The sequence below is a fragment of the Shewanella fidelis ATCC BAA-318 genome (assembly GCF_000518605.1).
Taxonomy (GTDB): domain Bacteria; phylum Pseudomonadota; class Gammaproteobacteria; order Enterobacterales; family Shewanellaceae; genus Shewanella; species Shewanella fidelis.
Genome location: NZ_KI912462.1, coordinates 161,871 through 205,380 on the forward strand (window position 1 = coordinate 161,871; position 43,510 = coordinate 205,380).

Annotated in this window: 43 protein-coding genes (1 of these 43 running past the window's edge); 20 read left to right on the plus strand and 23 right to left on the minus strand. The window is 42.9% G+C overall.

Going from position 1 to position 43,510, the window contains the following annotated elements; genetic code table 11:
- Window positions 1-859, minus strand: the 5' portion of a protein-coding gene (locus L884_RS0121255; protein WP_028769376.1) for a M16 family metallopeptidase. It extends 473 nt beyond the left edge of the window; the window shows 859 of its 1,332 coding nt (coding positions 1-859); it begins with the start codon at window positions 857-859; its stop codon lies beyond the left edge, outside the window.
- 267 nt (window positions 860-1,126) lie between these two features.
- On the opposite strand from L884_RS0121255, the gene L884_RS0121260 reads away from it, so the two are divergent.
- The gene (locus L884_RS0121260) at window positions 1,127-1,804 is read left to right on the plus strand and encodes a flagellar brake domain-containing protein (RefSeq protein ID WP_028769377.1); all 678 of its coding nucleotides are present in this window, start codon (window positions 1,127-1,129) and stop codon (window positions 1,802-1,804) included.
- A gap of 29 nt (window positions 1,805-1,833) precedes the next feature.
- Here L884_RS0121260 and L884_RS0121265 read toward each other — a convergent pair whose 3' ends face one another.
- The 3 genes from L884_RS0121265 to L884_RS0121275 all read right to left on the minus strand — a co-directional run bounded on the left by L884_RS0121265 (window position 1,834) and on the right by L884_RS0121275 (window position 3,896).
- A complete protein-coding gene (locus L884_RS0121265) occupies window positions 1,834-2,796 on the minus strand; it encodes a hypothetical protein (protein ID WP_028769378.1) in 963 nt (320 codons plus the stop codon).
- A gap of 76 nt (window positions 2,797-2,872) precedes the next feature.
- The gene (locus L884_RS0121270; protein WP_028769379.1) at window positions 2,873-3,508 is read right to left on the minus strand and encodes a class I SAM-dependent methyltransferase; all 636 of its coding nucleotides are present in this window, start codon (window positions 3,506-3,508) and stop codon (window positions 2,873-2,875) included.
- Window positions 3,509-3,545: 37 nt separating this feature from the next.
- Entirely contained in the window at window positions 3,546-3,896 is a 351-nt protein-coding gene (locus tag L884_RS0121275; RefSeq protein WP_245603178.1) for a hypothetical protein, read from the minus strand.
- 296 nt (window positions 3,897-4,192) lie between these two features.
- Here L884_RS0121275 and L884_RS22530 point away from each other — a divergent pair, with 296 nt between their 5' ends.
- Window positions 4,193-6,322: a sensor domain-containing protein gene (locus L884_RS22530; RefSeq protein WP_051435721.1), complete on the plus strand. Its 2,130-nt coding sequence runs from the start codon at window positions 4,193-4,195 to the stop codon at window positions 6,320-6,322.
- A gap of 228 nt (window positions 6,323-6,550) precedes the next feature.
- Here the strand turns inward: L884_RS22530 and L884_RS0121285 are convergent, their stop codons facing one another.
- The gene (locus L884_RS0121285) at window positions 6,551-7,144 is read right to left on the minus strand and encodes a tRNA-uridine aminocarboxypropyltransferase (RefSeq protein ID WP_028769381.1); all 594 of its coding nucleotides are present in this window, start codon (window positions 7,142-7,144) and stop codon (window positions 6,551-6,553) included.
- A gap of 199 nt (window positions 7,145-7,343) precedes the next feature.
- Between L884_RS0121285 and L884_RS0121290 the strand changes: the two genes are divergently transcribed.
- Complete coding sequence (locus tag L884_RS0121290) at window positions 7,344-8,357, plus strand: porin family protein (protein WP_028769382.1); 1,014 nt, start codon at window positions 7,344-7,346, stop codon at window positions 8,355-8,357.
- Between the two features lie 92 nt (window positions 8,358-8,449).
- On the opposite strand, the gene L884_RS0121295 is transcribed toward L884_RS0121290, so the two are convergent.
- Window positions 8,450-9,652, minus strand: coding sequence for a multidrug effflux MFS transporter (locus L884_RS0121295; protein WP_028769383.1), 1,203 nt, complete (start codon window positions 9,650-9,652; stop codon window positions 8,450-8,452).
- A gap of 100 nt (window positions 9,653-9,752) precedes the next feature.
- Between L884_RS0121295 and L884_RS0121300 the strand changes: the two genes are divergently transcribed.
- A complete protein-coding gene (locus tag L884_RS0121300; protein WP_028769384.1) occupies window positions 9,753-10,718 on the plus strand; it encodes a LysR substrate-binding domain-containing protein in 966 nt (321 codons plus the stop codon).
- Between the two features lie 143 nt (window positions 10,719-10,861).
- Complete coding sequence (locus tag L884_RS0121305; protein ID WP_028769385.1) at window positions 10,862-11,218, plus strand: hypothetical protein; 357 nt, start codon at window positions 10,862-10,864, stop codon at window positions 11,216-11,218.
- Between the two features lie 11 nt (window positions 11,219-11,229).
- Here L884_RS0121305 and L884_RS0121310 read toward each other — a convergent pair whose 3' ends face one another.
- From L884_RS0121310 to L884_RS0121320, 3 genes are all read right to left on the minus strand, one after another.
- Window positions 11,230-12,498: a hypothetical protein gene (locus L884_RS0121310; RefSeq protein ID WP_028769386.1), complete on the minus strand. Its 1,269-nt coding sequence runs from the start codon at window positions 12,496-12,498 to the stop codon at window positions 11,230-11,232.
- 200 nt (window positions 12,499-12,698) lie between these two features.
- Entirely contained in the window at window positions 12,699-14,117 is a 1,419-nt protein-coding gene (locus L884_RS0121315; RefSeq protein ID WP_028769387.1) for a DUF4145 domain-containing protein, read from the minus strand.
- A gap of 120 nt (window positions 14,118-14,237) precedes the next feature.
- Window positions 14,238-14,972 carry a hypothetical protein gene (locus L884_RS0121320; protein ID WP_028769388.1) on the minus strand — a complete coding sequence of 245 codons (735 nt, stop codon included), beginning with the start codon at window positions 14,970-14,972 and terminating at the stop codon, window positions 14,238-14,240.
- Between the two features lie 174 nt (window positions 14,973-15,146).
- Between L884_RS0121320 and L884_RS0121325 the strand changes: the two genes are divergently transcribed.
- Together L884_RS0121325 and L884_RS0121330 are read left to right on the plus strand one after the other, a co-directional pair.
- Window positions 15,147-15,665 (plus strand): DUF2780 domain-containing protein, encoded by a 519-nt coding sequence (locus tag L884_RS0121325; protein ID WP_028769389.1) that lies wholly within the window; start codon window positions 15,147-15,149, stop codon window positions 15,663-15,665.
- Between the two features lie 150 nt (window positions 15,666-15,815).
- On the plus strand, window positions 15,816-16,274 hold the full coding sequence (locus tag L884_RS0121330) for a tellurite resistance TerB family protein (protein WP_028769390.1): 459 nt from the start codon (window positions 15,816-15,818) through the stop codon (window positions 16,272-16,274).
- A gap of 51 nt (window positions 16,275-16,325) precedes the next feature.
- Here the strand turns inward: L884_RS0121330 and L884_RS0121335 are convergent, their stop codons facing one another.
- Window positions 16,326-17,282 (minus strand): LysR family transcriptional regulator, encoded by a 957-nt coding sequence (locus tag L884_RS0121335; protein ID WP_169731799.1) that lies wholly within the window; start codon window positions 17,280-17,282, stop codon window positions 16,326-16,328.
- Between the two features lie 196 nt (window positions 17,283-17,478).
- Here L884_RS0121335 and L884_RS0121340 point away from each other — a divergent pair, with 196 nt between their 5' ends.
- A complete protein-coding gene (locus tag L884_RS0121340; protein WP_028769392.1) occupies window positions 17,479-17,787 on the plus strand; it encodes a cytochrome c3 family protein in 309 nt (102 codons plus the stop codon).
- Between the two features lie 302 nt (window positions 17,788-18,089).
- On the opposite strand, the gene L884_RS0121345 is transcribed toward L884_RS0121340, so the two are convergent.
- The 5 genes from L884_RS0121345 to L884_RS0121365 are packed head-to-tail and all read right to left on the minus strand — an operon-like array spanning window position 18,090 to window position 24,947.
- Window positions 18,090-18,746: a TorD/DmsD family molecular chaperone gene (locus L884_RS0121345; protein WP_028769393.1), complete on the minus strand. Its 657-nt coding sequence runs from the start codon at window positions 18,744-18,746 to the stop codon at window positions 18,090-18,092.
- Window positions 18,747-18,788: 42 nt separating this feature from the next.
- On the minus strand, window positions 18,789-19,421 hold the full coding sequence (locus L884_RS0121350; RefSeq protein WP_028769394.1) for a DMSO/selenate family reductase complex B subunit: 633 nt from the start codon (window positions 19,419-19,421) through the stop codon (window positions 18,789-18,791).
- 14 nt (window positions 19,422-19,435) lie between these two features.
- Window positions 19,436-21,949: a DMSO/selenate family reductase complex A subunit gene (locus L884_RS0121355; protein WP_028769395.1), complete on the minus strand. Its 2,514-nt coding sequence runs from the start codon at window positions 21,947-21,949 to the stop codon at window positions 19,436-19,438.
- Window positions 21,950-21,987: 38 nt separating this feature from the next.
- A complete protein-coding gene (locus L884_RS0121360) occupies window positions 21,988-23,982 on the minus strand; it encodes an MtrB/PioB family decaheme-associated outer membrane protein (RefSeq protein WP_028769396.1) in 1,995 nt (664 codons plus the stop codon).
- 14 nt (window positions 23,983-23,996) lie between these two features.
- Window positions 23,997-24,947: a DmsE family decaheme c-type cytochrome gene (locus L884_RS0121365; protein WP_028769397.1), complete on the minus strand. Its 951-nt coding sequence runs from the start codon at window positions 24,945-24,947 to the stop codon at window positions 23,997-23,999.
- Window positions 24,948-25,140: 193 nt separating this feature from the next.
- Between L884_RS0121365 and L884_RS0121370 the strand changes: the two genes are divergently transcribed.
- The gene (locus L884_RS0121370) at window positions 25,141-26,079 is read left to right on the plus strand and encodes a helix-turn-helix domain-containing protein (RefSeq protein ID WP_028769398.1); all 939 of its coding nucleotides are present in this window, start codon (window positions 25,141-25,143) and stop codon (window positions 26,077-26,079) included.
- A 100-nt stretch (window positions 26,080-26,179) separates the two neighbouring features.
- Here the strand turns inward: L884_RS0121370 and L884_RS0121375 are convergent, their stop codons facing one another.
- Complete coding sequence (locus L884_RS0121375) at window positions 26,180-27,148, minus strand: LysR family transcriptional regulator (protein ID WP_028769399.1); 969 nt, start codon at window positions 27,146-27,148, stop codon at window positions 26,180-26,182.
- Window positions 27,149-27,380: 232 nt separating this feature from the next.
- Between L884_RS0121375 and menD the strand changes: the two genes are divergently transcribed.
- The 4 genes from menD to menE are packed head-to-tail and all read left to right on the plus strand — an operon-like array spanning window position 27,381 to window position 32,471.
- Window positions 27,381-29,090, plus strand: a complete 1,710-nt coding sequence (gene menD / locus L884_RS0121380) for a 2-succinyl-5-enolpyruvyl-6-hydroxy-3-cyclohexene-1-carboxylic-acid synthase (RefSeq protein WP_028769400.1) — start codon at window positions 27,381-27,383, stop codon at window positions 29,088-29,090.
- The gene (gene menH, locus L884_RS0121385; protein WP_028769401.1) at window positions 29,090-29,872 is read left to right on the plus strand and encodes a 2-succinyl-6-hydroxy-2,4-cyclohexadiene-1-carboxylate synthase; all 783 of its coding nucleotides are present in this window, start codon (window positions 29,090-29,092) and stop codon (window positions 29,870-29,872) included. The genes menD and menH overlap by 1 nt, the downstream gene beginning before the upstream one ends.
- A 53-nt stretch (window positions 29,873-29,925) precedes the next feature.
- Complete coding sequence (gene menC, locus L884_RS0121390; RefSeq protein WP_028769402.1) at window positions 29,926-30,993, plus strand: o-succinylbenzoate synthase; 1,068 nt, start codon at window positions 29,926-29,928, stop codon at window positions 30,991-30,993.
- 20 nt (window positions 30,994-31,013) lie between these two features.
- Window positions 31,014-32,471 carry an o-succinylbenzoate--CoA ligase gene (gene menE, locus L884_RS0121395; RefSeq protein ID WP_028769403.1) on the plus strand — a complete coding sequence of 486 codons (1,458 nt, stop codon included), beginning with the start codon at window positions 31,014-31,016 and terminating at the stop codon, window positions 32,469-32,471.
- 10 nt (window positions 32,472-32,481) lie between these two features.
- On the opposite strand, the gene L884_RS0121400 is transcribed toward menE, so the two are convergent.
- From L884_RS0121400 to ftsY, 6 genes are all read right to left on the minus strand, one after another.
- Window positions 32,482-32,880, minus strand: coding sequence for a hypothetical protein (locus L884_RS0121400; RefSeq protein ID WP_028769404.1), 399 nt, complete (start codon window positions 32,878-32,880; stop codon window positions 32,482-32,484).
- A gap of 149 nt (window positions 32,881-33,029) precedes the next feature.
- The gene (locus tag L884_RS0121405) at window positions 33,030-33,386 is read right to left on the minus strand and encodes a DUF4870 family protein (RefSeq protein WP_028769405.1); all 357 of its coding nucleotides are present in this window, start codon (window positions 33,384-33,386) and stop codon (window positions 33,030-33,032) included.
- Window positions 33,387-33,691: 305 nt separating this feature from the next.
- Window positions 33,692-34,549, minus strand: a complete 858-nt coding sequence (rpoH, locus tag L884_RS0121410; RefSeq protein ID WP_028769406.1) for an RNA polymerase sigma factor RpoH — start codon at window positions 34,547-34,549, stop codon at window positions 33,692-33,694.
- Between the two features lie 264 nt (window positions 34,550-34,813).
- Entirely contained in the window at window positions 34,814-35,779 is a 966-nt protein-coding gene (ftsX, locus tag L884_RS0121415) for a permease-like cell division protein FtsX (RefSeq protein WP_028769407.1), read from the minus strand.
- Window positions 35,780-35,788: 9 nt separating this feature from the next.
- The gene (ftsE, locus tag L884_RS0121420) at window positions 35,789-36,481 is read right to left on the minus strand and encodes a cell division ATP-binding protein FtsE (RefSeq protein ID WP_028769408.1); all 693 of its coding nucleotides are present in this window, start codon (window positions 36,479-36,481) and stop codon (window positions 35,789-35,791) included.
- An 84-nt stretch (window positions 36,482-36,565) separates the two neighbouring features.
- Complete coding sequence (gene ftsY / locus L884_RS0121425; protein ID WP_028769409.1) at window positions 36,566-38,560, minus strand: signal recognition particle-docking protein FtsY; 1,995 nt, start codon at window positions 38,558-38,560, stop codon at window positions 36,566-36,568.
- Between the two features lie 225 nt (window positions 38,561-38,785).
- Between ftsY and rsmD the strand changes: the two genes are divergently transcribed.
- Entirely contained in the window at window positions 38,786-39,409 is a 624-nt protein-coding gene (gene rsmD / locus L884_RS22535) for a 16S rRNA (guanine(966)-N(2))-methyltransferase RsmD (RefSeq protein ID WP_051435722.1), read from the plus strand.
- Complete coding sequence (locus L884_RS0121440) at window positions 39,410-39,691, plus strand: DUF1145 domain-containing protein (protein ID WP_028769410.1); 282 nt, start codon at window positions 39,410-39,412, stop codon at window positions 39,689-39,691. It begins immediately after the preceding gene.
- 222 nt (window positions 39,692-39,913) lie between these two features.
- On the opposite strand, the gene L884_RS0121445 is transcribed toward L884_RS0121440, so the two are convergent.
- On the minus strand, window positions 39,914-40,477 hold the full coding sequence (locus L884_RS0121445) for a NapC/NirT family cytochrome c (RefSeq protein WP_028769411.1): 564 nt from the start codon (window positions 40,475-40,477) through the stop codon (window positions 39,914-39,916).
- A 385-nt stretch (window positions 40,478-40,862) separates the two neighbouring features.
- Here L884_RS0121445 and L884_RS0121455 point away from each other — a divergent pair, with 385 nt between their 5' ends.
- The 5 genes from L884_RS0121455 to L884_RS0121480 all read left to right on the plus strand — a co-directional run.
- Window positions 40,863-41,324 (plus strand): hypothetical protein, encoded by a 462-nt coding sequence (locus L884_RS0121455; RefSeq protein WP_028769412.1) that lies wholly within the window; start codon window positions 40,863-40,865, stop codon window positions 41,322-41,324.
- A gap of 198 nt (window positions 41,325-41,522) precedes the next feature.
- The gene (locus L884_RS0121460; RefSeq protein ID WP_028769413.1) at window positions 41,523-41,942 is read left to right on the plus strand and encodes a DUF2057 family protein; all 420 of its coding nucleotides are present in this window, start codon (window positions 41,523-41,525) and stop codon (window positions 41,940-41,942) included.
- 117 nt (window positions 41,943-42,059) lie between these two features.
- Window positions 42,060-42,482, plus strand: a complete 423-nt coding sequence (locus L884_RS0121465; protein WP_028769414.1) for a hypothetical protein — start codon at window positions 42,060-42,062, stop codon at window positions 42,480-42,482.
- Between the two features lie 132 nt (window positions 42,483-42,614).
- Complete coding sequence (locus L884_RS0121475; RefSeq protein ID WP_028769415.1) at window positions 42,615-43,232, plus strand: heavy metal-binding domain-containing protein; 618 nt, start codon at window positions 42,615-42,617, stop codon at window positions 43,230-43,232.
- A gap of 24 nt (window positions 43,233-43,256) precedes the next feature.
- Window positions 43,257-43,510: heavy metal-binding domain-containing protein (locus L884_RS0121480; RefSeq protein WP_028769416.1), on the plus strand; the 254-nt coding region annotated here is incomplete at its 3' end.

The following is a 43,510-nucleotide window of genomic DNA, read 5'->3' on the forward strand; positions in this document are numbered from 1 at the left end:
GTGCGTAATAGTCACTGTTAGAGGTTGCTGGTACGTGATAACCCAACATCACATTTGGCGTGCTCACCGAGGCTTTTTGCACAAATACGCGGCGCTCACCTTTTTGCAGCGGCTCAACGGTTTTAACCTCTCTTGGTGGCGCTTGCGCAGGAATTGGCGCAAAGTACTTATCAGCTAACTTTTTTACTTCTGCCAGCTTTACATCACCCGCTATCACGACAACAGCATTATTGGGCGCATAGTAAGTTTTATGGTATTGGGTTAAGTCTTCTAAGGTCCAAGCGGCAATATCTGATTCATGACCAATCACCGACCAACTGTAAGGATGCGCTCTAAAGGCTGCGCCTTTAAGCTCCTCTTGGATCACCCGCCAGTTTGAATTTTCCAATCCAGTTAAACGCTCTGAGGCTACAACACCACGCTCGCTTTCAACCATCTGTTCATTAATATCTAGGTTTTCAATGCGGTCCGCTTCAAGATCAAAGATGGTTTCAATCGCATTGGCGGGGAACCAATCGGTATAAACCGTTAAATTTTCTGTGGTGTAAGCATTGTTAGCGCCGCCAGCAGCTTCCATGGTGCGATCAAACATTTTTGGGCCGTATTTCTTAGCGCCATTAAACATCATATGCTCAAAAAAATGCGAAATCCCGGTGATCCCTGGAACCTCGTTGCGTGAGCCGACTTTCCAAAATAAGTACATATTGGCATTGGGGATAGAACTGTCTTCTAACACCATAATTTTCATGCCGTTATCTAAAGTAAAACTTTGAATATCTTCAGCTTTAGTGGCGTGAGCCATCGGCGTTGCCATTAGCAAGCCAAGCGACATCAGCAATGCCTTGGTATAGCGCTTCATTATTCGCTCCTTGTTTGAGCACTAGCTAGTTATCAACTTTTGCATGGTGCAAAACTCGATAACAAGCTAGTGCGACATCTATCGTTAGTGAGATCTCACTATGAAATCAGCGTCCATCAAAAAGCAAATCAGGTCGAAAATCAAATTAACAGCACAAATATTTGTAACTTAAGGTAAACATGCCGTAACAAATCGCTAAATGAATTTTAATTAAGCGCAGCTTTATGCTAGTTTCGAACCCTAATTCACCGAAAGTTAGGCCGCTTTATGCCAACAGAAGAGGACTTCAAAACATTAGACTCGCTTAGCTGCAATACCGAAGTTCACTTGCAGCTACTTACGCCAACCCAAACCATACGGCTACGCAGCCGCTTAATCGGTATCGATCCCGGTCGTGCAGTGATTTTATCTGTCGGACATGATAAATCTTGGCAGAATGCCAGTGCATTTATCAGAGAACGACAAACTGTGATTATTCGGGTGGTAAATAGCGATGAACAAGATGCCAACATCTTGGCCTTTAGAAGTTCCATTCAGCAAGTTTTGAGTACTACAGGACGCTGGCTGATAGTAACCTACCCTCGTGAACTGCAAACTGTTGCACTAAGACAACACTCACGCGTGCCCATTCATATAGAGGCTAATCTCACCGCTGTCGACTCAAACGAATCTATAGCCAGCGGCCACCTAAAAGATATCTCGATTAAAGGCGGCGCATTTGTCGCAGCAGCCAGAAGTGATTTGATTATTGATAGTCAGTTTCAGCTCAATATCGCACTAGAAGAGGAAATGCTCAGTATTGCTGTCACCTTGAAAAACCAACAAGAACTCGAACCACAATCGGGTTTAGCTCAATATGGTTTTGTGCTGGGAGACGATGAACAGATGAACACTGAGCTAATCCAAAAAATTGTATTACAGCATTTAACTAGCACAACCAAATAGCAAACGGCCACTCATTTATAGTGGCTGTTTTATTGACTAAGAAACACCTGCTCAATTTTATGCAGTATATGGGGCGATTTCAGCTCGGTTTCACCGGTCATTAAAAATGAGAAGTTCTCAGCAATGATCTCTTCTGGGTGAATAATATAGTTAGTGTTACGGCCAATTTGCTTAAAGAAGCCCTTCAGCTCTGACACTTTAACAATTTGCGGCTTATCAGCATCGTAGATATTCGTGCTAGCCTGCTCTGAGTCGCCAACGATCACAAACTTAAACTCTAGATAATCGAAAAACTCACCGCCTTTTTCTAGGTTATATTGCGCTTCTGAATACAGAATAGGCACTGTCCAAACTGCCTTACCTTGGTAATTGACTCTGATGCCAAAGTCATTAATTGGTGCATCAGGGTTGGTAATTTTTTGTGAGCCTAGCGCAGTTGGGAAACTGATTTCTCCCAGCGGATAAAAGCCTATCGCTTGATATAATTTTTGCTTAATCTCAGGATTATGCCGAGAATATATATGCAGTAACTCATGGGCGATTAACCCCGGTAAGCCCTTGGCATTGTTTAGCTGCTTTTGCTGTAAAATAATCGCTTGGCCGCGAGTATAAGCTGCGCCGCCCTCCTCTAAACCTGTGGTTTTGATTAGCTCAATGGGCTTAGGTAGCTCAACTTTTAATGCCGTTAACTGTGGCAAGATCTGCAAATAAGCTTGATTAACCGCTGCTTTGTCAGCATCTGTCCAATCTAAGGTTTGCGTTGCTACAAAGGCTAAATATTCGCTTTTGCTTGGTAGATCTGCACGCTTCATCCGCGACGCCATATCAAAAGAGCTAATACCGCGTACAAACTCATCCTCTTGGGTTAACACTGCAGCCGCTTCTGTCTTAGTTAAAAACGAGATAGCCTCTGCTGCCCACGCACTGGTTGATACAGAAATACTCAAGCACAACAACATGCCGTAGATAAGTACTGATCCTCTTGCCTTCATACTGCTCATTCCTTTGTTCATATCTTGCTACTGACTATAGCAAGCTAAGGTTATACGGCGACAGCGCTAAATAGTTTTAGCACTTAGTAAATAACACAACATCATTACCCAATACTTCGAGCTCCCAGCCATAGTGTTCGGCGATCCACTCAAATGTCTCCGTCGCATAAAAATTGATATGGGTTAAATCATTCTTGTAATGCCATCGGCTAAATGCCACCACATCTGTGACACGTTTAGTCATGATCAACAGTAACGCTCCCGGCTTTAGCAGGCTGTCGAGCTTTGCTAACAGCGCTTTAGCATCCGCCACATGCTCAATCACTTCTGTCATTGTGACAAAGTCATACTGCTTAGCCAGCAGTTGCGGCTGATTAAAGTAATACAGGTCGTAATTGCTCATCGCAATACCTTGCTCAGCAGCCATTACGCTAATGGTTGGCCCCGGGCCACAACCAAAATCTAAACCTTTAGCATTGCTATCGATCCGTGCAAGTACAGGATCTAACGCCCGCGACAAGAACTTGCGATAACCTAAGTCATTGGCATCATTCTCATGCTGATCATAAATCGCTTTTTCAGCAGCTGCGCTGAGCAAAAACTCATTTGGTACACTCACTAAAGCGCAGTTTTCACAGCGCATATATTGACGAAATTTGTCTTGATGAAAAAGTTGCAGCTTAGGCTGTTGGCACAACGGACAATTACTCAAAGGGGCTTCCTGAAATAGCTAAAAATAAAATCTTAATTTACGGTGTAGGGATTTTACGATCTTTTGACGCGGCTTCTCGGGCTTCGCGTAAATATTTTTGCTCGCGTGATTCACGCTGCTTAAATTGCTGTTGAGCTTTCAACCTTTGCTCGGTTTGCCACTCTGCCGACTCTTGACGTTTTAGCACTTTTTGCTCACGGACTTGGGTTTGCTTTGTTGCATCACGCGCTTTTTGTAATTGCTCTTGCTCAACTTTATGTTTGATATCATCCGCCTGCTTTACTACCGAATTAGCGCTAACTCGTTCAGGTTCACTCGCATTCGCAACCCCATAACAAGCTAATGTTATTACAAAGATCAGTCGAACCATTCGTCCAAATGTTGTCATAGCAGCTTCAATCCTTTTTATAAGCAACTTGCCCAAGCGGTATTCTAACAAATTCACTTGCAGCTCAATAGTTGAACCATGAACCCCAACAATATTAACTTCTGTTAAGATTGCGAAAACTATCACTTTTTTTAGCGTAAATGTTTCCTAGATTCAATTTTGTTACATCTTAATTGTACAAAGCGTCAAATAACTGTATTTTTGACACTGAGTACCTGAAATTACATCAGAATAAATAATTTTTACCGTCTACAGCATTTGACCTTGAACAATGTCATGCCAAAAGGGAACCGAGTATGAGCGTATTAATGTGGTCCAAATTGTACTCCCGTGTTACCGCTACGGACCCCACATTAGTTGAGCAACTCAAGCTTTGGCAAAATTCAGCAGACACCACTGCACTAGCCATTATTCAAGGTCAGCACTTTGTTGCGGCTAACTCCTCTGCACTGAACTATTTTGAGAGCCAAGAGCAAAACTTCCTACATGCTACTCCGTTTGATTTTTCACCTCGCATTCAATCATCAGGCAAAAGTAGTGTTGAGTACGGTCAACAAATGCTAAAAAAAGCCATCAAGGGTGAGCCTATCTCATTTAGCTGGTTACACATGAGTCAACAAGGTAAAGAGCTGCCTACTGTACTGTCGTTATACCCTGCTCAATTAGATGATGAACCTGTGTTGCTCGTTTCTTTCCAGCCTATGGATAGACGTAAACGCAACAGAGTCAGCATTGGTAATGGTTTTGAGACCTTACCTAAAGAGCTAATGTCAATTACCCTTGAAGATAGCGCGGAAGCAGTTTACATCACCGACGAAAACTTTCGTATTTTGGCGGTTAACAAGGCAATGTGCCGCATTTGTGGTTATAGCGCTGATAATTTACTTGGCAAAACACCAGCTGATATAAAGCTTGAGCTGAATAACTCCCGCTCTCCTTCTACCTACAGACGAAGCTGGCAAGGTGAAGTATGGAAAGCCCGCTCCGATGGTTCCACTTTTCCAGCATGGCAAAGCTGCCGACGGATCTATGCTGATGAACAGGTGTTTTACGTCAATTTATTTAGCGACATAAGCGAGAAAAAAGCACTCGAAGCTAAGCTGACTCAGCAAGCTATGTACGACAAGTTAACTGGGCTACCGAATCGATTTAACCTAATAAAAATTCTCAATGGCGCCATTGCTAACATTAAGCACTCTCCTGAATTGATGGGGGCATTGATGTTTTTAGACCTTAACGGCTTTAAAAACATTAACGATAGTTTTGGCCATGCCACCGGTGACAAGGTATTACAATTAGTTGCAGCTCGCTTAGAAACGTGTTGCATTGAAAATGCTGAAATAGCCCGTCTTGGCGGCGATGAGTTCACTTTGGTGCTACCTCGTTGCCAAAATAAACAAGAAATTGAAGCTTTTTCTGAATTAGTACTATCACTATTTGAAGCACCGTTCGAGATTAATGGCCAGAAGTTTTATCTCGGCACCAGTATCGGTATTTCCCTGTTTCCGCAACAAAGCGATGAGCCAAACCAACTATTAAGTATGGCGGATACGGCAATGTATTCGGCAAAAAATAGCCCTAGTCATATTCGTTTTTATAACGCCAAAATTCGCCAAGCAGCAGAAAAGAAACTGCATATGCTTAACGACTTACGCCATGCTCAAAGCCTAAGGCAGTTTAGCTTGGTGTATCAAAGTGTGGTGGAGCTTGAGTCTAATCAAACTGTAGGTGTTGAAGCGCTACTGCGTTGGCAACGTAGCAATGGCGAAATGCTTGAAGCCCATAATTTTTTACCGCTACTTGAAGAAACTGACTCAATGATCAGCGTGGGCCAATGGGCATTGGAACAAGCCTGTATGCAAATGGTTGAGTGGCATAAGTCATGTAACCCTCAACTCAAGATCAGTGTCAATATTTCGGGTTCACAACTCGAGCATCCTGACTTTATTCACATGGTACAAGATACCCTTGAACGTACAGGTCTAGCTGCTGAAGCCTTGATTATCGAGATCACCGAAAGCGCATTAATCAGACGACCGGCATTGATAAGTAAAGTACTTGGTCAACTAAAAACCATGGGGATCAATATCGCTATTGATGATTTTGGTTCAGAGCTATCATCTTTGAGCAAGCTCGCTAGCCTGCCAATTGATACCCTTAAAATTGATCGAGGTTTTGTGCAACAGTTTGATAGCCTGCAAGGAAAAAGCCTATGCCAAGCTATGATCCAATTGGCGCAAACCCTTAAAATTGATTTTATTGTTGAAGGTATTGAAAACCAACACCAAAGAGACACACTGCTATCTATGGGCAAAGGAAAAGGCCAAGGTTTTTATTTTGGCAAGCCTACCTCAGCACAGCGTTTTGCAACTGAAGTGCTTAGCCACGCAAACTATTGCGAAGCCAAACTTGAGTCAATTTATTAATTATATCAAAGCAGCTGCGCCAAGCACGCCGAATAAAGGTTATTCAGTGTCGCTCCCTGCAAAAGCTAGTGCTCGGCGCAGCCACTCTATCGCCAATTGACGACGAATACATTAGAACGCATTTGTAGAAAAATTAGCGTGATTACAACGAGATTTCTTTCAGTAATAGCTGGTCTAAATCACAAAACCACATATCTAAGCTCGTCATACTCGCAAAGCACATTTAGCCTAACGATATCGCGCCCTAACCTCTGGTGGCATTGAAGCTAATCTCTGCTCAACCATGGCATGTAAAGCATTAGTCAAAGGGGCAACATCCTGCTTATCATCAATAGCTTTAAGCATCATCGCAGCGGCCTCTAACGTAGATAAACTGTCACTACGACTGGCTTTACGAATTGTATAATTAGAAGCGTTATCCAAATCTAAATGCAGCGCAGGATAAGCTTGCAACCAAGGATTAAGCTGCAGCAACTTATAGGCTTTACGCCAAGTACCATCAAGAAAAAGCAATATCGCATCTTGCTCCACTTGCGTCTGGTTAGCTGAAACACTGCTATCAGATGGATAAACTAAATAGATAGCTTGCTTAGCTTGCGCTAATTGCGCCCGCAGTTCAGCAAAGTCATCAGCACTTTGCCCTACAACGACTTGTGTGTCTTTGATCACTAGCTCTAATAAACGCACACTGTTTTTGGCATGACCGACTTCACTGGGATCTTGCAAAATGATCAGTTTAGGCTTGATCTGCATCGGGTTAATACTGGCGCAAAGACACGCATTATGTGGATAGTGGCAACTTGGGCAATTAGGACGAGACACAAAACCTCTGAAAATGGAAAGTAATCACCCGCAAAGTTTAGCTGAGTCGTATTAAAAATTATACGAGAGATATTGTTTACATAAACGCAACAACTAGTGTAGTTTACCAAGCTCTACAGCAAGCTGTTAATTTAAAAACAAAATCAATGGAATTGATTTAGTGATTACTGTAACGATTAACCTACTAACAGGGAAGAAAATGAAAAAAGGCCTACTTACTTTAGCGCTACTTTCAAGCCTCACAGCTCAGTGCGCTCTCGCACAACAAACTGATAAACAATCACACAACTATCAACACCAAATAGATATTGCCCTAGGTACTTATAGCGATGACTTTGGTGATGGCATTTGGGATCTCGGTTACCGTTATTACTTTACCCCAGTAAGCGTTGAACATGGCCCTTACGCTTTAAATGGCGTGTTAGCACAATCATCAAATATCGGTGCCCGTTATGCGCAAACCGATGTGATTAATGAAAGTAAGGTTTACCACGTAGACGGCACATATGTTTTTGACTCAAAGTGGTTTATTGGTGCTATGTATGCCAAAAGCGATGACGACAACCAATATTCAAGCTTAGACAGAAGCTTGAACAGCTATCAGTTCAACCTTGGTTATTACTTTAACGATACCTCAGAAGTCTCTATTTATTATGCAAATAGCAGTGCTAGTGACAGCTACGATCGTTCAAATGAACCCTATGTATTCAGCAGCGGGCTGGTTTACAAACAAGCCACTGATTATGATGCAAAAACATACGGCGTAGAGGCGCGTAGCTTTGTTGCGATGGAATCATTTACCGGCATAGAACTCGCTGGTGTTTGGCAATATACCCAAACAGATGAAAAAGACAGTTTCTATCATTACATTGGAGAGGATACATCTTTAGGTCACTCTCTTTATGACTCAAGTAGCGATAATCATCTTGTCAGTATCTCTGCAGACTTTTATCTTACCAAGTCATGGTCTTTTGGCGCGCAGTACTCATGGCAAAAGCATGATAGACAAGCCACATCAGTTCACTCCCCAGACGATGCCATTTACCAATATGACGACAATGATAGTCAAAGTATTTACAGCCTAAATACAGCATATTGGTGGCAATTCTCTGATGCATTTGCTGCCACAGCATCTGTAGCTAAACCGTTTAATGATGACGGCGATTCGCCAGATGGGGTATTTTTCCGCTTAGGCGTCAACGCTCGTTTCTAATTAGTCAGTAAATAATACCAATTAATATAAAAAGCCCACATAGGTGGTTAATCTATGCAGGCTTAGGGTGAATCATTTAGAGCAGTTGCAGCTTAGTAGGCGTGCTGCTCTTGATGCCAATGATCGAGTTTTCGCATCGCCATAACCATGAGTAATAGGCTAGACAAACCACCCATTAGCAACGCCACGGCATAAGGTGCAGACAAACTAGTTTGTTGAATTAACGCTGCAATTAACGAAGCACCACTCATTTGAATAAAGCCTAACATTGCCGTTGCGGTACCCGCTCTTTCGCCAAATGCTGACAGCGCCATACTCGTTGCAGGGCCAAGTAATAATGCAAAACCTATACACAGCAACATCATAGGCAACATGTAGCTATAAGCAGCCATGAGTCCCGCTTGCGGCCCCACGACTTGTACCACAACTTGTGCTAATGCCGAGGCTAGCATCAAACCGAGCGCAGTTATCACTGTTGGTCGATTACCCAGCTTTTTAATCACCAATGGAGCTGCAAAACAGGCAATAATATTAACGGCAGCATTTAAGCCAAATAGGCCACTAAATACTAATTCAGATACGCCAAGGTGACCAATCAGCCAAACCGGTGCATAAGATACATAGCTGATGATTGCCGCCATACCAGCCATACATGCCAATGCATAAAAAACAAAGTGCGGTTCAGAGATCACCGGCTTATAACGAGCCCAGCGATAAAGTGGCCCATCACTCACTGTATTTTGTGGGCGTGTTTCAGGTAGACGGAATACTACTAATGCCAGAATAATCAAGCCATAAAGCGCCATGAAAATGAAGTTTGAACGCCAACCAAACTGCAATGCCAGCATGCCCCCTAGGGTAGGTGCTAGGGCAGGAATAATGCAGATCATACCGTTTAGATAGCTGTAATAGCGCGCGCCTTCTTTAGGTGAAAAGCAGTCTCGCACAGCACTAAACACCACGATTGAAGTTGAACATGCCGCTAAACCTTGCATGACTCGGGCTATCTGCAACCAATGGAACTCTGCGGCAATTGCGGCTAGCACACTGCTAATGATGTAAAACACAATACCGCCTAATGCGACTGGACGGCGGCCGAAGCGATCAGCAAGTGGCCCAATCAATAGTTGGCCGGTACCCATTGCGAAAAGAAATAACACTAAGGTTGATTGGATCTCGCTAGCAGACACCGAAAATTCGGCAGCCATCGTTGGCATAGAAGGAAGGTAAATATCTATCGCCAAGGGGCTTAAAATCACTAGTGGCAATAAAATGGGTAACAAACTACGGCGCATTATCTTTCTCTGTATTTGGAAAACAGCGTTATAGTAGTCAATCTATGGTATGAATAGAAATGATATTATTTCCAGAATGAATTTCCACTGAGGAATATCTTTGAAACTCGATAATCTTGCCCGCATCGACTTAAACTTGTTAGTTATTTTACAAGTGCTTATTGAAGAGCAAAGTGTCACTCGTGCCGCGAGCCGCTTACACGTGAGTCAGTCAGCTTTAAGTAAAAGTTTAAACCGTTTACGAGAAACCTTAGGTGACCCACTATTTTTACGTACTGCCCATGGACTAAAGCCCACTGCTCACGCGGTACAACTAGGCAAAATGCTGCCGCACAGCTTACAAGGTTTATATCAATTAACCTTGCCGCCAAGCTTTACGCCACATAATAGCACTCGCCAATTTGCATTTGCGATGGTGGAGAGTGCTTATGAAACTCTAATCCCTTACTTTATCGGTACTTTGCTTAATCGCGCGCCAAATTTAAAACTTGAAAGTTTTGTCTGGAATGAACACTCGATCCAAGCACTGCAACAAGGACAGATCGACTTTGGGATCTCTGGCCGAGAACTGCATCCTCAAGCTGCTTTTCAGGTCGACAGACTGCCTGAAGGAATTGCTCATCAAACACTTTTTACCGATCATCAAGTGTGCCTTGTGCGCCAAAATCATCCCATTCTATCGGCCATAGAAGCGGGCCATTGGGATTTGAATGTTTATCTTGAGATGTCACATGTACAAGTGCGCTGTGAGGGCAATGATTGGTGGGCGCTCGATTATCATCTAGCTGAATTAGGACACCACCGCCAGCTGAGTACGATTGTGCCTGACTTTTATGGCGCTGCTAGCGTATGTGCCCATAGCGATCTAATCTTTACCTTACCATCGAGTTTTGCCCAGCATGCGCAGAAGCTTTATCCACTGGTAGAACTGCCACTACCGTTTGAATTTATTCCACTCGCTTATGTATTACTGTGGCACGAACGTAATAGCGATGATCCCGGGCATAAGTGGGTAAAAGAGATTATTTGCGAGAGCGTAGCCAACGCTTTTGCGGCTAAGCCTTAACAACTAAGATGAAGCTTAATTAACGTGATCTTAGCAACAATAATCGGCAAGATGATTATCTGAGCAACATGAATAGATACAAATGATTCAGCCTGCATTCATCTTATTCATGTAAGCTAATACCAAGATATTTGGGAGAACATATGATTTATAGCCAATTTCAACATAACCCACTGCTAAACCGTTTTTCTGGTACCCGTGGTTGGTTAGCATTCGCCATCGGCCTAGCTTTTATGACGCTAGCCTTGGTTGCATTACCGTTTTTACTACTATTTGGCGCAATTACTTTTATCGCATTAAGCCTATTTGGCAGAGTATTTTTAAAACGCCAACTTGCACGCTTTCAAAAGCAGCAAGCTAATCAAGAGTTTTATAGCGAACAGTTTCAAGGCGCTCAATTTGAAGAAACGCCTTTCAACAACAATGTGTTCAAAGAGTCTAAAACAACCGCCCCTCGCCAAGGCCGCACATTTGAGCACAACCCAAACGAGCCGGTGTAATTCAACATCAATTACAACTGCAGCTCTGACGCGTTGAGAGGCCGAGATAGTAACGCCTCAAAACGCGCCCATTTTTCAGCTTGGCTGCTTGCCTTAGATCCCACCCAAGCAGCTACAGCATCTTCACCCACATTGTAATTCATCACATAAGATCGGTTATGTAAGAAAAACTGTACCCGTTGCTGTGCACGAGCCTCTGGGTATAACGCACCTTCAATCAACATCTGCTCTGCAGTCTCTGCATCAATAAGATTATCTGTCAGTTGCTGACAGACATAGTTTTCATAATAAGTTAACTGCTTTACCAACTTTAATACTTTATGAAACAGTGCTAAATCTCCTTTTAAACCTGCTAGCGGCATCAGCACGTCTTGTTCAAAGGTCAAGATCTGTTCATCTGACATGATCAGACTCAACGCATAGTTAGCGCTACCTTCTGATAAGTAGGATATCGGGCTATATAAAGGGTAGATGGCGTATTCTAGCCACCCCCTGGCATCGACTAACTGTCGTTCTTGCAACAGATTAAATACATGATGGCCGGGATAGCCCTCATGGGAAGCGAGCTCTAAATAGCGCTCTATACCTAGCGGTTGATCTTGATTTAGCTGGATTAAACTGTGGCTGTTACCTTTGTACCAGTTATAAGCTGTCCATACTTTGTCGTTAACATATTCAATTTCAAAGCTCTCATCAGCTGGCAACTGCATATGAGTGCGGGTTATTTGCCGCGCAACTTCAACCGCTGCAGTAAAGACTGCTGCAGCTTTATCTTTTGGCACAATAAATTGTGATTTGAATTGATTAAAGCGCACTGATAATGTGCCTTCTCCGGGGAGTAAATTATCAATTTCTGCTAATAGCTGTTGCTGATGGGGTAGACCTTTACCAAACAAGTTGGCCGTCGCAGGTACATCATATAAAGCCGATGCTTCAGCGCAAAAGCCAAACTTATTGCCCTGTAAAACATTGATATAAGCCCCAATCGACGCCCATTGTTGCTCTAAGAAATCAGCACGTGTAATAAGCTCTGGCTTAGTAAGCTTGTCTACAATGGCAGCAAGCTCGCTAACGCCTGCCTGCTGTAGCAATAATAACTCTGAAAGCGGTTGCCAATAGGTGTCCTTTTGCCACTGCTCAGGCCCGTAGTATGCATCAACGTAATAGATATCGTGCTGACCCACAGCCAATACCAAACGAACATAATGCTCAGCAAATTGATTTAATAACTGTTCTTGCGCTTCAGGGGCTAAAGCTTCTTCAGAGTTGAGATATGGCAAATGCACTCCTTGCTTATCGATTAACAAATCTACACAGCAAAGAGTATACATTATACAATTATTAAAATCGATTTTGCTGAACTAACAAAGAAGGCGCCAACTTAGGTGGAGCCTAGCTAATACCGATTATCATGAAAATAATTCGTGTAAAAGACTGTTAATACCAATAAGCGAATGACCTGTTGGTTATTAGTTCTGACTTATGTTGGCTCTGACAGTAACTCCGCCGCCTTATTAAGCGATATGATCTCATCTTTAGAGGTTGTTACCGCAAGCACAGCATCAACCTGTTGCAGCAATGAGCGCCACAGCGGAATAAGCACATCAAGCTCAGCTTGAGTGGCTCGTTCACGTGCCATTTTTAGTAGCGCCGCAGCAGATACCACATCAATACGACCCAAAATTCCGTCTGCAAGTGCAATACTCAGCTCTATCATTGCTGGCACACTATGGCCGTACTTAATCACTTCGCGTAAATACGCTTCTGCTTGCGTTAAATCCTGCCCCAATACAGAGTCTTCATGCAGCATACTTTGAGCGCGAGAAAACATGGCATCAAGTTGCCCTTGCTCGGCGGCTTCTGCCATCCAATGAGTAGACTTGACGTTATCTTGTACGCAGCCCTCTCCACGAGCGAGCATCAACGCCAGATGATATTGCGCATGAGGAAACCCTGCTTTGGCAGCTCGGCTAATGTACTTATAAGCTTTGTTGAGATCTTGCTGCTGATAGTAAAGCACTCCGAGATTAGCCATGGCCTCTGACTGCTCAAGTTTGGCGGCTTGTGCTAAATAATTCTCAGCCAGCTCAAGGTCGACAGCAAATTGCTTAGTACCAACCAAATAAAAATAACCGAGTAACGCCATTGCATTGGCAATACCAGCATCAGCCGCCTTAGCAATAGCGCGCTCACCGGCTTCGACATTGGTTTCACCACTATAACCATGGATCAGTGATACACCATGTTCATACAGGGCATTAAGATCTTTATCTTGAGCCTGAGCAAACCAATAACTGGCCTGTTTAAGTGAAGCTGTTGAGCGATCTTCAACAACCTCTTCAGCACTACCTTGTAACGCTAGTTCCTGTTCACGCTGCATTAAAGCCCGAGTCTTTAATGACATACCCACTAGATACTGAGACTCAGGATCACGCTCCATCACTGCCCGATAACATAGATCTCGTCCGGCAAGTGAGTTGGGCTCTTCAAAATAAAACTCAGGTTTATCTTGCTTAGTCACCACAGAAAATAGCGATTCCACCAGCGCTAAAAGTTGCTTAATGGCACGCTCGCTTAGTTGCTGTAATTGCTCAGGAGTAAGGTGATATTTTTCAGGATGAGCCCCGCGGTTACCATCAGCTCTAAGCTTATGTAATGCGCGCGTTGTTTTAACGTCGATGACTCGGCGTTGATTAAGTTGTTCTATACGATCGTATAAATTAGGACTCTCAAAACGGATTTGCTTAGGCTCAGCAAGCAAACTTGTCAGCTTATGACTAAAGCTGCGAACATGCAGTAAAGCCTGAGTCGGTACATCTTTGACGTAACTTTTGGCCTTGCGGTAATCTTCACCCAATTCAACTGAAAACAGATTGACGAACTCGATATCGTTCAACAAGACTTCTACCTCTAATCACAACCTAAACAGGATCGCGAACTCATCGGCTGTGTAAGCAACTTAGTCGCGATAAAAGTAAACTCGCCACTAAGTTACCTACAACTCGTGTATAGCTCGCTGTTATTCTTCGCTTTCAATATTACCTGGTGATGCTGGCGTTGGCCGTGACACCATATACAAACGGAACAATGCAACGTTAACAAACAAGCCAAAAAACGCCACAACCACATCGCCAATTAACTTTAACGGGATACCGCCTAGCTCAGTCAGTTGCGCTAGCACACCGCCAAATAGCGATAACGGAATATAAAGCAAGAAAATCGCCATGGTTTTAAATGCAATCGGCCCACTAAAACTAAAGCTGCGCTTAATGGCTTCTAAAGGTGTCAGCCTTTCCACTACCACCATAAAGTTCACAAATGCAAGGCGGGCAAATAGATAAACTGAAGCAACTAAACCAATAATCCCCAGCATTGGGTTTACCGCCATTAAAATAAATACCGGTGCGAGTACCGCAAGGCCAGAGAACACACCAGCAAGCAATAAAGCAGGCACAAAATTAAAGCTAGTCTTGAGGATCATGCCGTTACTTGGGCTATGACCTTGAGAGCGGATCTCCAAAAATAATGTCAGTGCAGCAATCAAAAATGAAAATACCAGCAACAGCACCATCATTGCCACCATATGGCTAGTACCAAATTGCGGGTTTTCAAGATCTGCACTACTGATCTCTAAACTTAGCCATAATTGAATGCCCACTTGCACAAATAAAATCGGCACAAATAAAAATGCTAACTGACTAATATTATTCTTAAAAAAGTTAGAAGCTTGAGTCAATATGTCTGACAGTGGCATAGGGGGTTCCAATAGATAAAATTCAAATTCATGAGTTATGCTAAGGATACCCAAGTTTACAGGTGAATGCACAATGGAAATCACCTAATCAGGCATCGAAAAACACAAAAAAATGCAAACAGATTGTTAAAAACGCTAGACTAGGCTCAATACCAACTACTAAGGATAGCCACAATGAAACTTACAACAGCATGTTTGCTTGCCATCATTGCACTCGTATCTGCTCCCGCTAGTGCCGGGATCTTAGATCAATTAGGCCAAGTGACTTCTAGCTACAAACAACCTGCACAACAAGCTCAATCGAGTGATCTGGTGGGCAATGTTATGTCGCAACTTGGGCTAAGCCAAACCCAAGCTGAAGGTGGATTAGGCAGCTTATTATCGTTAGCGCAAAGCTCACTTAGCAGCAATGATTTTAGCGCTATTGCTGACTCTATTCCTGGGATAGATGGCCTTCTAGAGGCAGTACCAGAGCTAGATAGTGACTCAGGTATGTCGGGACTCCTTTCAAAAGCTGGCGGATTCGGTGAGTCATTACAAGGTGGCGCGATGGTTTATGATGCTTTTGAAAAACTTGGGATTTCAAAAGAGTTGGCAGCACCTATGATCGATATCGTCAAAGGCTACCTAGACACCAACGGCAGTGCCGGCACTTCTGATTTATTAATGAAAGGCCTAAACTCAATATTGTAATTTGATAAGCGAGTTATAGGTAAACAACACAAAGGGCCAGCTGCACTTAGTGCTTTTGGCCTTATGCAACACCACAAAGTGGAACTCAATCAACAAAAATCACTCTAAACTACATAGACAACAATCGAGCTTACCTACTGAGGAGTCCCTATGCTGGCAAAACTGAAACAGTTTTTTGGTAACCCGGAGACACCATTATCTGACGAAGAGCGTGCAGAACATTTAAACCTTGCAGCCGCAAGCCTGCTTATCGAAGTGGTCATGGCCGATGAGAATATGTCAGAGAAAGAAGCGGAACTTCTTCCCACGCTACTAACCACAACCCTCAATCTTGACAACGCTGATGTACAAAACTTGATTACTGACGCGAAAAAATCACAACAAAAATCGACCTCTTTGTATGAGTTTACCCAAGCAATCAACGACAATTTTAATATTGATCAAAAACAACAACTCATTCTTGCTATGTGGCAATTAGCTTACGCCGATGGTCACCTGTGCCAATATGAAGATCAAATCATTCGTCGTACCGCAGAACTGTTTTACTTACGGCATAGCGAGCTGATTCAAATGCGTAATATAGCCATGGAACAAAACCAAAAAAGTTAGCCACAAATAACGACGTATCTTTAATTAAAAGATATTGTGGTAAGTAAATTACTAAGTTATCTGCTCAGAAATAAAGTTCTTAATACCTTCGACAAACCCAGCTGGACAATTACACGCATGATCTCGACGGGATAGTAATGAATAACTTGGTTTACGCAGTACAGAGTGTAATAACTCATATTGCTGCGATTCCATTTTTACGGCTTTTAAACCGTGCACCATGTCGATAAATTCGGCCGCACAGCGAGTCCCCAGAAACGAAATAGCATCACTACTGCGCAAGCGGGTAATCAAGCCTGCAAGGCTATGAGTTTTGTATACTGAACTTAAAGTCAGCCCATGTTGCTCGCAATAAACTTCAAACGGATCTTGCACATCATTAAAGCCCTCAATCGCCGTAACAATAAACGGATAAGCAGCAATATCCGCTAAAGTAAGCCCACTAAACCAAATAGGATGCTCTTCATTGGCGACAATATAAACAAACTGACCAGTGCCTATAGGCGTTGCCATTAGCGTTGACTTGTGACGTGTTAACGATTCTTGTATGCGGGCGTCGTCATCTTGAATAACGGCTAAACACATGCCGCCTTGCAACATATCTTCACAAGTTTGTGGCCGCATATGTTTAATATGAGTAGAAGTACTTAAAATACAGCTTTCAAGCTCACTATCAATAAACTCTGGCAATCCAACAGAAAAGGTTGGTGGAACAGCAATGGTGCACTCTTTTTTTGGTTTAGAGCAGGACTCATCAATACTGATTTTTGCTAATAGATCGGTGATCTCACACACTTTAGGGTAAATCGCTTTAGCACGAGCAGTTGGAATAAAACCTTCTTTTTTTCTAATAAATAAAGAATCTTGATAATACTCTCTTAAACTCGACAAATAGCGTGTTACTTTAGAATTAGAAATTTGAAACAAGCGCGATGTTTCACCACAACAACCTGTTTCATAAACAGATTTAAACACAGCTAACGCCTTCACATCGACGTCTATCATCATCAACACCCTGTTTAACCTAGCCATAGTGCTATTTTTAATTATTGAAATTATATTTTCTTCAAAGTGAAAATATTGCTGTTATCGGCAATTCCTACACAACAAAAATACAATATCAAGAATTCTAGGTAGAATGCCGGATATAGATAAGTGATTTACAACAAAAACAATAAATTCATCACCTTATAAGGAAGATGATATGAAAAAAGTTACGTGCTTACTGCTTCTATTTGTTAGTTTGAATGCCTCTGCCCTTGATAGCTGTAATGAGTGTCATGACGAAAAATGGCAACAAACACCAGCGCATGTATGGATCGAAACTGAAGTCCATATCGATGCTGTCAGCTGCATGGATTGTCATCGATGGAAAGATGGCGACGACTTACCTCCAGTGCTTCCAAGTCAGAAGACATTGGAGAAAGATTGCGGCCTTTGTCATCACACGCCAGAAGATCTCGCACGTATGATGAACATGGAGCAATACGAGCAAGAAAAAGATAACGAATAATCTCTTACCAGTCCCTGCAAGGTTCGCGCCCCTCATCAGACGCGGGCCTTCTTCCTTTCTCATTCTCTAAACAGCAATCACCAAGAACTATCTAGCGCTGCTGATAAAATAAACTAGTTTTAGTCATTCATATAGTTAAAGGAGAAATAACTGTTCTCTCTGTCACAGTATTTTTCATATTTAAAACATGCAATTACAAAACCCCTTATGTAGATAACTAAGTCTTCATATAGCAATATATAATAAGGCCACTTATTCATAAGCAGCCTTATTTATGAGTTGTGTAATCGATAAAAACCACTTTACTTAAAAAGACGCTTTGACAATGGAATTACGTTCATGGCTTGTGCCAATTGCGCTTCAAATGCCAATGCAAGTAAAGCAATTGCCTTATAAAAGTCAGTTTCAGCATGTTGATTTGCCAAGGTTAAACAACGGCTTGACCAAGGCAATAAGTGCTGCTGTAAAATGATCATCAACACCACTGAAGCTTGTTCATTATCAGGTCTATCAATTAGCTGACCTAAGAGCTCTGCAATTACACCGTAAAACAGGGCGATATGATCAATAGGTTGGTTATATTCTAAGGTAAAGGCAATACCATATTGTTTATACAGCTGCATCAACGCAACTGTTGATTCATCATTGATTAATTGCTGTTCACACAAGTATACCGATCCCCAAGGCATAGCTTTAGGCTCCGATGGCCCAAAAAACAATTGGCCATAATCTAACTTTAGTTCATTAATCTGTTCACTCCCCCAGTGAGACAAATAGCTATATAACAATGACTTAGCACTGTCTGCTGATGGGTCCCCCATACTAGGCCACTGCATAGCAATATCATGTTCAATAAAGTAATCCATACTCTGCAGAGTTGGATAAAATAACAAAGTATTGTGCAGTAATCGTGCTATAGCTTGGAGTTCAAGAAACTTATCTGTTGAAACGGTTACCATTAACTGCCCCTCAAAAAGGCGCCCGGAGGCGCCTGATCATTCTTACACTTCTGCAAAGTTTAAGATTTCACCTTGGCCACCAGCAGCTGGTTGACCATGTTTATTTGCCTTAATGATCAAGTTAGGCGAAGTAATACTTTCTGGTGGTAGTGGCGCAATATGGCCATCACCATCACCATATTTGGCAATAAGGTTTTCCATAGTGTCAAAGTCGATTGCTCTTAATGGGCAGGAATCAACACAACTTGGGTTTTTCCCTTCAGCTAGGCGTTCAAAACAACCATCACACTTGGTCATTACTTTTCTATCAGGATCTAGTTGTGGTGCATCATAAGGGCACGCTTTAGCGCAACTATTACAGCCAATGCATAGTTCTGTCGTCACATGCACTAACCCATCTTCACGGCGCTTATGCATCGCCCCTGTAGGACAAGCTTTAACGCAAACCGGTTCACTGCAATGGTTACAGCCAATAGAGGCATAATAGCTATAAACATTCTGCTCAAAACTACCATCGGCATTAGTTGCCCATTGACCACCACCGTACTCATAAACTCGACGCCAGTTCACACCAACAGGCAAATCTTTTCTATCCTTACAACTTACATGGCAAGCCTTGCAACCCGTGCACTTGCTAGTATCTACGTAAAAACCATATTGAGTTTGTTCAGTCATTTTCAATCACTCCATCAAGCTTTAGCTATTTGTACACGGTTAGTATGTTGCGGATTACCTTTAGCAAGAGGGCTTGGCTGGTATCGTGTAAGAGTATTAATACATCCGCCTACATCAACAATATGCCCTGATGGCCCAGTACGGTTTGTATCTGGTTGATACCATGCTCCTTGCCCTAATGCTGCAACGCCAGGGGCAACCCTTGGGGTGACTCTAACTGGTAACTCGATAGTTCCACGATCATTCCACACTTGAACCTTCACGCCTTGAGTAAGTCCACGAGCTTGAGCATCAATAGGGTTCATCCAAACTGCATCTTCTACCGCTTCACGCAACCAAGGCACGTTGTGATAGCTAGAATGTGTTCTACCTTTGGTGTGAAAACCGACTAGTTGTAATGGGTAATCTTCTTTGGTGTCCTCGTCTTCATAACCTTCCCAAGTCTGTTGATATTGAGGGATAGCAGTAATGTAATCTCCTTTAACTTTGTCATTGAAATTCCATTCCGTACCTTTCAACGCCATAGATAATGAATAGATCTCAACTTTACCAGACGGCGTACCTAGTGCCTTGCCACCGTTGATATAACTATCAAGCGCAAGTTTAGCTGTACCGTTAAACGCTCTAAAAACTCCTATATCTTGGGCTTCAGCGTAAGTCGCTGGCAATGCCGGTTCAGCATTAGCATTGTTAGAGTAAGTACGTGTTTTTTGATACAATTCCTCCAACCAAGCGGCTTCATCTTTACCTTCTGTATATTCACCCAACTTACCCATTTTCTCTGCAATCAATGCGCACATGTCATACATTGACTTACATTCCCAAAGTGGCTCAATTCCTGCTTTCATCGCTACTAGATAACCCATAATCCCCGAGGCATAGCTATCATTCACCAGATCATTCGACTCTAACCAACTTGTATCTGGCAGTAGGATATCGGCAAATTTAGCTGATGGTGTCATCCAACAATCGCACACCACGATTAATTCGCACTTATTATCATCTTCAAGGATTTTAGCGGTGCCATTGCAATCTGAATGTTGGTTAATCAACGCGTTACTATTGATAGCGAAAATCGCCTTTACGTCAGCACCTAACGGTGTATCGAGGTCTTCTGTTTTGCGCACTCCGTCGTTACGCGCCGTCATCTCATGACCACGTTCGATAGCTTCCGCCCATGTGAAGAAAGAAATTTGCTCTTTTACTGGATTAGCTAAACCAGATAAGCCACTACGACTCAAGCTACCTTGTTGTGGTAAAGCCCCATTACTTACGCCTGGTTGGCCAACTTTACCGGTAAGAAAAGACAACATGTAACATGCACGCATTGCTTGTTCGCCGTTTGCATGCCGGTTTACACCTGCACCTGTAACAATAAACGGCGCGCGAGCATTCATGATTTTAGCTGCTATTGCCTTTATTTTTGCTTCAGGAATACCACAGACTTTAGCAGCCCACTGCGGGGTTCTTGCTCCCTTGTCAACAAACTTCCCCTCCCCTAGAATATAATCTTTATAGTTATCTTCAGGCTTAATATACGGAATATACTGCAGTTTGCTGTCATCACCACTCGCTTTAAAATCAGTAATCAGTTGTTCTAATGAGGCTTTATCATAACCAACACAAAACTTATCTAAGAACGCTTTAGAGTGTTTATCTACCCAACCAGAGCTGATCATTTCATAGGCAACAGCTTCAGCAAATGCTGCGTCAGTTCCGGGACGAATAGCTAACCATTGATCTTCTTTACCCACCATAGAGTCTGTATAGCGAGGGTCGATCATGATGACTTCAAGATTATTATTTGATTGCAACGCATTCAAAAAGTCATATCCTTCACCGGATCCCGATTGCCGCATTTCACTTGGGTTGTAACCTAAACCAATAAATAGATCACTGTCTTTAAGCGCTAATAAATTTGAACCTGAGGTACTACTAAACCCCGTTGCCGCAGCCGCTTCATTTTGTTGTGCCCAGGAATAGTTACCGTATATATTTAAAAAGCCGCCATTTAAATTAAGGATACGATTAAAGCATGCCGAACTAGAGAAACCATAGTAAGCCCCTGTACCATAATGCTTGAGAATCGATTTATTCCCATATTCACTAGCAATACGCTGTAACTCCGAGGCAATCGTAGATGCAGCTTCATCCCAGCTGATTGGAACAAATTTTCCTTCTCCACGTTTACCTACTCGTTTCATTGGTGTTTTTAATCTATCTGGTGCATATGTGCGCTGTTTTAGTGAACGTCCTCGAGCACAAGCACGGATCTGATGATTTACACCATACTCATCTGTCGTCTCATGATCTGTTTCGACACGAGTAATAACCCCGTCACTGCTAAATACTTTTACTGGGCAGTTAGAACCACAGTTAACTAAACATGCTGACCAAGTTTGTACCTCCTCAACAACAGGCGGCTTTGGTGGCACTACGTTGGCATCATCAGAGCTGGTTTTACAGCCCGTTATTGTTGCGGCGCAGCCTAATGCAGCACTGGCTTTCAAAAAACTTCTACGTTCCATTGATATATCCTCTTACTGGGTTTGTCCCGTACCGCGTCTTAGCGCAATTTATAGGTAAACGACAACATCACTTGGTGTGCGTTGTAGTCATGGTTAATATCTCCCAAGGTCACCAGACCTGGAACCGAATCGATTCCGACAACTGCTGCGTCGGTGTCGTAATAGCGTTCATAGCGATAGCTAAGTTTCAGCGCCATCAGGGCACTTAACTCGTAATCGGCATATAAGTTGGCACTATGGCTATAGCTGTAATAGTCACCGTATGGTGTCGTAAGGTCAGCGCTCACATCTGTGTCGCTAATTGAATTACTGAATAGATAATCCAAACCTAGGGTTAGCTTGTTTTCCATCAAGCCACCGTAGGCTACACCTGCACCGAGATTGATAAACTCATCGTTGATTTCACTCGACCAATCAGGTGAAACAAATGACTGACTCCCTACCTGTTCAGAGTTGATCCATTGCTGCGCAGCAAAACCGTAAACAGTGATGTGCTCACCAAAGTGCAAATTCAAATTAATGTCGTAACCAAAATCTTCAGATTCAGTCAGACCTATTTGAGTTTCGTCATAATCATCTTTGGCATAGCGAGTGGCCACATCGATACTCATCCAGTCGAGAGGCGTATGTGTCAGCTTCAACTCAGCGGCGTTACGTGTGCGATCGGCAAGGTAATACTTACGCATTAACGCGTTCTGTTCTGATGAAGTCAGTTTATCGGCTTCATACTTAGAACCACCGCGATTAGCATGCTCGGCATTAAGGTCGATATTGAAGTTTTCAAGTGCGCGAACATTGAGCTTAATCCAGAAACGATCGTCATTGGTTTGTTCGCGTTCACTGTAAGTACGCTCCACTTCTTTACGGTCGTAACCAGCTTGAGCGCGGTAACCGCTAGCGATGCGGTAGCTCGCATTAACCTTATAAGTGCTACGGGTGATGTCTTGCGGGGTATTTTGTTTAAAAGCGCCTGTTAGCCCATTAAACTCATACTGCATAAACTCGGCTGTAGTACTCTTGTTATCTCTATCACTGTAATCAATAGTGCCGCCTAACCGCAGACGACTGCTCAACATAGAGCTCACAGTAAAACGACCATCTAGAGTATCGATTTGCCCATCCCAATTTTGCAGTGGGTTGCCTGCCATTTGGATCAGGTCCTCATCTTGGATCATTCGTCCCGTCGATAAGCGTCCGCTCATCACAGTACTCTTAACAAGATACTGTCCAGATAGAGTAATTTGATGGGCTTGATTATCTGGAGCGGCTGCATAAACATCATATAGATACGGTAGGCTTAAGTTACCGATATCGTTGCTATAAAAACTTCCGCTATAACTCAAATCAGTTAACCAGTTGTCGCCATTAAGGCCAATATTGGCATCCCACTGCTTGGTAGTAGAATCTACCGGTAAACCAAAATTAACAGGGCTCGGTGTCACCAAACTCGCAGCTTGATGTCCGGTTTTAGCTTCTTGACTATAACGGATGGCACCTTGATAAAAGTCGCGTTGGTAATCGGCTGCAAACGCAAATTTTTCCCGCTCAAGCGCTAAATCAAAACGATTCACGCTAGTGCTGGGCGTGAGTAATCCGTTGTGATGCCAAAGCTGACTTTCTACGTCTCCAGCTTGATAGGTCTTGATACTGTTATAATCAAGTGCCATTGAATAATGGCCAGACTTACCTGCTTTTAATGTGGCAAAGCTATTGTCCATCCCCAATTGATGTGCTTGAAAACGCGCTTGATAACCTAAATCACTTTGATATCTCACATCACCGCTAACACTCGCTATCGCACCATCTTCTGCGGTACCAAGTGCGTTTCCTGCATGAATGTCGTCAACATCGTTATAACCTGCCGAAGCAGACATTTTTCCGCTGTAACCATTGTTATATGCACACTGTTTACAGCTAAATTTCTCTGCATTTACCGAACTAGTATTAGCCTTGTGTACGCTAAAATCTGCGGCCATCAGGTTACCTGACAGAGCTAATAGCGATAGCGTTATCATATTCAATTTAAATGACATCTTATTGCTCTCCGTTAGCGCTGCAGTAAACTGCCTGCAGGATGATTGGAACCGTGGATTTGACTATGGCAGTTAAGACAGCTTGCTCCGGCACCAAAGGCGTTCATTCCAGCCTCAGGAACAACTTTGCTTGCATGGCCATCATTAGCGTGACATTGCTGACACAATTGAGGGGCGCGGCTATTTAACAGGTTGTCATTCACGCTGCCGTGTGGGTTATGGCAAGTAATACAGTTTTCTGTCACTGGAGCGTGCTCCCATAAGAAAGGGCCACGTTTCTCTGCATGGCAGCTGTAGCAAGTGCCATTAATAGAAGGGTTAATAAGCGCACTTTCACTCATGGAACCATGAGGGTTATGACAATCAATACAGGTCATTTGATCCCACTTAAGTGGATGTGCTGAACGCTTACTCATGTCCGCCTTTTCTTTAGCGTGACAATTGGTACAAGTGTTATTCACCGTGAGTTGATCTAATGTAGGGTCTTCTGCGCTATGCACAACATGGCAATCAGTACAGGCTATTTCTTCTAGGTTATGCGTACTGTTATGCCATGCCATTTGTTGTGCATCGTTATGGCAACCTTGGCATACGGTATTTTGTGCGGTAACTGATAACTTACTGTCAGCATTGAAGCTGATCATCGGTTCCTTGCCACCTTTGTTATGCTTACCTTGTGGACCATGACAGGCCTCACACTGTAACCCCGCCATTGGTGACTCTTGAGAACTGACTTGTCCGTGCACACCATCGAAAATTGCCATCACCTTGGCATTCTTCTTGTGGCACATTAAGCAAGAGTCTGCTCCCTTTTGGGAGTATTTTCCTGCAGAGAATTTATCGACTAACTTTGTTTCAAGTTCTTCTGCACTCATAGAGTGCCAAGGTGCAGCCTGCACACTTAACGCAGCACTTAATACAAATGTTGCACATATAAACCTTGTATAATTCCGATACCATTTCATATCAATACCTTAAATTGAACTTACTGCACGTTTATAAAACTAGGAATAAAATCAAACAAAGAGTATTTTAAAGTTGGTATTTGGAATATATTTATAATTTGCGAGTTAACGCCAAACGTGACAGAGATCAATATTAACCCGCACAATTCTAGAAGCTTAATAAAAGAATTAAAAACGTAAAAAATAGGCAACTATGATTAACTATAAAATAAGACCTGCAATATTAACAAAATCAATAATTGAATTTTTCAAAAATAAAAAAATAGCCATACCCACAGAATTCGATTTCATTATTAACTTAGATGATAGTGATTCAGTAAGTATCAGATGCTTCACAAGAATACTTGATGCTTTAGAAAGTGAGATTAATGATAATCATTTCTATTATGAGCTGGTGAAGCACTTTGAATCAAGAACACTAAATTATTTTTCTCCAATGTTAAAAGGTAAAAAAACTCCAATCGATAGACTCATTTGCTTCTATAAAATATATCAAGGACACATGGCAAGCGTAGACTGGGAGTTATATGACGACAATAGAACGTTAACCTTAGTCGCTAAGCGAGGGAATCAGATAGCAAGCTCAAAGTTTGATGACCTTATTCTATATAGTTTTATAAACACTCTTATTCATTCTGAATCATATAATGAAGTCAATGAGATTACGGTTGAACTCCCTTTTGAGCGTGCATTCTATAAACCTTATTTAGACTTTGTAAAAAATGCATCATTCTCAACGGGAAATTTAGTAATTACAATTTTAAAAAACCAACATCAAACAAATAAAGGAGTAAATCTATATATACCTAAATCGACTACGTCTATTAGTAAGCAAATTATTGCCGCAGCTAACATGATACCGATTAATGAATTAGATCTAACTTCATTAGCATTTAATCTATCTGTATCAAAAAGAAGCCTCCAACGTTGGCTAAAGGAGTTAGAATTATGCCCCCATGAATTCATTGACACCGTAAAATTTAATCATGTTAAGAGAATACTAATTTCAAACAAAGGTAATATAAAAAAAACAGCCTACGACTGTGGATTTAAAGATCAGGGGAAGCTAACTAAAATATTTATTAAAAATTCAGGGCTGCCTCCCAAGGAATGGCTAAGGCAACCCCAATAAAAACAGCAATCAATAAGAAATATTAACCCCAACCTAGTTTAATATTAAATTAACTTTGATTTAATACTGGTTAAACCATTAATTGTGAGGTTTTAATTTCTCAATTCAACTTTTTCTGCTCATATTGCAACTGAGCATTGATGAGTTTTTGCTGCAGCACCGACGTAAGCACTTTAGAGAACTCACTCTCATGAGATTGGTGATACTGGAGGAAATAATCGAATTTTGGCGCCTCTCCCGCAGGGTATAGAGCACGCTCATAAAAGTCAGTTACATCTAAATATTCAATATCATCACGAGCACTAATAAATTGATGAGCAAACACAGATGCAGCCCAGCAGACATCATCAGTCTTAGCAACATGATTTAATGCCATTGCAATACTTGTTGTTTTAAAACTCAATTTAATAGGTAAGTGACGCTCTTTAGCATAGGTTTCACACCAATGCTCAACCAAGCCCACCTTTGAGTAATTGATAAATACCAACTTATTCTTGATTAGCTCTGCAAAACTCAACTCTTGCTTAAAAAATGGGTGTCCCTTTCTGGCCGCTAAAAAGTAGTATTTAACATCACCAACCTTGATATTCTTAACCACGTCAGACTGCTTGGAGTTCACGGTAATCGCGTAATCTATTTTACCTTGAGCCAATAGCTCCTGAACATTGTCGCTCCATGGCTGAATACTCACAGACATATCAAAGCCAAATTGTTCACAAACTTGGTTAATTGACTCAACGAGAAAACCTGACAAGTGTTCCTGCGCAGCGATAACAAGCTGGTTTTTAGATGGTTTACTTGAGGTTAAGTCGGCCATCTGCTCATAGCCCTGAACCACATTTCTCGCAATTGGGTACAAGAGATCTGCAGTTAGATTCGGCTCAACGCCATATTGCCGTCTAATAAATAATTCATCGTTTAATACTTCTCGCATCGTATTTAACGCGCGGCTGACTTTCGGTTGAGTCGTATTCAGCTTTTGAGCCACAACTGAGCCATTTTTGAACTCAATCAATCCGACAAAAACTTTGAGGGTGAAGTAATCTAACTTAGATAATTCTTTGCGCATCCGTGTACTGCCTAAAACTTGTATAGTTTTTATATTATTGCATACACATTATAGCACTGAAAAATAAACGTTTTTGCCACACAACTCACACGCATACCTATTTATAGGTACTTAAAATATACACTTTTGATATCGCTTAAACTTATTGTTGGCTTACAAAACTCTAGAGCGATCATACTCCTTTAGCTTAAAGCGAGTTAAACTAAGGCTATCAATGATATGGTAATGATTTATGCAAACTGAAAACACCGCTGAACTCAACCTGCTTTGGGGCTCATTAATTCTAGAAGAACTTGCCCGCCTAGGCGTAAAACATGTGTGTATGGCTCCGGGCTCTCGCTCAACACCATTGACTTTAGCTGCGGCCAAACAAACCAAGCTTAATCAGCACCTGCATTTTGACGAACGCGGGCTAGGATTCATGGCATTAGGACTCGCCAAAGCAAGCCAAGCGCCTGTCGCGATAATTACCACTTCAGGTACAGCGGTTGCCAATCTATACCCAGCAATCATTGAAGCTTGGTTAACCCATGTACCACTCATTGTGTTGTCAGGTGACAGACCGCCGGAACTGATTGATTGTGGTGCCAACCAAGCGATCATTCAACCTGCTATTTTTGCTCAGTATGCCAAGCAAGTTAACTTGCCAACACCTGATATCAATATTGCACCGCAGGCGCTATTGAGCCTATTAGACGATGCGGTATCGAACCAGTCACAGCCAGTACATATCAACTGTATGTATCGCGAACCACTATACCCAAATGAACCTATTGCTGACTTTTCTCGTTACCTAGCGCCGATAGCTAGCTGGCAACAACAGGCAACGCCTTATAGTCAATTTACAGCGATGAATACTGGCGATATGCCAACTGCCGACGCCCTTGCCCGCTTTGTACATGGTAAAGGGGTTATTGTTGCCGCAACGCTAGCTCCAGAACAACAAAGTGCAGAGTTGATCCTACTCGCACAAAAATTAGGTTGGCCAATTGTCACCGATGCTCAATCACAACTTCGCCAGCATCCGGGGGCGATTGGCAACATTGACCAACTGTTACAACAACCAAAAGCTCAAGCGTTATTAGCTCAAGCAGAAAAGGTCATAGTGTTTGGCGGACGTATTTTATCAAAACGTCTTATTAGCTATCTAAACCAGCAAAACTGGAAAGATTATTGGCAAGTGCTGCCTCAGCAACAACGGTTAGATCCGAGCCATAAACCTAAGCAAGTGTGGCTCGCGGCAGCACATCAGTTTGCCAAGTTGGCGTGGCCAAGATCATCCCAAGCTAACTGGGCACTGAATTTAGTGCAGTTTAATGATGAGTTAGAAACCCTGTATCAACAGCAGATTGATAATGCAGAGTTTGGAGAAGCGCAGACGATTAGAGCAATCGCGACTCGCCAAAGCGATAGTCATCAATTGTTTATTGGCAATAGTTTACCAGTCAGATTGTATGACATGTTTGCACCAATCACACCTGCTAGCGCAAGCGTATTTACTAACCGCGGCGCATCAGGTATTGATGGGCTACTCGCTACTGCATGTGGTGTGGCTATTGCCGAAGCAAAGCCAACAACCCTTATCATTGGTGACATTTCGGCGCTACACGATTTAAATTCTCTGGCTATTGCGCGCAGTGTCACTAGCCCATTGGTGATTGTCATTCTCAACAATGACGGCGGTAACATCTTTAACTTATTGCCAGTACCTAACGAGCAATTACGTACTGATTATTATCGCTTGTCTCATGGCCTTGAATTTGGCTTTGGCGCTGCCATGTTTGGCTTAGCCTACAATCAAGTTGACTCTATTGAAGATTTTATTGAATCTTATGAATACGCTATGACCTATGCCGGCCCCTCGGTCATTGAGGTGAGTGTTAGCCAAAACCAAGCCAGTGATCAAATCGCGCAAATCGCTAGCTGGGTAAAACAGCACTAATGCTTAGTTATCAGTGCTCAGGCAATAGCAAGGCTCCAGCCGTAGTGTTTTTGCACGGCTTTTTAGGTAGCAAGCAGGATTGGAATGAAGTCATCAACCAGTTACAAGATGACTTTTACTGCATCAGTATTGATCTGCCTGGTCATGGTGATAACCAGCAGCAAGCTGCCGACCTCATGCTGCCAACTCCAGGCTTTAATCGCTGTGCAGAACTAGTAACCGCAACACTTACTGCGCTCAATGTGCAGCATTATCACCTAGTCGGCTACTCCCTCGGTGGCCGTATCGCCCTGCACATTGCCAAGTTATATCCAGAGCAACTGCTGAGTTTGATGTTAGAGTCTTGTCACCCTGGGTTACAAAGTGAAGCCGATAAACTCGCTCGCAAACAAAATGACACTAATTGGGCTAATAAACTCAGCAACATGCCAATATGTGAGTTCTTAACACTATGGTACCAACAAGCTGTATTTAGTGATTTGAGCGATATAGAGCAACGCAATTTAGTGTTAAAACGGAGCCATAATCAGCCACTCGCGCTAGCTAACTGCTATCAAGCTACATCGCTGGCACGACAAGATGACCTTTGGGATCTGCCAGGGCAATTAAACATTGCAGTGCACTTTATTGCAGGCCATCAAGACCACAAATTTAAAGCACTGGCAAATAGCTGGCAACAGCAACAACCTGTATCAGTGCACTGTATTAACGCCAGTGGCCACAATGTACACTTAGCGGCGCCTGAGGCATTTAGCCATCAATTACGCACACTTTTGACTTAACCTTTATTCGCTACCACTCAACCCGATATAACAATAACTAAGCAGGCAGGCCAATGACAACGACACAACAGCAATCAACGCCACTTATCCTTACTCAATTAAGCCTGCATCAGTTCACTATCAATTTAGATAAGCCTTTACCCGTCGGTAAACAACGCATTGAGCAGCGACACGGGCTGATACTCAGCGCCCAAGCATGCCAAGGCGAAGACCACTATCAGGCGCATGTTGAAATCTCGCCACTTTGTGGTTTAGACAACTTAAATCAAACAATTACAGGTTTTAGTCAAGAGACACTAGAGCAGGTACAACAACAGCTTGTTGCCGCTTTACCTGAGTTGTTATTGCAACCTGCTGACGCCCTACTTGATTACTGCACTCAGTTTGCTTCAGTTGCTTTCGGCCTAAGCCTGTTGCACGCCAAGCTTCATGGCAAGCTTGATGGACATTTACCCTCACCACGCAGCGTACCACTCATTTACCGTGCAGCAGATGAACCCTTAACTGCGGTAAGCGAGCGTGTGAGCGGGCTTGCTCGCAATATTCACTCAGTCAAAGTTAAAGTTGCCCAAGACACCCTTGAAGGTGAAATCAAGCTTATTCATCAAATTCTAGCTATTCGTCCCGATCTAAAATTACGTTTAGATGCCAATCGCGGTTTTAGTTTAGAACAGGCGATTGAATTTGCCGCCTGCGTGCCTCTTACCAATATTGAGTACATTGAAGAGCCGTGCCAAAACCCTGCAGACAATCAGACTTTCTATCACGCGGTGGAGATGCCATGGGCACTGGATGAGTCACTAAATAGCAGTGACTATCAATTTGAACTACAAGCGGGACTAAGTGCACTCATCATAAAACCTATGTTGCTTGGCAGCATTGAAAAACTACAACAACTGATTGAAACAGCCAATGAACATGGCGTACGTTGCATTCTAAGCTCAAGCCTAGAAGCAAGCCTAGGTATCGATGCCTTAAGTCGATTAGCCCAAGTACTTACACCCGATGAGATCCCAGGCATTGATACTCTGACCGCCTTTCAGCAAGATTTAGTCATCAGCTCAGGTAAAGCCTCGTGTTTACAGCTTGATGATCTAAGCTTGATCTGTAGCGTTAAATAAATCAGCAGTGACCGATTAAGATGACAGCTAAAGACCCAAGCAAACAACTGCTATCACCCATTCATCAACAGGCAGTAAATAATGCCACCGCTGCGGCTTATTGCGTTGCGGGACATGCTGTCAGTTATCAAACCTTAAGTCAGCAAGTTATTGCCATTACCGAGCAGCTGCGCGCGCTTGGGCTAACAGCTGGTGAGCGACTTGCCTGTGTTAGTTTTAACAATCCAAGATTACTCGCCCTCTATTGGGCATGTGTTGATACAGGCATTTTGTTTTGCCCTATTTCGCCACGCTTTGCACCGCAGCAAATCATTGAGCTAATAAACACCCACCAATATCAGCATTATTGGCTTGAACCAACGCAAGACACTGGTTTAGAACATCTTCAGCTCAAGCAATTACTGCAAAGCCAACAAACGAGCAATATGGTTGATATTGATTTTAATCTGCTAAGTTCCAACCAAGCAGCCCTTATTGACCCTACCCGTGCAGTGAATGCAATTTTAACCTCTGGCAGCAGCGGCACACCCAAAGCGGCCGCCCACAGTTTAGCTAACCATATCGCGAGTGCTGCAGGCTCAAGTGAACTAATTGAATTAGCGATTGAAGATAGCTGGTTGCTGTCGCTACCACTATTTCATATTGGTGGGCTCGCTATCTTAAACCGCTGCGCTATAGCCGGAGCCTGTGTGGTATTCGAGGATAAAAGCCTAACTTTAGCCCAGCAGCTATCTCGAGATAAAATCAGCCATCTATCCTTGGTAAGCGCACAATTACAACAACTGCTCCATGCTGATAGCGAGAATAACAACGACAGCTTAGGCCGAGTCAAAGCCATGCTACTCGGCGGCGGTGCAATATCTGCAGATCTACTCGCAGAGCTCGCCAAGCGTGATATAAAAGCCTACACCAGCTACGGCATGACAGAGATGGGCTCACAAATCACCACAGGTGTTGCGCACGGCGATGGGGCTAGCGGTAAGCCACTATCTGGCCGAGAACTAAAAATTATCGATGGCGAAATTTGGGTCAAAGGTGAGTGCTTATTCTTAGGCTATTTAGTCAAAGGCGGATTTAATTTGCCAGTTGATCAAGCCGGCTGGTTCTACACCAAAGATCTAGGCCGCTTTGATGTAAACGGCAACCTGTGCATTGATGGCCGCGCCGATAATATGTTTATTAGCGGTGGTGAGAACATCCAACCCGAAGAGATAGAAACCGCCTTAAAACTGCATCCCAAAATCAGTGATGCCATCGTATTTCCACAAGCTGATCCTCAGTTTGGCTGTTTACCAGCAGCTATAATTAAGCTAGCTAAGGATCCGGCTAACCAACCTTCGGAAGCAGAATTAACCGAGTTTCTCGCCAACAAAATAGCTCGCTTTAAGCGACCAAGATGTTATTACCCTTGGCCAGAAGTCAGCAGTGCTGGAATTAAGGTTATCCGCAAACAAGTAATTGCCGCGGTTAAGGCCTAATACCCTTGTATTAGTAGTCTTTATCTGAGCTAAAGAATATAAAGTAAATCGCATAAAACAGAAAAAGCCCATGAAAAACGACAATAAAATAAAATCCCATAGGGTTAGTCACTAAATAATACTCATCACCTCCTCTAGCTGTAATTCCCCCCGTTTTATAGGCTTTAAATAGACTATGAGAAAGAAATACAGCAACAAGCAGCATTACGCTTTTTAGGATAAATACCTTCTCAGTTTTGCTAAATACACGAGACTCCGCCTTTAGCTCTGGCAGTTGCTTTCTCAACTCGATTTCTTCAATTAGTAATCTATACCTATCTGGATAGGCTTCTTTATCAATGTGTTCTTTTACATCGTGAAGCTCAGAAAGCGAATATTGTTTGTAGTCTGGTGTTTTAGAAAGCGTCATAACAATACCCTTTGTTTAGACGTTACAGGTAGGAAGCAGCTATCGCCTTAAATAAAAAGGGAGAAGTCTCTCTCCCTTTGCCTCAGCTGTGAGTGAAGTAACAAGACCTTGATTAAACTGGTTTACTTCAAAAAGTGAGCTGATTTAACTTAGTTAAATAACCAAGCCTTTGGGTTATCAATTGGCTTGCCTGCATCAAGTGCTTGCATACCTTTAATTGAGCGTACAACCAACCAAACTACCCAGAACAACAGCACAAACCATCCGATTAGAATTAGCGATAATAGAGCTCCTACAAACATAAATAGGCCGCCAATCCAGAATGTTCTGATTTGATATTGGTAGTGAGACTGCAGCCACTCTGGCGCGGTCGTTTTATTGATGTAAGCCATCACTACACCAACAATCCCCGTAATACCAAAAACTAATGCTACTAAGTAAAGAATATAAACGATTTTGGCATTGCCCTTACTTGCATCACCGTTGTCAACTGTCACTTCGCTCATCTTATTTTCCCTATATTTTGATGAATGTTAACTTGATGCACGACCCAAACAGAGCCCTACCTCTGCTGTCCACAAAAATATGTGCCAACGCCGCGCAACATCGGCGGTTAACTTATCACCACTAACTTACTGTTGCAAATGAGCTTCCTACCCAGCAGCTGGCCAATAGCCTAATGTGATTGCCACCTATTCCAGCCCTGATTTCAGAGATAAGCCACAGTTTCCCGTCCGTGAGCTTTGGGCTAAATGTTCCAGACATAAAAAAACCTGCTAAAAGCAGGTTTTAATTTTTAAAACTGATAGTTTTATGCTTCCATACAGCCTTTAAGCTTATTCATGGCATTCTTTTCTAATTGCCTGATACGCTCTGCCGACACTTGGTAAGTTGCGGCTAAGTCTTGCAATGTGGTCTTGTCTTCATCTAACCAGCGCGCTCTTAGAATATGCTGACTACGTTCATCAAGCGTTTTAATTGCCGACAATAGGCGAGCCTGAGTATTTTGCTCCCAGTTGTCATTTTCAACTTGAGACGCTAAATCTGAAGAGTGATCCTCAAGATAATGCATTGGTGCATAATCTTGTTCATCATCATTATCGCTAGCCAGATCGAATGCAGGATCTTGCGCTGCCATACGTGATTCCATTTCAGTCACATCGGCTTTTGACACCCCTAGGCTGTCAGCCACCATGCCCACTTCACTATCGCTAAACCAACCTAGACGCTTTTTAGCCTTGCGAAGATTAAAGAACAACTTACGTTGTGCCTTAGTTGTAGCCACTTTAACAATGCGCCAGTTTTTCAGTACATATTCGTGAATTTCAGCTTTAATCCAATGCACTGCAAATGAAACCAAGCGTACACCAACATCGGGATCAAAACGTTTAACCGCTTTCATCAAACCTATGTTGCCTTCTTGAATTAGGTCAGCTTGTGGTAGGCCATAACCTGAGTAGCCTTTAGCCACATGAACCACAAAACGTAGATGCGACATAATCAGCTCTTTAGCCGCCTGTAGATCGCCCGTTTCTTGTAGACGCTTCGCTAGCTCATATTCTTTATCAGCTTCCAACATTGGAATGTTGTGTGCCGAATGAACATAAGACTCGAGGCTGCCACTACTTTGGGGAACCATCAGTGCCATTGATTGCGCTTGATCTGTCATTTACGCTCCTACTACTTTCTTACAAAGGTCTTGCTAAAAACTGCTAAACGAACCATTCATTACTGAAATGGACAGTGAACTATCGACTAAATGACAAAATATGTCAACCATCGTACTTATCTAATATGTATCAATATGCACTAAGCCTAGCCAAATTTTGCTGCAAATCACTGCCAACAAAATATTACACCTAGTGATAGGCAACGCAAATGAAACAAAGTTCATCTTTTAAGCAAACCACCAAGTTTAAACTGTAACCTTTTATTATGACGGTTCTATGGCACGCAAATGCTGACGCACCGACAGGTAGGAACCCAGCCAGCCTAGAAATGAAGCTAACAGCACCAACTGACCTAGCTCTGCAACAGTAAGCGATTCCATATGTAAGCTACTGCCGTATAAACCAAGTAACTCGGCCAGTGCAGAATCTAAATACCAAACCAATAAGTTGATAATCACCCAAGCGAGGAAACCGCCGATAACCCCATACCAAATACCGGTATATAAAAATGGCCGCTGAATAAAAGCTTCTGTTGCGCCCACCAATTTCATCACTTCTATTTCAGTACGGCGATTCATAATAGCTAAACGAATAGTGTTACCTATGACCAATACCACCGCCAATACTAACAATGCTGCAATGGCCATTACTGTGCGTTCTAGCAATTTCACTACCGCTTGCAATCGCTCTAGCCACTCTATATCTAAGCGACCAAAACTCACTTCAGGCTCTTGCTCAAGCTTACGCAGTAACTCACGCGCTCCGGTAGGGCTTGAATACTTAACACTGGGCGTGACCATCACTACTGCTGGCAGTGGATTAGAATCTAAATAAGATAGCGCTTCACCAAACCCCGATAGACGCTGAAACTCCTCTAACGCCTCATCACGATTGATGTAATTAATATTGCTGATCTCTGGATACACATTGATCCGAGCAATAAGACTTTGAATGGCGGTTTCACTGCGCCCTTCATCAATAAACAGTGAGATTTCAGCAGCACTATTCCAAGACTCAGTGATGGTTTCAGCATTTTTGACCAAGACTTGCAATGCTGCTGGTAAGCTAAGGCTCACCCCCAATACCGCCATCGTCATAATCGATGACAATGGATTACGCCATAACTCCCCCATGCTCGCCATTGCATGTTGGATATGACGGATAAAAAACATCACGATACGCCCTGAAAGCGGTAATTTACTGCGATTGAGTTGAGGTTGCTGGCTCATTATTTATCCTCAATTAATGCCAATGCTGTCTTGAGAGCTGATCTCTTCTGCACCTAACACCCGACCTTGTTTAAGGGTTAAAGTACGGTATTTCATGCGCGCAATCAGACCTAAATCATGGGTCGCAATAAGCACAGTAGTACCTGCATCATTAAAGGTTTCAAATAGACGTAGAATATCCATCGACAACTTAGGATCTAAGTTACCAGTTGGCTCATCGGCAAGCAGTAAAGGCGGCTTATTAACAATCGCACGGGCAATACCGACCCGTTGTTGCTCACCGCCCGATAGCATGATGGGGTTATGACGCTCTTTACCGTACAAACCAACCATATCAAGTGCGCCAGCAACACGCTTACGAATTTCACCAATAGAAAAACCCTCAATCATCAATGGCAACGCCACGTTATCGAACACGCTTTTGTTCATTAATAAGTGGTGGTTTTGAAAAATCATACCGATATCACGACGCAAATAAGGCACTTGGGAGCGACTAACCTTTGCAATATCATGGCCATTAATTGAAACGCGACCGCCGTTTGCTCTTTCAATAACGGTGATCAGCTTAAGCAGCGTACTCTTACCCGCGCCAGAATGACCAGTTAAAAAGGCCATTTCACCACGCTTTATATGAAAACTCACATCCGACAAGGCTTTTTGGCCACCGGGATAGACTTTACTTACCTGCTCAAATCGAATCATTGAATAAGATTTCTTGTTAGTTGGCATTAATAAAAGCACCCCGCAGGGTGCTTATCTTTCAATCACGCTAGATATAAGCTAACGTTATTTCGCGTCTTTGTCGTCTTTTGTTTGGCTAAATAAAGCTTCGATAAAGTCTTTAGCGTCAAAGGTACGAAGGTCATCAATCTGCTCACCAACACCAATATGACGAATTGGAATTCCAAACTTATCTGCAATCGCGAAAATAACACCACCTTTCGCCGTACCATCTAGCTTACTGATAGTAATACCGGTTACGCCAACAGCCTCTTGGAATAGTTGTGCCTGACTTATCGCGTTTTGACCAGTGCTTGCATCTAACGTTAGCATGACCTCGTGTGGTGCTGTTTCATCTTGCTTTTTCATCACTCGCACGACTTTTTTCAGCTCATCCATTAGATGTGCTTTATTCTGTAAGCGACCCGCTGTATCTGCGATAAGTACGTCAACATTACGTGCTCGCGCAGCTTGTAATGCATCAAATAAAACTGAAGCACTGTCTGCACCAGTGTGCTGGGCAATCACAGGGATATCATTACGTTGCCCCCAAACTTGCAGTTGCTCTACCGCCGCTGCGCGGAAGGTATCACCCGCAGCTAACATCACTGATTTACCTTGCGCTTGATACTGTTTAGCAAGCTTACCAATGGTGGTCGTTTTACCAACGCCGTTGACACCAACCATTAAGATCACAAACGGACCATCAGCATTTTCTGGGATCAAAGGTGCTGATACTGGATCTAGCGTTTTCTGCATCTCTTCACGAAGAAGATCGTACAGAGCTTCACCATCTTTAAGCTGTTTACGGCTTGCTTGTTCAGTTAAGCTATTAATTAAACGCGTCGTAGTTTCAACACCCACATCAGCAATTAATAGCTGCTCTTCAAGCTCTTCAAATAGATCATCATCAATCTTTTTACCGCTGAATAAGCCAATAAAACCACTACCGATACTCTCGCTGGTGCGCTTTAAGCCACGCTTTAAGCGCGCAAACAAGCCTTCTTTTACCGGTTTAGCTTGTGGCTCAGGTTGTTCTGCTGCTTGCTCGGCAGCAATACGTTCAGCTTCGATACGCTCTGCTTCTGCTTGCTCTGCGGCAATACGCTCAGCCTCGATGCGTGCAGCTTCTGCTTGCTCAGCGGCAACACGTTCAGCCTCGATGCGTGCAGCTTCTGCTTGCTCTGCGGCAACACGTTCAGCTTCGATACGTGCTGCTTCTGCTTGCTCAGCAGCAATACGTTCAGCTTCGATACGTGCAGCTTCTGCTTGCTCGGCGGCAACACGTTCGGCTTCGATGCGTGCTGCTTCTGCTTGCTCAGCCGCAACACGTTCGGCTTCGATGCGTGCAGCTTCTGCTTGCTCGGCAGCAATACGTTCAGCTTCGATTCGTGCAACTTCTGCTTGCTCTGCAGCAACACGTTCAGCTTCGATACGTGCTGCTTCTGCTTGCTCAGCTGCCATGCGTTCAGCTTCAATACGTGCTGCTTCTGCTTGCTCGGCTGCCATACGTTCAGCTTCGATACGCACGGCTTCCGCTTGCTCTTCTAAAATACGAGCCTCTGCAATAGCCGCCTGCTCTGCAGCGACTTTTTGCGCCTCAGCTTGTTCTGCGGCAAAACGTTCAGCTTCAATTCTCTGCGCTTCTGCTTGCTCGGCGGCAATACGTTCAGCTTCGATACGTGCTGTTTCTGCTTGCTCAGCAGCAACACGTTCAGCTTCGATACGTGCAGCTTCTGCTTGCTCTGCGGCAACACGTTCAGCTTCGATACGTGCAGCTTCTGCTTGCTCTGCGGCAACACGTTCTGCTTCGATACGTGCAGCTTCTGCTTGCTCTGCGGCAATACGTTCTGCTTCGATACGTGCAGCTTCTGCTTGCTCTGCGGCAATACGCTCAGATTCAATTCGTTCAGCTTCAATGCGAGCTTGTTCTGCAGCTTGTTCGGCCGCCAGTCTTTCCTGCTCCTGCTGTTGTTGTGCTAATTTTGCCGCTTCAGCAGCTTCCGCTTCTTCTTTAGACTTATCCCTGCGGAACCAGGAAAAAAAACCTTTCTTTGCCATGTGTTATACCGGTGCTCAAATCGCTGTACATAAATGCATTAGGGTGGAGGACGTTATATCAAAATTACGCTTAAATTACGCTGATAAAAACAGCAAAAAAGCATTTCAAGCAGATTACATCTACGGCTTTTTACCATTTGGCTATGCTTTGATATAAAATAGCGCCCTTAATTTAGACGCCATAGTCTACCACTTTCTTTCAATAGGCAAAATCACGAGGACACCATGGTCAAAAAAAGACCTTCTAGCGGTCAAGTTAGGATAATTTCAGGCCAATGGCGATCTCGCAAATTACCGATCCATGATCTTGAGGGGTTACGCCCGACAACAGATCGCGTGCGCGAGACCCTGTTTAACTGGATAGCTAACGATGTTCGTGGCTCAAGAGTGCTAGATTGCTTTGCAGGCAGCGGCGCATTAAGCCTTGAATCTTTATCTCGCTACGCCAGTTACGCGAAGATTTTCGAGTTACAAGCACAAGCGGCAAAGCAGCTCGTTGCCAATCTCGCTACGCTAAAGTGTGATAATGCAGATGTCATTAAAGGTGACAGTCTAGCCTTATTGGCTAACAAGCCAAACCAAGGCTTTGATTTGGTATTTATCGACCCACCTTTTAGAAAGTCTTTGGCTGAAAAGAGCATTGCGCTACTTGATGAGTATCAGTGGCTTAATCAAGACGCATTAATCTATGTCGAGACTGAAAGTGAAATCAGCTTACTGAATGTGCCCGCGAGCTGGGAAATGCTAAAAGAGAAGAAAGCCGGGCAAGTGATCTATCGTTTATATCAGTACTCTGCAATTAATGAGCACACAGACAACGATGACTGTAACATCGAGGAAAACAACTAAATGAAAGCCATGTTAGTGTTAGGCAAACTTATCACAGGTTTTGCATGGATAATGATGCTTTACAACCTAATGGTACCTTTTGCCGGTAATATTGCTGTGGTACTCAATATTTTGTTTGCAATGACAATTTTAATGCATTGCTTTCAGACTCTCATTTTTCACACTATGTTTAAATCGCTATTGCCACTGAAGAAATCTGACTATCTGCAGGTATTCCTATTTGGGGTGTTCAGCCTACTTCACTATCGCAAACAAGTTTTAGACAAACAACCTCAAGACTAAATTCTAAATTCTAGGTTCTTGGTTCCAAGGTTCTTGGTTCCAAGGTTCTTGGTTCCAAGGTTCCAAGGTTCCTAGGTCCTAGATTCTCAATTCCAAGTCCTAGGTCCTAGATTCTAAGTTGGCTATTAAAAACAAAAAAGCCCCAATTAAGGGGCTTTTAGTGTTTTGACTTGCAGCGCAAAAGTCTGCGTCGTTACTTTACTCTAGGCTTATACCTGAGGATTATCCTTTTGGATAAACGTGAGCAACGCCTTTATGACAGTCTACACAAGTCTTACGCTTGTCTTCTTCTTTCTTGAAGTTGTTAGCGTGCATTCTCTTAGCCATTTTCTTCATAGTGTCAGGCTGGTTCTCGTAGATACGAGAGTGACAGTGTTGACAGTTAGCAGAATCGTTGCCTTTGAAGTACTTAAGCGCTAGATCAGCTTGCTCTTTACGGTTTTCATCCAACCACTCTTGAGTGTTGAAACCATCGATTGTTAGGTAACCGTATAGATCTTTAGAAACGATGATCTTCTTCACTAGGTACTTAACTGGGTTGTGTGGAAGGTGACAATCTTGACACTGTACCACGATACCAGCACTACCACCGCCGTGAGCAGACGCTAACACTTCATCTTTCAATGAGTGATTGCTGTGACAGCTCATACAGAACTCATCTGTACTTGTTGCGTGTAAAGTTTGCTGTGTAGCAAAGTAGCCTACAACACCGACAACGACACCGATAATCAGCAATGCCAGAATCGAAATTTTTGCGCTGGGTTTAAATAGTGCTCGCCAGTTCATCACTCTTCTCCAAGTATTTAATTTTTTCCGATGATTTAATTCATCTTTAATTTATGCGTTCCATTATAAACCAGATCTTACTCATTGATCTGGGACTAAAAGCGCAAAATGAGACATGGCTCTAACTCTGTCCTTGCCGCCAAAAGCGCTCATTTTATATGCGTCTTTACTAAAGCTAATCTAAAGCCTTGATATTCGCAAGGTTACTTATCATCTATCCTTATAAAATAATGATTTAAGGTATTTAGTTTGAACTTCTTTTAGATGTAAAACTGCGGGGTAGAACACATTAAAATTCAAAAAATTTGTGATTTTTTGAAACTTTTTATCACAATCAAAGGTCTTTATTTTCATCGCAACAAGATTGCTAAACGCAAAGGTTTATATGGGCAAGCAAATCGCTTATTTAGCATTTTTAGTCACTATTATGGGGCAATTTATTCTTGCGCCAGTGATGGCAATGCCTAAATACTTTGTTGCGAACACCCATTCTATGGCACAGCAAAATGCAACTATCCAGCCGTCGCTGACACAAGCCACGTTGTTCAATCAAGCTACGCAACTCGATAACTTGCATGAAGCAACAAGCATTGATCTGGCCAATAACAGTGAAAATTGTGATTCAAACGTGAGTTTGCATCAGTCAATCAAAGTTGATTGTGATGCTGTTTGTGAACAACTAACTGCTAGCAACTGTGTGTCACATTGTATTTCAACTCCTGGAATAACGGATGATTCACAGCTCACCTTATTAATTAGCAACTCAAGCAGTAGCATTCAAACCCATTTCTGGTCGCTACAGACTGTAGAGCTTGCTTCCAAAAATCCCCCTCCGATTAACGCATAAGCTTTATTTCATCGTATCTAGGAGGCTTGGACAACAGCGCTTTGCAACGGCAAGCATTCACTAAGTCTCCCTTAGCAACAGATTACGGCAAAACTGCCTACAAATGGTTGGTAGTTAGCCATCAAGTGCCGCGCATCAATATGCTTAAACGTAATGCGCTGCACCAAAGCTATTATTTGAAATGTTTCGGAGCTTATTATGAAAAAATTTATCAGCGTTATCACACTATCTTTAGCTAGCTTTATGTCATCAGCAGCTTCTGTCTCTTTCCCTGAAGCCATTGATGTATTGGCTGTTAATGGCCTAAATAATGTCGATGGTCGCTATCTTGAACTAGATCAAGGCCATAACCTTATTGAAGTTAGATACAGTGATCTATTTGAGGCAAGCGCTGAAGATAGCAACTGGGTGAGATCTGAACCGCTTTACCTCTATCTAGATTTTGACGTCGCCAGTCACTATCAAGCTCTTATCCCTAATATAAGAACTGAAGAAGATGCCTACTTATTTATCGAAAACCCAATGCTGCAACTGAGAGATGCTAAGGGTGGTGAAAAGCAACTAAGTTTAATGACTCACAGCCAACTGATGGCCAAATTACTCTTGCCTCAGCAATAGTATAGAGCATTAAAAAGTGAACTCGGCTGCACATTGAACAGAGCAATTTGTGAAGTTTATCAATGTGTCAGCCAATTCCTATGATAGACTTAGCAAAGCACATTAATTGGAAACATCATGTTTAGCATTATTCGCCGTCATACATTATTAGCTATTACGCTACTCGCTTTGTTGAGTCAGCTAGTGCTAGCTAATGGATCATTGATGGTCGCAAATGCAATGGCTGATGATATGCCGATGATGAGCATGCAAGACGGTGCAGATTGTCATCAAACGACAATGGATATGGACGCCTCTGATAACTGCTGTGAGAATGAAGCTAATATGCAAGTAATAGCTGAACACTCACCTAATTGCTGTAGTGGCAGTGGTAGTTGTCAAAATGACTGTAGTCATTGTTTGGTTATTTCTGTAACAGGTACTCTGTTTAGCGTGTCGCCTTGGCCGGGCTTCAGCGCATCCGATATTGCAACGGCCACTCCTATGCCTCATTTCCACTCTATTTCATTGCCACAAGATTTAAAACCTCCGATTGCATAACCTGAGGCGCCAGTCTCTATGCAAGATAAAAAAATCGTTATTAATCTTAATCAGCAATTATTTAAGCCGTTAATTGTACTGCTGCTTGCTTCAAGCACAGCTATTCGGCCATCTGTATGATGGAGTTGAGTTATGAAAACCCTTGTTAGTTTAGCCTTATCAGCCTTGTTAGTTTTGTCATGGGCACCCAATGTATCGGCCAATGATCACCACCATGGTGCTCATAAAGGTCACCAAGCAGGCCAACATCAAGCCTATGCTTGCCCAATGCACCCTGAAGTAACTGGCGTGAAAGGCGATTCTTGTCCGAAATGTGGTATGGACTTAGAAGTTGTTAATTCAGCAGCTAAGCACCATGCTCAAGATTGTGAGTCTTGCCCAAACAAAGGCAATTGTCCTAATAAAGCTAAGAAACATCACCATAAACATATGAGCAAGCACACTCATGCTTGCCCTATGAACCCAGCAATTACAGGTCAAGCCGGTGATAGTTGCCCTAAATGCGGTATGGATTTAGAGCCTATTGCTAACCAAGCAGCTCACAAGAACTGCGACTCTTGTCCAAATCAAGAGTCATGCCCTAATAAAGCTAAAAAGCATCACAAACATATGAGCAAGCATACCCATGCCTGCCCTATGAACCCAGCTATTACAGGTCAAGCAGGTGACAGCTGCCCTAAATGTGGAATGGATCTAGAGCCTATCGCAGCAAACGATAACGCACATAAATCTGGTCACATGCATCACTAATATTTAGGGTGGAGATAAGGCATTATGAGTCTTTTTAAATCTAAAGTGGCAAGCCCACTTATCTGCGCGCTAACACTAACTATGGCTGTTACCCCACAGTTAAGTTACAGTCAAAGTGCAGAAACAAACCAACACGTTCATGCCCATCAGCATGAGTCTAAATACTACTGCCCAATGCATCCAGAAGTGACCAGCCATGAGCCCGGTCGCTGCCCTGAGTGCAAAATGTTTCTTGTCTCGGAGCAAAAAGACACCGATGACCAAGAGACGGGCAACAA

Excerpts from the sequence above, each read along its gene's own strand:
- L884_RS22530 (WP_051435721.1), top strand. The coding sequence starts at position 4,193 with ATGAGCGTATTAATGTGGTCCAAATTGTACTCCCGTGTTACCGCTACG.
- ftsY (WP_028769409.1), bottom strand. The coding sequence starts at position 38,560 with ATGGCAAAGAAAGGTTTTTTTTCCTGGTTCCGCAGGGATAAGTCTAAA.
- menC (WP_028769402.1), top strand. The coding sequence starts at position 29,926 with ATGACAACGACACAACAGCAATCAACGCCACTTATCCTTACTCAATTA.
- L884_RS0121290 (WP_028769382.1), top strand. The coding sequence starts at position 7,344 with ATGAAAAAAGGCCTACTTACTTTAGCGCTACTTTCAAGCCTCACAGCT.
- L884_RS0121400 (WP_028769404.1), bottom strand. The coding sequence starts at position 32,880 with ATGACGCTTTCTAAAACACCAGACTACAAACAATATTCGCTTTCTGAG.
- rpoH (WP_028769406.1), bottom strand. The coding sequence starts at position 34,549 with ATGACAGATCAAGCGCAATCAATGGCACTGATGGTTCCCCAAAGTAGT.
- L884_RS0121275 (WP_245603178.1), bottom strand. The coding sequence starts at position 3,896 with ATGACAACATTTGGACGAATGGTTCGACTGATCTTTGTAATAACATTA.
- L884_RS0121465 (WP_028769414.1), top strand. The coding sequence starts at position 42,060 with ATGTTTAGCATTATTCGCCGTCATACATTATTAGCTATTACGCTACTC.
- L884_RS0121260 (WP_028769377.1), top strand. The coding sequence starts at position 1,127 with ATGCCAACAGAAGAGGACTTCAAAACATTAGACTCGCTTAGCTGCAAT.
- L884_RS0121295 (WP_028769383.1), bottom strand. The coding sequence starts at position 9,652 with ATGCGCCGTAGTTTGTTACCCATTTTATTGCCACTAGTGATTTTAAGC.
- ftsE (WP_028769408.1), bottom strand. The coding sequence starts at position 36,481 with ATGATTCGATTTGAGCAGGTAAGTAAAGTCTATCCCGGTGGCCAAAAA.
- menE (WP_028769403.1), top strand. The coding sequence starts at position 31,014 with ATGACAGCTAAAGACCCAAGCAAACAACTGCTATCACCCATTCATCAA.
- L884_RS0121365 (WP_028769397.1), bottom strand. The coding sequence starts at position 24,947 with ATGAAATGGTATCGGAATTATACAAGGTTTATATGTGCAACATTTGTA.
- L884_RS0121370 (WP_028769398.1), top strand. The coding sequence starts at position 25,141 with ATGATTAACTATAAAATAAGACCTGCAATATTAACAAAATCAATAATT.
- rsmD (WP_051435722.1), top strand. The coding sequence starts at position 38,786 with ATGGTCAAAAAAAGACCTTCTAGCGGTCAAGTTAGGATAATTTCAGGC.
- L884_RS0121320 (WP_028769388.1), bottom strand. The coding sequence starts at position 14,972 with ATGCCACTGTCAGACATATTGACTCAAGCTTCTAACTTTTTTAAGAAT.
- L884_RS0121340 (WP_028769392.1), top strand. The coding sequence starts at position 17,479 with ATGAAAAAAGTTACGTGCTTACTGCTTCTATTTGTTAGTTTGAATGCC.
- L884_RS0121265 (WP_028769378.1), bottom strand. The coding sequence starts at position 2,796 with ATGAAGGCAAGAGGATCAGTACTTATCTACGGCATGTTGTTGTGCTTG.
- L884_RS0121460 (WP_028769413.1), top strand. The coding sequence starts at position 41,523 with ATGAAAAAATTTATCAGCGTTATCACACTATCTTTAGCTAGCTTTATG.
- L884_RS0121440 (WP_028769410.1), top strand. The coding sequence starts at position 39,410 with ATGAAAGCCATGTTAGTGTTAGGCAAACTTATCACAGGTTTTGCATGG.
- L884_RS0121335 (WP_169731799.1), bottom strand. The coding sequence starts at position 17,282 with ATGATGATAGACGTCGATGTGAAGGCGTTAGCTGTGTTTAAATCTGTT.
- menD (WP_028769400.1), top strand. The coding sequence starts at position 27,381 with ATGCAAACTGAAAACACCGCTGAACTCAACCTGCTTTGGGGCTCATTA.
- L884_RS0121375 (WP_028769399.1), bottom strand. The coding sequence starts at position 27,148 with ATGCGCAAAGAATTATCTAAGTTAGATTACTTCACCCTCAAAGTTTTT.
- L884_RS0121325 (WP_028769389.1), top strand. The coding sequence starts at position 15,147 with ATGAAACTTACAACAGCATGTTTGCTTGCCATCATTGCACTCGTATCT.
- L884_RS0121405 (WP_028769405.1), bottom strand. The coding sequence starts at position 33,386 with ATGAGCGAAGTGACAGTTGACAACGGTGATGCAAGTAAGGGCAATGCC.
- L884_RS0121350 (WP_028769394.1), bottom strand. The coding sequence starts at position 19,421 with ATGACTGAACAAACTCAATATGGTTTTTACGTAGATACTAGCAAGTGC.
- L884_RS0121305 (WP_028769385.1), top strand. The coding sequence starts at position 10,862 with ATGATTTATAGCCAATTTCAACATAACCCACTGCTAAACCGTTTTTCT.
- L884_RS0121475 (WP_028769415.1), top strand. The coding sequence starts at position 42,615 with ATGAAAACCCTTGTTAGTTTAGCCTTATCAGCCTTGTTAGTTTTGTCA.
- L884_RS0121330 (WP_028769390.1), top strand. The coding sequence starts at position 15,816 with ATGCTGGCAAAACTGAAACAGTTTTTTGGTAACCCGGAGACACCATTA.
- L884_RS0121345 (WP_028769393.1), bottom strand. The coding sequence starts at position 18,746 with ATGGTAACCGTTTCAACAGATAAGTTTCTTGAACTCCAAGCTATAGCA.
- L884_RS0121445 (WP_028769411.1), bottom strand. The coding sequence starts at position 40,477 with ATGAACTGGCGAGCACTATTTAAACCCAGCGCAAAAATTTCGATTCTG.
- L884_RS0121455 (WP_028769412.1), top strand. The coding sequence starts at position 40,863 with ATGGGCAAGCAAATCGCTTATTTAGCATTTTTAGTCACTATTATGGGG.
- ftsX (WP_028769407.1), bottom strand. The coding sequence starts at position 35,779 with ATGAGCCAGCAACCTCAACTCAATCGCAGTAAATTACCGCTTTCAGGG.
- L884_RS0121355 (WP_028769395.1), bottom strand. The coding sequence starts at position 21,949 with ATGGAACGTAGAAGTTTTTTGAAAGCCAGTGCTGCATTAGGCTGCGCC.
- menH (WP_028769401.1), top strand. The coding sequence starts at position 29,090 with ATGCTTAGTTATCAGTGCTCAGGCAATAGCAAGGCTCCAGCCGTAGTG.
- L884_RS0121360 (WP_028769396.1), bottom strand. The coding sequence starts at position 23,982 with ATGTCATTTAAATTGAATATGATAACGCTATCGCTATTAGCTCTGTCA.